This is a genomic window from Stenotrophomonas sp. TWI602 (assembly GCF_039674045.1).
Classification (GTDB): Bacteria; Pseudomonadota; Gammaproteobacteria; order Xanthomonadales; family Xanthomonadaceae; genus Stenotrophomonas.
The window spans coordinates 57,672-114,691 of the sequence record NZ_JBDJMT010000005.1 but is presented as its reverse complement, the minus strand read 5'-3'; the positions used below and the strand labels follow the sequence as shown (position 1 = coordinate 114,691).

Genomic DNA, 57,020 nt, shown 5'->3' with positions numbered 1-57,020 from the left:
GCAGCGTGGGTCATCGTCAACGGGCAACTGGTGCCCGCCTCGGCCTGGTGATGCAGGTAGCTCAACGCCGCACGTGCCACGTGCGCGCCGGGGCGACCATCGTGCCAGGACAGCCCGGCCACGCCATGCGTTTTCGCCGCCGTCATCAGCTGGTGGTATGCCGGATGGAACTCGACGGTATCGATGCGATGGCCCTGTGCATCGTGGGTGCGCAGACGCGGGCGATCGCGATTGGCATCGAAGCCGATCCGATAGAGCTCATCGCCGGCGAGACCGCCATAGCGCGCCAACTGGCCCGCGAACGCGGCGCCGCCTTCGCGCTGTACTGCCTCGGCCAGCGCGACGTCGTCGGCCCACAGATTGCGCCCCCCGAAAGGTGGCGGCTGGTTGCTCACCTGGTGCGTTTCGAACGCGGGCAATGCAGACGTCATCACGGCGACCTCCTTGCAGACAGATGCTCCGATTCTGCCGCATCCCCCTGCAGGCCGCCGTTCATGCGGATTCTCACCTCCTGCACGAGCGCGGCGGCACAGTGCAGGCATGAACACCGATGCCGACAACGACGATCTGGTGGTGCTCCGGCCCGAGGGGCTGTACTGCCCGGCCGGTGATTTCCACATCGACCCGTGGCGGCCGGTGCCGCGTGCGGTGATCACACACGGCCATGGCGATCACGCGCGCAACGGCATGGGCCATTACCACTGCACCACGCAGACCCTGCCGATCCTGCGCTGGCGCCTGGGCGATGTGGACTGCACCGCGCACGCGTACGGCGAGCGCTTCGCCCTGGGCGACACCGAGGTCTCGCTGCATTCGGCCGGGCATGTGCTCGGCTCGGCCCAGGTGCGTATCGCCCATGCAGGCCGGGTATGGGTGGCCTCGGGCGACTACAAGCGCCAGCCCGATCCGAGCTGCGACCCGTTCGAGGTGGTGCCCTGCGACACCTTCATCACCGAAGCGACCTTCGGCCTGCCGGTCTACCGCTGGCCGGACACCTCGCAGGTCGCCGCCGACATCGTGGCCTGGCGGCGCGAGTGCGAAGCCCGCGGCGAGGCGGCCGTGCTGCTGTGCTACGCGCTCGGCAAGGCGCAGCGGATCCTCGCCGAGCTGCTGCCACTGGATGACCAGCCTGCGCTGCTGCATGGCGCCATCGCCACCGGCGTGGCGGTGTACCGCGAAGCCGGGATTCCGATGCTGGCGACCGAGCCGGTCAGCGAACAGGCGCGCGGTGCCGAGTTCGCCGGCAAGTTGATTCTTGCCCCGCCCTCGGCCGCGGGCAGCGCGTGGATGCGCCGCTTCAAGCGTGCGCAGCTGGGCTTTGCCTCCGGCTGGATGCGGGTGCGCGGCAACCGCCGCCGCCGTAACTACGACCGTGGCTTCGTCGTCTCCGATCATGCTGACTGGCCCGACCTGCTGCGCACCATCGCCGAGACCGGTGCCCGCCGCGTCATCGCCACCCACGGCAATACCGATGCGCTGATCCGGTTCCTGCGCGAGCGCGGTGTCGCCGCCGAGGCGTTCGCCACCGGCTACGGGGACGAAGAATGAAACGCTTCGCCGCGCTCTACAGCGAACTCGACCGCAGCACCGCTACCGGCGACAAGCGCGCTGCGCTGGTGCGCTACTTCCAGCAGGCGCCACCGCACGACGCGGCATGGGCACTGTTCCTGCTGGCCGGCGGCAAGGTCACCAGTGCGCGGCAGAAGATCGCCGGCAACGCCGAACTGCGCACGTGGGTGGCCGAGATGTCCGACACACCGGCGTGGCTGGTGGACGACAGCTATGACCAGGTCGGCGATCTGGCCGAGACCCTCACCCTGCTGATGGACGACCCGGTGCAGGCCGGGGCGGATATCGCGCTCGCCGACTGGATCGAGCAGAAGCTGCTGCCGGTCGCCAATCAACCCGAACCGGTGCGCCACGCCGCGATCACGCAGGCGTGGCAACAGCTTGCCTTCGACGAGCGGCTGGTGTTCAACAAGCTGCTGACCGGCGCGCTGCGCGTGGGCGTATCGCAGCGGCTGGTGCAACAGGCACTGGCCGAATGGTCGGGCCTGGATATCGCGCGCATCGCCCAGCGCATGCTCGGCAGCTGGGTACCCACGCCCGGGCTGCTGGCGGCGTTGCTGTCCCCGGAAGAGCGGCCGGAAGATCGCCAGCAGCCCTATCCGTTCTTCCTGGCCTCACCACTGGAGGCGGAGGTCGACACGCTCGGGCCGATCGACGACTGGCTGCTGGAATGGAAATGGGATGGCATCCGCCTGCAGGTACTGCGCCGCCAGGGCGAGGTCGCGCTGTGGTCGCGCGGCGAAGAACGGCTGGATGGGCGCTTCCCGGAGATCGAAGCGGCGGCGATGGCGCTGCCCGATGGCTGCGTGATCGATGGCGAACTGCTGGCCTGGGCCGACGGCGATGATCTGCCGCTGCCCTTCACCGCGCTGCAGACGCGCATCCAGCGCCTCAAGCCTGGCCCCAAGACGCTGCGCGATACGCCGGTGCGCGTGCTCGCCTACGATCTGCTCGAACTGGACGGTGACGACCTGCGCGCCTTGCCGCTGTCGCAACGGCGTGCGCGCCTGGCCGAGGTGCTCGCCACGCTGGCCGACCCGCGCCTGATGCTGTCGCCGGCCGTCCGCGTGGCCGATTGGAGCGCGGCGGCCGCGCAGCGCGATCTGGCCCGCGAGCGTGGTGTGGAAGGGCTGATGCTCAAACGCGGCGACTCCGTCTACCAGGCCGGGCGCCGACGCGGCGACTGGTGGAAGTGGAAGATCGCCCCGCTGACCATCGATGCGGTGATGATCTACGCGCAGTCCGGCCACGGCCGGCGCAGCACGCTCTACACCGATTACACCTTCGGGGTGTGGGACGGCGAGACGCTGGTGCCGGTGGCCAAGGCCTACTCGGGTCTGGACGACAAGGAAATCCTCGCGCTGGACCGCTGGATCCGCGCGAACACGATCGAGCGCTTCGGGCCGGTGCGCAGCGTGCGTGGCGAGCAGGTGTTCGAGCTCGGCTTCGAAGCGGTGAACCGCAGCAAGCGGCACAAGTCCGGCATCGCCGTACGCTTCCCGCGCATCCTGCGCTGGCGGCATGACAAGCCGGCCAGCGAGGCCGACACTCTCGCCCAGCTGCAGGCGCTGGCGCGGTGACGCGACGCGAGGCCATGGCCCGCCTGACGGCGTGGTTCGCCAGCCGGGGCTGGGCACCGTTGCCCTTCCAGAAAGCGATGTGGCGGCATTACCTGGCCGGCGGGTCCGGCCTGCTGCACACACCGACCGGCAGCGGCAAGACGCTGGCGATGTTCGGTGGGCCGCTGCTGCAGGCACTCAACGATCCACCGCCCCGAACCACCCGCGGCCGCGCGAAGACGCCCGTACCGGTCCTGCAGGTGTTGTGGATCACCCCGCTGCGCGCACTGGCCGCCGACACGGCGCGCGCACTGCGTGAGCCGCTGGATGCCCTCGGGTTGGACTGGCAGGTGGGCCTGCGTACCGGCGATGCCAGCGCGCGCGACAAGCGCCTGGCGCGTGAAGGGCGGCTGGATGTGCTGGTGACCACGCCCGAATCACTGGCGCTGCTGCTGAGCTATCCCGATACGATGGCGCGCCTGCAGCACCTGCGCTGCGTGGTGGTGGATGAGTGGCACGAACTGCTCGGCAACAAGCGCGGTGTGCTGCTGCAGTTGAATCTGCGCCGCCTGCGCGATGCCCTGCCCGCGCTGCAGGTGTGGGGGCTGTCAGCGACGCTGGGCAATCTGGACGAAGCGCGCGAAGTGCTGTTGCCCGATGTGCCCGATGCCCCGCTGGTGGCTGGTGCGCGGCCGCGCCCGGTCAGTGTGGAAACGCTGCTGCCCGCGCAGGGCGAGCGCTTCCCGTGGGCGGGCCATCTGGGTCTGTCGCAGTTGCAGCGCGTGCTGGAAAAACTGCTGACAGTGCGTACCAGCCTGCTGTTCACCAACACCCGTGCCCACGCCGAGCTCTGGCACCAGGCGCTGTCCGCGGTGTGGCCGGAAGACCCGGCCACGCTCGCGCTGCACCACGGCTCGCTCGACCCGGCGTTGCGCCGCGCGGCCGAGGAAGGCCTGCGCGAGGGCCGGCTGCGCTGCGTGGTCGCCACCTCCAGCCTGGATCTCGGCGTCGATTTCCCCAATGTCGACCAGGTCCTGCAGATCGGCAGCCCCAAGGGCATCGCACGGTTGCTTCAGCGTGCGGGGCGCGCCAGGCACCGCCCCGGCGAATCGGGCCACATCGTCTGCGTGCCCTCCCATGCGCTGGAGCTCATTGAGTACGCAGCGGCAAGGCGCGCGCTCGCCCACGGCCACATCGAAGCACGCCGGCCGCTGCGGCTGTCCCTGGACGTGCTGGCGCAACATGCCGTGAGCTGCGCCCTCGGTGGCGGCTTCGATCCCGATGCGCTGTTCGAGCAGGTACGGCGCACGCATGCCTTTGCCGGGCTGGACCGCGCGCACTGGGAGGGCGTGCTGGAGTTCATCGTGCAGGGCGGGCGCGCGCTGTCGCAGTACCCGGACTTCCACAAGGTCGTGCGCGATGACGATGGCCTCTATCGCGTGCATGACCGCCGCGTCGCGCTGCGGCATCGATTGTCGATCGGCACCATCACCAGCGACGGCAGCGTCATGGTGCAGTTCCTGCGCGGCGGCCGGCTCGGCGCGGTGGAGGAACAGTTCCTCAGCCGGCTGCGCCCGGGCGATCGCTTCCAGTTCGCCGGCCGCCTGCTGGAACTGGTGCGGCTGGAGAACCTGACCGCCTACGTGCGCGTAGCGCGCGGCGGCGATGGGGTGGTACCGCGTTGGCAGGGCGGTCGGTTGCCGCTGTCGGACGCGCTCGGGCATGAAATGGAAACCGTGCTGGCCCACCCGCCCGAGAGCCCGGAGATGCGGTGGTTGGCGCCGCTGTTGGCGCTGCAGATGCGCCTGTCGGCCCTGCCCGGGCCCGAGCTGCTGCTGGTGGAGCATGTCCGCCGGCGCGAAGGCCAGTTCGTGTTCGTGTATCCCTTCGCCGGCCGTCAGGTCAATGAAGGGCTGGCCGCGTTGATGGCGATGCGCTGGACGCGCCTGCAGAGCAATACGTTCGGTTACGCGGCCAACGATTACGGTTTCGTGCTCGCCCCGGCGCGTGCGATTGAGATCGATGCGGCGCGCGTGCGCGCGTTGCTGGAACCGCAGGGACTGCTTGCGGATCTGCGCGAGAGCCTCAATCTGGGCGAGCTTGCCCGACGCCAGTTCCGCGACATCGCGCGCGTGTCCGGCATGCTGGTACCCGCGCTGCCGGGGCGGACACCGCGCAGCCTGCGTCAGCTGCAGGCCTCCAGCGGATTGCTGTACGACGTCCTGCGCCAACATGATCCGGATCACATCCTGCTGACGCTGGCCGAACACGAAGTGCTGCACGATCAACTCGATCTCGACAGCCTGGCCCGCGCCCTCACCACCTGCCAGGCGCGCACGCTGAGCCTGCAGCATCCCGCCAGCTTGGGCCCACTGTCCTTCCCACTCTGGGCCGAGCGGCTGCGCGGCCAGCTCAGCAACGAAGACTGGAAGACCCGCGTCCTGCGCGCCGCACAGCAACTGGAGAAGCGCCATGGCGCCTGAACTGCCGATCACCCTCGCCGGCGAGACCGTCCATCTGCTTGGCGCGCGTGCGCTGCATTGGCCGGCACGGCACGCACTGTTGATCGCCGATCTGCATCTGGGCAAAGCCGACCTGTTCCGGCGATCGGGCATCGGCCTGCCCAGTGGCGGCACCTCCGATGATCTGCAACGGCTGGGCGCGATGGTGCAGCACCACGACGTGCGCCATCTGTGGATTCTCGGGGATGTCCTGCATGGCGCGGCGCATCGCGCGGCGTGGTACCGGCAATGGCAGGGATGGCGCGAGCAGCATTCCCACCTGTGGATCGGCGCGCTAGAAGGCAATCACGACCGGGTGTTGCCCAAGGCCGACCTGGGCATCGAACTGCTCGGCGAGCGTGTGCAGGAGGGGCCCTTCCTGCTGCGCCATGCACCGCAGCGTCAGCCGGGCCTGCATGTGCTGTGCGGCCATCTGCACCCGCTGGCGCGCCTGCCCGGCATGCAGCGGCGGTGGCCGTCGTTCTGGATGCGCGAGGGAATGACGATCCTGCCGGCGTTTTCCGGATTCACCGCCGGCATCGCACCGGTGCTCGGTGCCGGCGAGCAGCTGGTGGCCTGTGTCGAAGACCAGGCCATCGCGTTGCCGGCGCGCTGATTCGGACAGCGCGCGACGTACGTGACCCCAGCTACGTTGCCTGGATCAGGCAGCCGAGGCCAACAGGTCGGGCATCAACCGGATATCCGGTGCATTCGGATTGGGCCGCACGGGTTGCCGCTGGATCGCGGTCAGCATGTCATGGGCGGCGGCACGGATGCGCGGATGGTGCTCCGGCGCGGCGTGCGTGATGAGGCTGGTCACATGGAACTCGAACACGTCTTCCATCACGTCCGGCTGATCCTCATGCAGCATCTGCAGTAGTCCGCGCAGTTTGCGGATTTCACTTTCCAGAGTTTCGGCCGAGAACAGCATTTCAATCTCCTTGGGTTGCGATCGGTCCACCGGACCGTAGGTCGCAAACGCAGCATCACCGTACCACCCCGCCGTCGCGGGCCTCCACGCGATCAGGAATTGGACGCGCATCAGCGGTGTCAGCAGGGCGCGCATGGATAAGCGCGCGAGCGCTGCGTTTGCCAGAGTGTTGTCCCATGCCAGCGGTGAGTCCACCGTCAATGAATGTTATTCACGCCTTCACATCGGCGCGTGCACCGATACACAGGGGTATCAGCTGATGCCATCCGTCGCTCGCGCGGCATGCATCGCCTGCACGAACGCGGGCGACAACGGCAGTCTGCCCAGCCAGCCCCGTTGGGTTCCGCTGAGCACGCGGAGCATATGCCCGCGCCCACCCGGCACGCGGCCCATGGGTTGGAACAGCACATCGCGTGCGCGCGCCAGTCCATCGCGTTCGGACTGGAACAAGGGCGTCAGCCATCGACTCCAGTACTGGTAGATCGCCACGTGGGCGCGCCGCTGCACCTGGTAGGCCCGCAGCGCGACATCGGCATCGGCGTGCGCACGCAGTGCGTCGCGCAACGCCAGCGCATCCATCAGCGCCATGTTCACGCCCTGCCCCAGCTGTGGACTCATCGCGTGCGCCGCATCGCCGACCAGCACCAGCCGCCCGCGATGCCAGCGCGAGAGCACGGCGTCGCGGTACCCGGCGCGGGCCAGTTGACCCGGTTCCGTCACGCCGGCGAGGCGCTCATGCGCCTGCGGCCACAGCGTGGCGATCTCATCGAGCCAGTGGGCCATGCCGTCACGCTCCCACTGTGCGAAGCGGTCACGTGGCAGGCTCCAGAAGAAACTCAGCTGTGGCGCATCGTTGCCCGGCCGGGTCCCTACCGGCAGCAGCCCGATCATCTTGCGCGCGGCCACATAGCGTTGCCGCAGTTCATCCACGTGCGGCCAGTCGCCGCGCGGCAGCAGGCACCACAGCGCGCCCCACGGGTATTCGCGGTCCAGCGAGGTGCCCTGCACCTGCGCGCGCAGCGAGGAGGCGGCACCATCGGCCGCAATCACCAGATCGTACGGCCCGTGCCAGCGCCCGTCTGTGTCACGCACGCGTCCCTGCGCGGTGTCGACCTCGACGATGGCAGTACCGGCCTGCAGGTTGCCCGGCTGTTCCCACGCAGCTGCCAGCAGCGAGAACAACGCGCCGCGCTGCATGCCCACGCCGTACAGTGCGGCATCCAGATGGACATACCGCATGTCCATCACCGCGCGTCCGCACGGCGTCTCGCCGTACAGGCGACGCACGGCAGCGCCGTGGCGGAGCACCGCGGGCAGCAGATCCATCTGCCAGAGCACGTCCAGACCGCTGGGCTGGAGCAGGAACCCCGCACCGACGGGACCCGGGGTGGCGGCACGCTCGAATACGTGCACCTCGTGATGGTCACGTGAAAGCAGGATCGACGCTGCTTGGCCAGCGGTGCCGTAACCGACGATGGCGATGGTGCGACGAGGGGACATGCGCGGACTCACTGATGAAAAAAAACCCCGCCGAAGCGGGGTTTTCAATGCGCAGCTGAAAAAATCACTCAGCCGGCACGATGTTCGAGGCTTGGGCGCCCTTCGGGCCCTGGGTCACGTCATAGGTGACCTTCTGGCCTTCCTGCAGACTGCGGAAGCCCTTGGAGTTGATCGCGGAGAAGTGCGCGAAGACGTCGGCGCTGCCGTCCTCCGGCGAGATAAAGCCAAATCCCTTGGCGTCGTTGAACCACTTGACGGTACCGTTCGGCATGGTGATGCGAGACCTTCTTCTATGAATGGGTGGTGTACGCTCAACCAGCGCACTGGCGGAGTATGCAAACCTTGTACCGGAATGACAATCACCCCCGTGCCAATTCACCGATCAATTCGGGCAGTCCGGAGGAGGCAGCGTCCACATTGGCCAGTACTTCGGCCATCGTGATTTCATCGCCATCGCCACAGCCGGCGGCCCAGTTGGCCACAATCGCCAGGCACGCATAGTCCAGGCCAAGCTCACGGGCCAGGCTCGCTTCGGGCATCCCGGTCATGCCGACCAGATCGCAGCCATCGCGGCGCATGCGCGCGATTTCCGCATTGGTTTCCAGGCGCGGGCCCTGGGTGGCACCGTAGCAACCACCGTCCTGCAGGCGCACGCCGGTCACTTTCGCCGCGGCCAGCACCTTGCTGCGCAGCATCGGTGTATACGGGTGCCCGAAGTCCACGTGCAGCACCTCGGTACCCGGCTCTTCGCACAGGGTGGAGATGCGGCCCCAGGTGTAATCGATCAGCTGGTCCGGGCAGGCCAGCACGCGCGGGCCGAACGGTTCGGTGATCCCGCCAACTGTATTGAGCGCAAGCACGCGCTGCGCGCCGATCTGCTGGAGCGCGGCGAGGTTGGCGCGGTAGTTGATCTTGTGCGGCGGCAGCGAGTGGCCTTCACCGTGGCGCGCCAGGAAGGCCACGCGCTGGCCCAGCAGCGTGCCGACGCGGATCGGACCGGACGGCGTGCCGTACCGTGTCTCGACCTGGTGGCTGCTCACGTCATCGAGCTGGGCCAGCTTGTAGACGCCGGTGCCGCCGATGACGGCGAGAGAAATGTGCTCCATCATTCCTTCATCGCGTAGATGGCCGGCACGCAGCGCAGCGTTTCGTTGACGTCCATGCCGAACCCGAACACGTAGCGGTCCGGCAGGTCGATGCCAGCGTAGTCGGCCTTGACGTCCGGCAGCGCGCGGTCGTGCAGCTTGACCGTCAGCGCGGCGATGCGCACGTCGGTGGCACCCTGCTCCAGGCACCAGGTGCGCACGCCCTGCAGCGTGTAACCCTCATCCAGGATGTCATCGACCAGCAGCACGCGGCGGCCGAACAGCGCGGTGGCCGGCTTGTGCTTCCAGACCAGATCGCCGCCGGTGGTTTCACCGCGGTAGCGGGTGGCGTGCAGGTAATCGAACTGCACGTCCTGGCCGCGTGCGCCCAGCTCCAGCGCAAGCTGGCCGGCGAACGGCAGCGCGCCGTGCATGATCGACAGGAACAGCGGGACCTCGCCCTTGTAATCGCGCGCGATGGCGTCGGCGATGCCAGCGATGGCCTTGTCGATGGTGGGACGGTCGACCAGCAGGTCGGCCTGGGCCAGGGCCTGGGAAATGGTGAGGTTGGGCATCAGACGGTTCTTCCAAGGGTGTCAAGCAAACGGGATTGGGTGGTGCCGTGGCGGGAATCGGCCAGCAGGCCGTCCCAGCCCAGCGCGCCGCGACCGATCAGGCCGAGCAGCGCAGCGGTGTTGAGGGCGCGGCCTTCGACCGCGCGCAGTGATTCTTCCACCAGTTCGGGGTGGCAGACCAGCACCACGTCGCAGCCGGCATCCAGGTGCGCATCCACGCGCGCCTTGACGCCACCGGCCGAGAACGAGGCGGCCATGCCGATGTCATCGGAGAAGACCACACCACGGAAGCCCATCTCCTCGCGCAGGATCTGCTGGATCCAGCGTGGCGAGTAGCCGGCCGGCTCCGGCGCGACCTGTGGGTAGACCACGTGGGCCATCATCACCGCATCGGCGCCGGCAGTGATGCCGGCCGCGAACGGGATCAGGTCCAGCGCGCGTAGTTCATCGAGCGAACGCGGGTCGCTGGCATCGTGGAAATGGGTGTCTTCCAGCACGGTGCCGTGCCCGGGGAAATGCTTGAGCGTGGCAGCCATGCCGACGCTGTGCATGCCGCGCACATAGGCAGCGGTGAACGCAGCCACCACCTGCGGGTCCGCGCTGAACGCGCGATCGCCGATGGCCAGGTTGCCACGGCCCAGATCGACCACCGGGGCGAAGCTGAGGTCCACACCGCTGGCGCGCACTTCACTGGCCATCAGCCAGGCATGCTGTTCGGCCAATGCCAGCGCAGCCTCGGGATCGGTGGCGTACAGGGCATCGAAGCCCTGCAGCGGCGGCAGCGCGCTGTAACCGTCACGGAAGCGCTGCACGCGCCCGCCTTCCTGGTCCACGCAGATCAGCTGCGGGCGCGGCGCGGCGGCGCGGATGGCCGCCGACAGCTCGGCCACCTGCTCGCGCGAGGCGAAATTGCGCTTGAACAGGATCACGCCGGCCACGGCGTCGTGCTGCAGCCACTCGCGTTCCTGGGCGGTGAGTTCGGTCCCGGCAACGCCGATCACGAGCATGGGGTGTCTCCAATACGGGGCGCCACCATGGCGCACTGCCGCATTGTCGCAGAACCCGCGCGCAGCGTCAGACCTCGCAGCCGTCCGGGGCGCAGCCAGCGCCCTGCCCGGCAGCCCCTGCCGGCGGGGTTTCCGCCGCGATCTGGCGCAGCGCCTGGGCGAAGGCCTCCGGCGGCTGGGCCCCCTGGATGGCGTACGTATCGTCGATCACGAAGGTGGGCACCGACTGAATGCCAAACCGCTGCGCCTGCGCCAGTTGTGCCTGGATCTCCGCCAGCCCTTCCTCACCGGCCAGCAGTGTGGTGATCCGATCGGCGCTGAGGCCACCGGCGGCGCCGGCATCGATCAGGGTCTGCGGCTCGGCCAGGTTGCGGCCCTCTGCAAAATGCGCGCGGAACAGGGCCTCGCCGACCGCGGCCTGGACGCCTTCACGCCCGGCCAGCCACATCAGGCGGTGCGCTGGCAGCGTGGTGACCCGGACCTGGCCCTGGTCGAAATCCATCGGCAGGCCTTCAGCGCGCGCAGCGGTCTGGGTCTGGGTCAGGATCTGCTCGGTGCGCTCGGCACTGCCGAACTTGGCCGCATAGGCCTCGCGCAGCGGTACCGGGGTGGTGCCCGCGTCGGGATCCAGCAGGAAGGGGTGCCAGTGCACCTCCACCTCGGGGGCGTCATCCCCCAACAGCGCCAGGCCCTGCTGGAACCGGTGCTTGCCGATCCAACACCAGGGACACACCACATCCGACCAGATATCGATTTTCATCCCGCCAGATTGTGGGTGCTGCGCGGCGTTTACAAGGTCTGGCGGTCAGCCGCGTTCAGCACTGGACCAGCGTGAAAACGGATGGGCAGCCAGCGCCAGATTGTAATAACGGACCTCGTCGGTGACCTCAGCGCCGGCCCAGTCGGGCAGCGTGATGGCCTGATCGGCGTGCTCGAGCTCGACTTCGGCCACCACCAGCCCGGCGTTTTCGCCCAGGAACTCGTCCACTTCCCACAGCAGCCCCTCGTGCTCGACCAGATGCCGACGCTTGTCGATCAACCCGCCGACACACAGCGCCAGCAGCGCGCGCGCATCGTCCACCGGGATCGGGTAATCGAACTCCTGCCGGGTATGCCCGATCTCGCGCGATTTCATGTTGAGGAAGGCCTGCTCGCCCTGGATGCGCACGCGCACCGAGGCTTTCTGCGCGCCGCTGTCCAATGAGGCGGTGTCGTTGAGATAGCCCTGCGCCATCGGGATCACCGCGTGCGCGGCAGTGCGCCAGCCCTCACCGGTGACGAGGTATTTGCGTTCGATTTCAATGCCCATGCGCACAGTATGCGGCGATCACGATCATGCGGCCACGGCCTGCTCCCATACTGGTCGGCTGCCCTGCAAGGACGCCCGATGAAGCCGCTCTTCCCCACGCTGTTGTTGACCCTGCTGCCACTGCCCGGGTTCGCCGCGACGCCGCCCACGCCTGCACAGATCGAGGCGGCGATCATGGCCATGATCGAGGCGGAGAAGAAGCCGGCGGCCTCCGCGCAGGATCTGCTGCTGCAATCGATGTTCACCCCGCGCGGGTTCGAGCATGGCCCGTGCTTTGCCAGCACGAGGGTCACCGGTGCATACGAGTGCCTGGTCGGCATGGAGATCGGGCTCAAGAACCGCTACCGGATGCTGCGCTTCGTTCCGCAGGGCATGGGCTGGGCGATGCAGCGGGCCGATGTCGATGCGCCGGTTCCCCCGCGCGAGCGTGTCCGCGAACTGCTCATCGAACAGCTCGGTCATCGTGCCGCATCCATCACCGATGCCGCCGCCCGCGACGAACTGCGCGCCTACCAGCAGCGCGTGCAGATTCTTGCGGTCGACGACTGCGAACTGCACAGCACGCAGTCGCCGGACATCCGCTGCGATATCACCGCGGGCGATGACACCGAGCGCGGGACCTACCCGCAGACCTATGTGTTCGACGCACAGGGCCAGTGGCAGAACGCCGCACCGGGGAACGGCCGGTAAGCGCGAACGCCGTCAGCGCTTTTCGAACACCGCGATGCTTTCCACGTGCGCGGTGTGCGGGAACATGTCCATCGCGCCGGCCGAGACCAGGGTGAAGCCCTGCTCATTGACCAGATAGCCGGCGTCGCGCGCCAGCGAGCCGGGATGGCAGCTCACGTAGACGATCCGCTTGAACTGCTTCAGCGGCAGCTGCTGCAGCACTTCGATGGCGCCCGAGCGCGGCGGATCCAGCAGCAGCTTGTCGAAGCCCTGGCGCATCCACGGCGTCTGGCGCTGGTCCTGGGTCAGGTCCGCTGCGTAGAACTCGGCATTCCCCAGCCCGTTGCGCACGGCGTTCTCTTTCGCACGTGCCACCAGGCCGGCATCGCCTTCCACACCGACCACGTTGCGCACGGTGCGCGCCAGCGGCAGGGTGAAATTGCCCAGCCCACAGAACAGATCCAGCACGCGCTCGTCCGGGCCGGCATCGAGCAGCGCCAGCGCGTGGGCGATCATCTGCACGTTGAGCTTGGCGTTGACCTGGATGAAGTCCAGCGGGCGGAACGCCAGCTCGACATCCCACGGTGCCAGCTTGAACGACAGCGGCACCTCGGCCGGCCACAGCGGGTGCACCGACTCCACGCCGCCGGGCTGCAGCGAGATCGCAAAACCATGTTCCTGCCCGAAGGCGGTCCATGCGGCGCGGTCAGCGTCGCTGAGCGGTTGCATGTGGCGGATGGTCAGGACGATCGCGTCATCCCCGGCGATGAATTCGATCTGGGGGATATCGCGCTTGCCATCGAGCGTCTCGATGAACTCGGACAGCACGCCGACCTTCATGCCGATTTCCGGGATGACGGTCAGGCACTGGCTCAGGTCCGCGACGAAGCGCGGATCCAGCTCGCGGAAGCCGACCAGGGTCTTGTCCTTCTTCTCCACGCGGCGCACCGAGAAGCGGCCCTTGCGGCGGTAGCCCCAGCTGTCGCCGACCAGCGGCGGCAGCACAGTGCCCGGCGTGACGTGGCCGATCCGGGTCAGGTTGTCGATCAGCACGCGCTGCTTGGCCACGATCTGCTGCGACTCCTCCAGATGCTGCAGCACGCAGCCGGCGCAGACGCCGAAATGCGGGCAGCGCGGGGTCACCCGCTGCGGCGAGGCCTGTACGACCTCGAGGGTCCGGGCTTCATCGAAATGACGATTGCGCGCGGTCAGCTCGGCGGTCACCACCTCACCCGGCAGCGCGCCGGTGATGAAGGTGACCTTGCCACCCTCGCCGTCGCGGCGGGCAACGCCACGGCCGTCATGGCTGAGGTCGAGGATGTCGGTCTGGAAGGGGGTTCGGTCGAGGCGGGAGCGGGTTCGGGCCACGTGGCAACAGGCTGCGGGCAAAAAGGGTGCGTATTGTCGCAGATACCAACTGCAAGCTGAGCCGCTATGCCGCCGGGAGGCTTGCGGCGGGCCACTTCACGTTTAAGATGGGCGCAGCTGACATGGAGGCAGCCCAAATGCAGATGACCCCGAGGGATCCCATGCCCCGATTCCTGCTCGTCGAGGACGACACCATCAGCCGCGGCTTCTTCAAGGCCGCGCTGGAAACCCTGCCGGCCCAGGTCGATACCGCCGATTCACTGGCCACGGCCATGGACCGCGCCCGCGGCAGCCAACACGATCTGTGGCTGATCGATGTGAACCTGCCCGACGGCAATGGCACCCAACTGCTGCAGGAACTGCGCCGCTCGCGTCCGGATACCCCGGCGCTGGCGCATACCGCCGACGGCGACACCTCGATCCACTCGCGCCTGCGCGATGCCGGTTTCAGCGAGACCCTGGTCAAGCCGCTGAGCCGCGAGCACCTGCTCAAAGCCGTCCGCCGCGCCCTGGTGCATACCGCGGGCAGCCTGTCGGCGCCGCTCGGCCCGGAGGCGGACGACGCTGACGGCCTGCGTCAGGATTGGGACGAAACCACCGCCCTGGCCGCGCTGAATGGGCAGCGCCACCACCTCATCGCGCTGCGCGAACTGTTCCTGGCCGAGTTGCCCGGCGTGCGCGATGCAGTGGCCCAGGCCCTGCGCGAGGACGATGTACGGGCCCTGCGTGGGCAGCTGCACCGGTTGCAGGCCAGCTGCGGGTTCGTCGGCGCCGCCCGCCTGGCGCGGGCAGTCCGGCAGCTGCACCAGGCGCCGGAGTCGACCGGTGCGCAGAACCGCTTCCGCGTGGCAGTGGACGCCCTGCTGCAGTGAGCGCGGGGCGGCAGCCGGGGCACCGGCGCCGCATGAGTTACCCCGCAAGGATCCCGCGGCCCAGCAGCGCTTACGTGCGCCGCCGGGTCAGGTCCTCCAGCATTTCCCAGGATTTGAGCCCCCGCCCGCCCAGATGGTGCATCAGCACTGCGCGCATCGGCCGGCGCAGGCTGCCCAGATCTTCGGGCCCCGGCATGTCATCGGCGGCCAGCGCCAGCAGCGCGCTGCCGGTGGCCGTACCCCGGCGTTGATCCACGCCACGGTCGCTGAGCAGGCGGCGCGGCCCCTCCTGCGGATCCAGCTCATAGCGCGCCGCCGGGTCCACCGGCTCCTCATCGCTGCCATGCAGCAGATCGAAACCGAAGCCCAAGGCCTCCAGCAGGTCGCGCTCGAAACGACGCAGCGTCCAGGCCAGGGGCTCCCCGTCACGCAGCCGCGCACGCACCTGCGCGTAATGGTCGTATAGCTCGGGCAGCGGATCCTGGCGGGGCGCTAGGCGCATCATCAGTTCGTTGATATAGAAGCCGGCCAGCATCGCCTCACCGGTGAGCCGGGGCGCGGCGTCCAAGGCCTCGGCACCGCGCAGCTGGGCCAGTTCGCCCCGCTGCACGGCCGTCAGGCGGATCCACTGCAGCGGCTGCAGGGCCGCGCGCAACGCCTGGCTGCGCGGGCTGGACACGCCCCGCGCCAGCACCCCGATGCGGCCGTACTGCTCGGTCAGCACCTCGACCAGCAGACTGGTTTCCCGCCAGGCCCGGGCGTGCAGTACGAAGGCCGGTTCATCGTCGATGCGCATGACTCAACCGCCCGGGGCCGGAGTGGCCGGCTTATTCGTAGCCGAACGCCTTGAGCGCGGCTTCGTCGTCGGACCAGCCCTCGCGCACGCGCACCCAGGTCTCCAGGAAGACCTTGGCGCCGAACAGGCGCTCCATCTGCAGGCGCGACTTGGCGCCGATTTCCTTCAGGCGGGTGCCGGCCTTGCCGATCACGATCGCCTTCTGGCCTTCGCGTTCGACCCAGATCACCGCGCCGATGCGCAGCAGGTTGCCGTCTTCGACAAAGCGCTCGATCTCGACCGTGGTCGCGTACGGCAGTTCTTCGCCCAGCTGGCGCATCAGCTGCTCGCGGACCAGTTCACCGGCGAGGAAGCGCTGGCTGCGGTCGGTGATCTCGTCTTCGCCGAACATCGGCGGGGCTTCCGGCAACAGCTTCATCAGGTCGCGGACCAGCGACTCCAGGCCGTTGCGCTTCTGCGCCGAGATCGGGTGCACCGCCGCAAAGGTGCGGCCTTCGGTGACCTGCTGCAGGAACGGCAGCAGCGCGCCCTTGTCCTTCAGGCGATCGATCTTGTTGACCACCAGCACCACCGGGATGCCCGAGTCGCTGAGCACATTGAAGGCCAGGGTGTCTTCGTCATCCCAGCGGCCGGCCTCGATCACCAGCATGCCCGCGTCCACGCCCTCGAGCGAGCCGCGCGCGGCGCGGTTCATCACCCGGTTCATGGCGCGCTTCTGCGCACGGTGCAGGCCGGGGGTATCGACCAGCACGATCTGGCCTTCCGGGTAGCTGGCAATGCCGAGCAACCGGTGCCGCGTGGTCTGCGGGCGGTTGGAGACGATGCTGACCTTGGCGCCCACCAGGGCGTTGGTCAGGGTGGATTTGCCGACGTTGGGGCGACCGATGACGGCCACGCTGCCGGAACGATGGGGGGTTGCTTCGTTCACTTGGAATCCAATTGCTCAAGGGCGGCGGCAGCCGCTTGTTGTTCGGCCAGCCGTCGCGAGGCACCTTCGCCTTCGGTGCTGACAGCGGGGTCGGTTACGCCGCAGCGTACCCGGAAGGTCTTGGCGTGATCGTCACCCGATTCTGACACCAGCTCGTACAGCGGCAGCGCCTTCTGTCGGGCCTGCAGCCATTCCTGCAGCCGTGTCTTGGGGTCTTTCTCGGGCTTGCCGGTGGCCGGCAGGGCCTGCATCGAGGCGCTGAACCAGGGCAGCACCACCGCCTGGCAGGCGGCGAAGCCGGCATCGAGGTAGATCGCCGCGACCACCGCTTCCAGCGCATCGGCCAGGATGGAGTCACGGCGGTGGCCGCCGGTCTTCATCTCGCCGGGCCCCAGGATCAGGCGCTCACCGAGCTGCAGCTCGCGCGCGATCACCGCCAGCGCGCCTTCGCGCACCAGCTCGGCCCGGGCACGGGTCAGCGCGCCCTCGTCGGCCTTGGGCCAGCGTTCGTAGAGCGCCTGGGCCACCATCATGTTGACGATGCTGTCGCCGAGGAATTCCAGCCGCTCATTGTTGGGCGTGCCGGCGCTGCGATGCGTCAGCGCCTGCTGGAGCAGGCCCGGATCGTTGAAGGCGTGACCGATCAGGTCACCGCGTTGGAAGGTCTTAGTCGGCACCGCTACGGGTCAATTCCTGGTTTGAATCAAATTTGCCCACCACGTCCAGATTACCGATCATTTCACGGCGCACTTCGTAGTAGACCTTCATGTTCCAGCCGCCATCGATGCGATCGAACTTCACGTCGGCGGGTTTCACGTTTTCGGAGTAATTGATGTACAGGCGCTTGAAGAACATCTCCTGGATGCGGCGCGGCTCCATGTTGCCCACGCCCGGCTCCTTGGCCAGGCTCTTCATCGCCGACCGCACGGCGTAGTACTCCTGGTACATCGGGAACAGCTTCATCCCGATGTACAGGAAGAAGGCGACCACGATCAGCACCACCAGGAACGAGGTCAAGGTGATGCCGCGCTGCGATGTCATGTTCTTCATTGCGTTCTCCCCAGATACGCGTGTGCCATGAATCAATGGATGGCCGTGCCGATCCGCGACGGTTCGAAGCCGTCCTTGCAGAACCAGCCCGAGCAGTTCAGCCAGATCAGGAACGCCTTGCCCCGGAGATTCTCCTCCGGCAGCAGGCCCCAGAAACGGCCGTCGTCACTGTTGTCGCGATTGTCGCCCATGACCAGGTACTTGCCGGCCGGGACGGTCCACTGCCCTTCGCCTCGCGCGTAATCGGTCTCCAGCACGGTATGCGTGCGGCCCGGCAGGTGCTCGACCAGCAACGAGCTGCCCTCGCCCTGACCGTTGTGGCCTGCGTACAGACCCTTGTTGTCGTATTTGACCGGCTCGCCGTTGAGGATCAGGCCGTTGCCCTGGAACTCGATCTGGTCGCCCGGCACGCCGATCACGCGCTTGATGAAGTTCTCACCCTTGGCCGGATCGTTGTCCGAGTGGCCCGGGAAATGGAACACCACCACGTCGCCACGCTTGGGCTCGCCGAACGGGATCACCTTGGCGTTGTTCAGCGGCAGGCGCAGGCCGTAGGAGAACTTGTTGACCAGGATGAAATCGCCGATCAGCAGGTTGGGCATCATCGAACTGGACGGGATCTTGTACGGCTCGGCGATGAAGCTGCGCACCACCAGCACGATCGCCAGCACCGGGAAGAACGCCCGCGCGTAGTCGACCATCACCGGCTCGGTGTCCAGCAGGCCGGCGCGCTGGGCGCGGCGCTTGGCGAAGTACAGCTTTTCGGCCAGCAGGATCAGGCCCGAGGCCAACGTCAGTACGACCAGGAGGAGCTCAAACAATTTCATGCAGTGTCCTTGGGAACGATTGCAGCGGTGTGGTGTGCCCCTGCGCGTCCGGCGACACCGATCCGGTGCCGCCTGCCGCTGCCGGGAAAGCCATCCGGCCTTACTTGTCCATCTGCAGCACGGCCAGGAAGGCTTCCTGCGGGATTTCCACGCGGCCGACCTGCTTCATGCGCTTCTTGCCTTCCTTCTGTTTCTCGAGCAGCTTCTTCTTGCGCGAAACGTCGCCACCATAGCACTTGGCCAGCACGTTCTTGCGCATCGCCTTGACCGTGGTGCGCGAGATGATCTGCGAGCCGACGGCGGCCTGGATGGCCACGTCGAACTGCTGGCGCGGGATCAGTTCCTTCATCTTCTCGCACAGCTCGCGGCCCCGGCGGTCGGCATGGCTGCGGTGCACAATCAGCGACAGCGCATCGACCTTGTCGCCATTGATCAGCACGTCCACGCGGACGAACGGGCCGGCATCGAAGCGCACGAAGTGATAGTCCAGCGAGGCATAGCCGCGGCTGACCGACTTGAGCTTGTCGAAGAAATCCAGCACCACCTCGGCCATCGGCAGCTCGTAGCTGATCTGCACCTGGCTGCCCAGGTAGTTGATGCCGATCTGGCTGCCGCGCTTTTCTTCGCACAGCTTGATGATGTTGCCGATGTACTCCTCGGGGGTGAGCACGTTGGCGCGGATGATCGGCTCGCGGATCTCATCGACCATGTTCACCGGCGGCAGCTTGGCCGGGTTGTCCATGTTGATGATGCTGCCGTCGGTCTTGAGCACTTCATAGACCACGGTCGGCGCGGTGCTGATCAGGTCCAGGTTGTACTCGCGCTCCAGGCGCTCCTGCACGATTTCCATGTGCAGCATGCCCAGGAAGCCGCAGCGGAAGCCGAAGCCCATGGCTTCGGAGCTTTCCGGCTCGAAGCGCAGCGCGGCATCGTTCAGGCGCAGCTTGTCCAGCGCTTCGCGCAGGTCCGGGTAATCCTCGGCATCGACCGGGAACAGGCCGGCGAACACGCGCGGCTGCATTTCCTGGAAGCCCGGCAGCGGCGTGGCGGCCGGGTCGGCGGCCAGGGTCAGGGTGTCGCCGACCGGCGCGCCGTGCACGTCCTTGATGCTGGCCGTCACCCAGCCCACCTCACCGGCGTTCAGTGCCGGCAGCACCTTGCGCTTGGGGGTGAACACGCCGACGTTGTCGACCTGGTGGTTGCGGCCGGTGGACATCACCTGCAGCTTGTCGCCGGCCTTTATCTGGCCCTGCATCACGCGCACCAGCGAGACCACGCCGAGGTAATTATCGAACCACGAGTCGATGATCAGCGCCTGCAGCTTGTCGGTATCGCGCGGCACCGGCGGCGGGATGCGATGCACGATCGCTTCCAGCACGTCGCCCACGTTCAGGCCGGTCTTGGCACTGACGGCCACCGCGTCGGTGGCGTCGATGCCGATCACGGCCTCGATCTCGGCCTTGGCACGGTCGATGTCGGCGGTGGGCAGGTCGATCTTGTTGATCACCGGCACCACTTCCAGGCCCTGCTCGACCGCCGTGTAGCAGTTGGCAACGGACTGTGCTTCCACGCCCTGGGCCGCATCGACCACCAGCAGCGCGCCTTCGCAGGCGGCCAGCGAGCGGCTGACTTCATAGGAGAAGTCGACATGCCCGGGGGTGTCGATGAAGTTCAGGTGGTAGGTGTGGCCGTCTTTGGCGACATACGGCAGCGAGACCGACTGGGCCTTGATGGTGATGCCACGCTCGCGCTCGATCGGGTTCGAGTCGAGCACCTGCGCCTCCATCTCACGGGCCTGGAGGCCGCCGCAAAGCTGGATGATGCGATCGGCCAGCGTGGACTTGCCGTGGTCGACGTGGGCGATGATGGAGAAGTTGCGGATGAACCGCATCGAATCAGAAGACATAGGTGGCGGCGGCGCGTCGCGTCGTCAGGATGACTGCGGATTATCGCATGGCCGGCCCGGTCCCGCGTGCGGCCGCCCGCGATTGGCGTGATCGGCCCGCCAGAAACGACCGAGCCCGCCGAAGCGGGCCCGGAAACGTAGGCGGGGCGGGGCTTACTGCCCGGCCTTGACCGCCACGAAGGCGCTGTTGCCGTTGGCGCGGATCAGCAGCATGACCACATCGCCCTTGGCGTAGCCGCCCAACGCCTTGTTCAGCGCGGCCACGCTGCCGACCGGGGTCCGGCCGACCTGCAGCACCACCAGGCCCGGCGACAGGCCGGCGTCACGCGCGGACTGGCCGTTGACCCGGGTGATGCGCACGCCCTCGCCCGCCGACAGGCCCAGCTGCTGGCGCTGCGGGGCGGTCAAGTCGGCCACCTCCAGCCCCAGCAGGGCATTGGCGCCGGCCTCGGGCTTGGCCGCGTCCGCGGCAGGACGGGCGGCGCCACGCTCGGCGTCTTCGGCCAGCTCGGTCAGGGTGGCGGTGATCTCCCGCTCCTTGCCATCGCGCAGCACGCTCAGGCGCACCTTGCTGCCCGGCGGCAGCGCGCCGATGGCCGGCGGCAGATCGCTGAAGGTGTTGATCGGGCTGCCATTGACCGAGCGGATCACGTCTCCCGGCTCGATACCGGCCTTGAGCGCTGCGCTGCCCGCGACCACCTCGTTGACCAGCGCGCCGCGGCTGTCCGGCAGGCCCAGCCCCTGGGCCTTGAGGCCATCGATCGGGCCGACCGCCGCGCCGAGCTGGCCGCGGCTGACCCGGCCGGTCTTCTTGATCTGCTCCACCGCACCCATCGCCAGGTCGATCGGGATCGCGAAGCTGATCCCCATGTAGCCGCCAGAAGCGGAGAAGATCTGCGAGTTGATGCCGACCACTTCACCACGGGTATTGAGCAGCGGGCCACCGGAGTTGCCCTGGTTGATCGCCACGTCGGTCTGGATGAAGGGCACATAGCGCTGGTCCGGGCCGCCGGTGCTGCGGCCGACCGCGCTGACTACGCCAGCGGTGACGGAGTGGTCCAGCCCGAACGGCGAACCGATCGCGACCACCCATTGCCCAGGCTTGAGGGTGTTGGAGTCGCCCACGCGCACGGTCGGCAGATTCTTTCCGTCGATCTTGAGCAGTGCCACGTCGTACTGCTGGTCACTGCCGACCACCTTGGCGGTGAACTCACGGCGATCGCCAAGCTTGACCTTCACTTCGCTGGCATCAGCGACCACATGGTGATTGGTCAGCACGTAGCCGTCGGCGGAGATGATGAAGCCCGACCCCATGCCGCGGCCGCGGATGCTCGGGGTGCCGTCATCGGGACCGTCCGCGCCCTGCCCTGGCATCTGGAAATCCGGGCCGAAGAAGCGGCGAAAGAACTCCGGCATGTCCTGATCGGACGGCCCGGCCATGCGTGCCTGGCGGTTACTGCGCACGATGGTGGTCTCGACATTGACCACGCCCGGCCCGACCTGTTCGACCAGATGGGTGAAGTCCGGCAGGCCACTGACCAGCTGCGGCGCCGGCGCGCGGGGTGCAGCAGCGGCCGCCGGCGCGGCAGCGGTGGCCGGCGACGGCGACTGCGCGCAGGCCACCAGTGGGAGCGTCATGGCGATCAGCGCCAGGGCATGGGTACGGATACGGGCGGTCATCAGACACGAACCTCCGGGTCAGGGAACAAAGGGGGGGAACGCTCCGGCGCACAGGCCGGAGCGGAGCGTCAGCGCGACGATGCTCAGTCGCGGTGCCGGCGCGCGGGTTCGGCCGATTCGGCCGACTCCTGCAGGCGCGGCTCGAACGGATAGAACGCGGCCTGCGGCGCCTGTGTGGAGAAACTCGCATTGAGCGCGCCACCTGCGGCCGGGGCCAGACTGGAGCGCGGCCAAGGCTTGGCCTGCAGAGTGCCGACCTCGCCGAACGGGAACTGCCGCGCGGCGGCCGCCGGCATGGCCGGGGCCAACGGCGCCTGGCTGGCGATCGCCCGCTGCGGCTCGGCACTGCGCTCGGCGGCGCTGCGCGCAGCCTGCTGGGTACGCGTGGCGCTGGCGCTGGCGCGGCGTGCCGTCGCCACCTCCTGGCGGCGGCTGGCGGCAGCCACCGCGGCAGCGGGCACCGCCGCCACGGCGAGCGCCTGTTCGGCGGCAGAGGCTTCGGTCACCGGCGCGGCAGGAAGCTCGGCCTGGCTGGCGATGATGGTGGTCGGCGCGTCCAGCGGGGCCGGGGCCGGCAGCTGCTCGCGGGTCATGAACATCGCCACGGCCGCGACGGAGGCGGCCAACGCCGCCCCCCCGCCCCAGCGTCGCCAACCGACACGCCGTTCCTGACGGTCCTGGCTGCGCTCGACACGCGCCTGCATCGCCGGTGCCGGCTCGGCCGCCACGGAAACGCGCACACGCTCGGCGAAATCGACCGGCGCCGGCGCGCAGGCCTGCCCGCGCAGCACATCGCCCAGCATCTGCCAGCGTTCGTTGCAGCTCGACAACGCCTCATCGTGTTCCAGCCGGCGCAGCATGAAACGGGCTTCATCGGCGGACAGCTCGCCATCGATCAACGACGACAGCTGCTGCCGGTAATGGGCGTCGAATTTATCGGGGGACGCGCCCCGGGAAGCATCATTGGACATATCGTGGCTCATGCGCGGCTCTTCTCGCGGGTGGCGCTGCCCACATCGAGCAGCGGCCGAAGTTCAGTGTCGATCGCCTCACGGGCACGGAAGATCCGCGACCGCACGGTGCCGATCGGGCACCCCATCTTCTGCGCGATTTCGTCGTAGCTCAGGCCGTCCACCTCGCGCATGGTGATGGCCGATCGCAGTTCTTCAGGCAGCGCGGAGACCGCCTTCATCACCGTCTGTTCCAGTTCCTGGCGCATCAACTCGCGTTCGGGCGTGTCGGTGTCGCGCAGGCGGGTGCCGCTGTCGTACTGCTCGGCGTCCCCGATCTCGATGTCATCGGTGGGCGGGCGGCGGTTGTGGGCGGCGAGATGGTTCTTGGCAGTGTTCACGGCGATCCTGTGCAACCAGGTATAGAACTGGGCGTCGCCGCGGAAACTGCCGATCGCGCGATACGCGCGGACGAAAGTGTCCTGGGCCACGTCCTGACATTCACTCCAGTCCGCGATGTAGCGCCCGATCAGCGCGATGACCCGATGCTGATACTTGCGTACCAGGACATCGAACGCCGCGCTCTCGCCACGCTGCACACGTCGGACCAGCTCCAGGTCCAGCTCCTGTGGTGTTTCAACCTCGGCCATGGGGGGCCGCACTCCTGTCAGCCCAACCGACGTCGGGCAATGAGACTGCCAATCCCGGGAAAAGTTCAGCGCTCGATCACACAGCGCCGCACCAGCTTTTAACCACCGTTCCGTTAAGGTTTCCGATCCAGGCAATGAATCGACGGTATCTCTCCCCCAGCTATAGGGATTTGACGGGGAGGAAACAACCTCTGGATCATAGCCCCCTTCTCCATACACAACCGGATGGAACGTTCCCATGCTCTCAGGCTTCGATGGGCTCCGCTTCTCGCATTGGCACCCGCAGATCCGTGACGATGGCGTCGTCGTGCTCAGCCTCGACCGCCACGACAGCAGCGTCAATGCCATGTCGCAGGACGTGCTGCTCGAACTGGGCGACCTGATCGAGCGGATCGCGATGGACCCGCCCAAGGCGGTGGTGATCCAGTCGATCAAGGCGGCCGGCTTCATCGCCGGAGCGGACCTGAAGGAATTCCAGGAATTCGACCGCCGCGGCACCGTCAATGACGCAATCCGCCGTGGCCAGAGCACCTACCAGAAGCTGGCCGAACTGCCCTGCCCGACCGTCGCGGCGATCCATGGTCATTGCCTGGGCGGCGGCACCGAGCTGGCCCTGGCCTGCCGTTACCGCGTCGCCTCCAACGATGCCTCCACCCGCATCGGCCTGCCGGAAACCCAGTTGGGCATCTTCCCGGGCTGGGGCGGCAGCTCGCGCCTGCCGCAGCTGGTGGGCGCCCCGGCGGCGATGGACATGATGCTGACCGGCCGCAACCTGTCGGCCTCGGCCGCGCGCAACATCGGCCTGGTCGACAAGGTGGTCGCACCGGCCGTGCTGCTCGATACCGCGGTGTCGCTCGCGCTGAAGGGCACTACCCGCCCATTCAAGCAGCGCGCGACCGCGTGGATCACCAACACCTGGCTGGCACGCAAGCTGCTCGCCCCGCAGATGGCCAAGCAGGTCGCCCGCAAGGCGCGCAAGGAGCACTACCCGGCCCCCTACGCGCTGATCAACACATGGGCACGCACCGGCGGCAGCCCGATCCAGACCCGTCTGGATGCCGAACGCCGCGCGGTGGTGAAGCTGGCCGGCACCCCGACCGCACGCAACCTGATCCGCATCTTCTTCCTGACCGAACGCCTGAAGGCGCTGGGCGGCAAGGACCACGGCATCCAGCACGTCCACGTGGTCGGCGCCGGCGTGATGGGCGGCGACATCGCGGCATGGTCGGCTTACAAAGGCTTCAACGTGACCCTGCAGGATCGCGAGCAGCGCTTCATCGACCCGGCCATGGAACGCGCGCAGGCGCTGTTTGCCAAGCGGGTGAAAGACGACAGCAAGCGCCCGGCCGTGGCCGCGCGCCTGAAAGCCGATCTCGCGGGCGAGGGCGTGGCCCAGGCCGATCTGGTGATCGAAGCCATCATCGAAAACCCGGACGCCAAGCGCGCGCTGTACCAGTCGCTGGAGCCGAAGATGAAGGCCGATGCGCTGCTGACCACCAACACTTCCTCGATCCCGCTGGACGAACTGCGCGACCACATCCAGCGTCCGGCGCAGTTTGCCGGCCTGCATTACTTCAATCCGGTCGCGCAGATGCCGCTGGTGGAAATCATCCATCACGACGGCATGGCGCCGGAGACCGAGCGTCGCCTGGCCTCGTTCTGCAAGGCGCTGGGCAAGTTCCCGGTGCCGGTCGCCGGCACGCCCGGCTTCCTGGTCAACCGCGTGCTGTTCCCGTACATGCTTGAAGCTGCCACCGCGTATGCCGAAGGCGTGCCGGGCCCGGTGCTGGACAAGGCCGCGGTGAAGTTCGGCATGCCGATGGGCCCGATCGAACTGCTCGACACCGTTGGCCTGGATGTGGCTGCCGGCGTAGGCAAGGAACTGGCGCCCTTCCTCGGCCTGCAGGTGCCGGCGGCCCTGGCGACCGTGGAACAGGGCAAGCGTGGCAAGAAGGACGGCCAGGGCCTGTACAAGTGGGAGAACGGACGCGCGCAGAAGCCGGACGTCCCCGCCAATTACGAGGTCCCGGCCGATCTGGAAGACCGCCTGATCCTGCCACTGCTCAACGAGGCGGTGGCCTGCCTGCATGACGGCGTCGTCGCCGACGCCGACCTGCTCGATGCCGGCGTGATCTTCGGCACCGGCTTCGCCCCGTTCCGCGGCGGCCCGATCCAGTACATCCGCGCCACCGGCGCCGATGCCCTGGTCGAACGTCTCAAGGTCCTGCAGCAGCGCTACGGCGACCGTTTCGCCCCGCGCCCGGGCTGGGATTCGTCGGCGCTGCGCGAACCGGTCATCTGAGCATCGCAACAACGCCAGCGCACGCTGGCGTTGTTGTTTCCGCCGCCGGCGTACAACCAGAACACCCTGTTACCGATACAGGCCTCCCACCCCCACACCCCGCATGCGATCCTCCCGCTCTGTCCCCGCCAGCGAGACCGCCCGCATGACGACCATCATCGCCCCCCGCATCCATGACATCGGTGGCCTGCAGGTCCGCCGCGCCGTGCCGACCCTGCAGGCGCGCAGCGTCGGGCCGTTCGTGTTCGTCGACCAGATGGGCCCGGCCGTGCTCTCCCCCGGCACCGGGATCGACGTGCGCCCGCATCCGCATATCGGCCTGGCCACCGTCACCTTCCTGTGGTCCGGCGCCATCGGCCACCGCGATACCCTTGGCTCGGACCAGGTCATCCGCCCCGGCGACGTCAACTGGATGACCGCCGGCCGCGGCATCGCCCACTCCGAGCGCACGCCTGCCGTCGAACGCGAGCACGACCACCCGCTGCATGGCATGCAGACCTGGCTGGCGCTGCCGAAGAGTGCCGAAGAGACCGATCCCGCGTTCTATCACCATGCTGCCGCGACCCTGCCCCAGCAGCGCCGCAACGGTGCCTGGCTGCGCGTCATCGCCGGCCGCGCGTACGGCGAAGAATCCCCGGTCAAGGTCTTCGCCGATACCCTCAACGTCGCCATCGATCTGGACGCCGATGCGGAAATCGACCTGGATACCGGCCACGCCGAGCGCTCGCTCTACATCCTGGAAGGCCAGGCCCAGCTTGACGGTGTGGACGTCCCTGCCCAGCACCTGATCATTCCCGAGCCCGGTGCCCGCGGCCGCCTGCGCGCCAAGACCCCGATCAAGGCGATGCTGATGGGCGGCGAACCGCTCGACGGGCCGCGTCACCTCTGGTGGAACTTCGTCTCCAGCTCCACCGAACGGATCGAGCAGGCCAAGCACGACTGGGAATCCGGCCGCTTCGGCACGATTCCGGGCGACGATAAAGAGTTCATTCCGCTGCCTTCGTACTGAGCCGACACGCCGGCGGCCATCCGTTCGTCGACTGTTGACACCACCGTCACCCCGATGAACCCCGATTCAGCTACGTTGCGCCTGCCCACCCCGGGCATAACGTGGAGCACGTCGATGAGCATGGGCAAACGTCTGGCCGCCGAGTTCCTGGGCACGTTCTGGTTGGTGTTGGGCGGGTGTGGCAGCGCGGTACTGGCCGCCAACTTCGGTGGCGATGGCAATCCGCTGGGGATCGGCTTTCTGGGCGTGGCGCTGGCCTTCGGCCTGACCGTGCTGACCGGCGCCTATGCATTCGGACACGTCTCCGGCGCGCACTTCAATCCGGCGGTCAGTGTTGGCCTGTGGGCTGGCGGCCGCTTCCCCGCGCGCGACCTGCTTCCCTACATCCTGGCGCAGGTGCTGGGCGGTGCACTGGCCGGCTTCATCCTGCTGCAGATCGCCTCCGGCGCGCCCGGTTTCCAGATTGATGGCAGCCAGGCCGGTGCATTCGCCAGCAACGGCTATGGCGCGCTGTCGCCGGGCGGCTACAGCGTCGCCGCCGCCTTCCTCTGCGAGGTGGTCCTCACCGCGTTCTTCCTGATCGTGATCATGGGCGCGACCCACGGCAACGCGCCGGCCGGCTTCGCCCCGATCGCGATCGGCCTGGCGCTGACATTGATCCACCTGATCAGCATTCCGGTCACCAATACCTCGGTCAATCCGGCGCGCTCCACCGCCGTGGCGCTGTTCGCCGGCAGCGGCGCGCTCAGCCAGCTGTGGCTGTTCTGGCTGGCACCGCTGTTGGGCGGCCTGATCGGCGGCATCGTCTACAAGTGGATGGGCGCCGCGCCCCGTTGACCGGCGTGGCGGGGCGGTCCCGCACCGCCCGGCGTCGGTGCAGAAAGGTTCACCTGAAACCGTTATTTGTACACTGAGTCACATTCCGTTAAGGTCCCGATCACTCGTCCGACACTGACGGCAGCGAGTGATCCGGTACGCGCGCGGGGAATGCGCCACCACGGCCTGGGTTGTCGACGGCCACCGGACTGCCTGTCAGCGACGGACGCGATCATCGACCTTGGGGGAACCATGAACGTCCTGCGCGCTGTCGTATGTGTGTGTCTGCTGGTCACTGCCGGCGCCGTTGCGGCGCAAACGACCAGCGAATGTCCGTCCCTGCCCGCCAGCAGCGGCCTGCAATGGCAGTCGCTCGTCCAGCGCGACTTCATCCTGTGCAAGGCCACCGCCGCCGATGGCCGCGAAGTGCTCAGCCTGACCTTGAGCGCGCGCAATCCCGAGCTGCCGTTGAACCGCGCGCTGCGCCAGGAAAAAGGCAGCTTCGCGGGTGAAACCCTGTACTGGTACCAGCCCGACCTGGGGGGACAGAAACCGCCGGGCTATGACACCCGCCGGATCACTGTGGTGAAATTCGACAAGAACCGTTTTGCGCAGATTGCGCTTTACGCCGGCGACAAGAGCGAACTGGGTTCGCTGCAAACGCTGGCGCAGGGGATGAACCTGACGCCCTCGGCTGTCGCCGCCGGGCGCTGAGGACGAGGTCGGGACAGTGCACCGCACTCATCCCGTCATCCACGGTAGCGCCGGCCGCTGGCCGGCGCCTCCCACACCGTCAGGTGTCATGCGCCGGCCGGCCAGCGACCGGTGCCCACGTGCCTCAGAAGCGGCCTTCCTGGAAATCCACGAAGGCCTGCATCAGCTCCTGCTTGGTGTTCATCACGAACGGCCCATGCCGCATGACCGGCTCGCGCAGCGGGCGGCCGGCCACCAGGATCAGGCGCGCACCGGTTTCACCGGCACGCAGGCTGAGCTGCTCGCCGCCGCCCAGCACCGCCATTTCCTGGCGCGCCACGGGACGCGCGTCATCGCCTTCACCGATCTCCAGCCCGCCTTCGAATACATAGGCAAACGCGTTGTGGCCATCGGGCAGCGTGTAGCTCCAGCCCGCGCGCGCATCCAGGGTGATGTCCAGGTAGACCGGATCGGTGGCCGGCTGCACGATCGGCCCCACGGTGTCACCCACCTGGCCGGCGATGACCTTGACCTGCACGCCGTCGGCCGGCGCGGTCACCGGGATGTGGTCCGGCGCGAACTCCTGGTACTTCGGATCGGTCATCTTGTCGCGCGCCGGCAGGTTCACCCACAGCTGGAACCCACGCATCTGTCCGGATTCCTGTTCGGGCATTTCCGAGTGGATCAAGCCGCGGCCCGCCGTCATCCACTGCACGCTGCCCGGCGTGAGCAGGCCCTCGTTGCCGTGGTTGTCCTTGTGCCGCATGCGGCCGTCGAGCATGTAGGTGACGGTCTCGAACCCACGGTGCGGATGGCTGGGGAAGCCGGCGATGTAGTCCTCGGCGCGGTCCGTGCCGAATTCATCCAGCAGCAGGAACGGGTCCAGGTCGGGCAGCGACGGCCCCCCGATCACCCGCGTCAGGCGCACGCCGGCGCCATCGGAGGTGGCCATGCCACGGATGGTGCGCAGCACGCGCACCGGGGTTGGGCTGCTCATGGTGACTCCAGGGTCGGTGATCGATCAACAAGATGGCCTCGCCGGCCCCGCCGGCCAACCGTCATGCCCGCAACCGATTGTTCCAAGCGTGATGTTCCGATGACGTGCACGGGCACGCGCCCCACCCACCCTACGACCAAAGTACTAGCAGCAAGCCCCCGCCATTGCATTGACCCCGTCAGTGCCAAGGCGGACTCTTACGACGATCTCCAGGGAGACGCAATCTCATGAAAGGTTTTTCAAAACTGGGTTGGGCAGTCATCGCACTGCTTGGCGCGTTCTGTCTAGGCACCGTCGCGCTGCGCCGCGGTGAGCCCATCAATGCGCTGTGGATCGTCGTCGCTGCGGTCTCCATCTATCTCATCGCGTATCGCTTCTACAGCCTGTTCATCGCCGACAAGGTGATGCAGCTCGATCCGACCCGGGCCACGCCCGCGGTGATCAACAACGATGGCCTGGATTACGTCCCGACCAACAAACACGTGCTGTTCGGCCATCATTTCGCCGCCATCGCCGGTGCAGGCCCGCTGGTCGGCCCGGTGCTGGCCGCGCAGATGGGCTACCTGCCCGGCCTGCTCTGGCTGGTGGTGGGTGTGGTCGTGGCCGGCGCGGTGCAGGATTTCATGATCCTGTTCCTCTCCAGCCGCCGCAACGGCCGCTCGCTGGGTGACCTGGTGCGTGAGGAAATGGGGCCGGTACCCGGCACCATCGCCTTGTTCGGCGCCTTCCTGATCATGATCATCATCCTGGCGGTGCTGGCGATGGTGGTGGTCAAGGCGCTGGCCGAAAGCCCCTGGGGCATGTTCACGGTCATCGCGACCATGCCGATCGCCATCCTGATGGGCGTGTACATGCGCTACATCCGCCCGGGCAAGATCGGCGAGATCTCCGTGGTCGGCCTGATCCTGCTGCTGGCCGCGATCTGGTTCGGTGGCAAGGTCGCCGCCGATCCGGTCTGGGGACCGGCCTTCACCTTCACCGGGATCCAGATCACCTGGATGCTGATCGGCTACGGCTTCGTCGCCTCGGTGCTGCCGGTGTGGCTGCTGCTGGCCCCGCGCGATTACCTGTCCACCTTCCTCAAGATCGGCACCATCGTGGCGCTGGCGATCGGCATCCTGATCGTCATGCCGGAACTGAAGATGCCGGCCCTGACCCAGTTCGCCGCCAGTGGCGACGGCCCGGTCTGGAAAGGCGGGATGTTCCCGTTCCTGTTCATCACCATCGCCTGCGGCGCGGTCTCCGGCTTCCATGCCCTGATCGCCTCGGGCACCACGCCCAAGCTGCTCGCCAATGAGCGTCACATGCGCTACATCGGCTACGGCGGCATGCTGATGGAATCGTTCGTCGCGGTGATGGCGCTGGTGGCCGCCTCGATCATCGACCCGGGCATCTACTTCGCCATGAACGCACCGGCGGCCGTGATCGGCCCGGATGCGGTCTCCGCTGCGGCCTACATCAGCAATACGTGGGGCTTCATCATCACCCCCGAGCAGCTGGAGGCCACGGCCGCGGCGATCGGCGAGCCGACCATCCTGCACCGCGCCGGTGGTGCACCAACGCTGGCGGTGGGTATCGCGCAGATCCTGCACGAAGCGATCCCGAGCGGCAGCAACGCGATGATGGCGTTCTGGTACCACTTCGCGATCCTGTTCGAAGCGTTGTTCATCCTCACCGCGGTCGATGCCGGTACCCGTGCCGGTCGCTTCATGCTGCAGGACCTGCTGGGCAACTTCATCCCGGCCCTGAAGAAGACCGAATCGTGGACCGCCAACATCATCGCCACCGCCGGTTGCGTGGCGCTGTGGGGCTATCTGCTCTACACCGGCGTGGTGGATCCCTTCGGCGGCATCCAGACCCTGTGGCCGCTGTTCGGCATCTCCAACCAGATGCTGGCCGGCATCGCGCTGATGCTCGGCACCGTGGTGCTGTTCAAGATGAAGCGTGACCGCTTCGCCTGGGTGACCGGCGTGCCGGCCGTGTGGCTGCTGATCTGCACCACCTATGCCGGCCTGATCAAGATCTTCGACAGCAACCCGGCGCAGGGCTTCCTGGCCCAGGCGCACAAGTACCAGGATGCGATCGCCAGCGGCACGCTGACCGCCCCGGCCAAGACCGTCGGCCAGATGCATCAGATCGTGGTCAACGCCTACGTCAACACCGGCCTGACCGTCCTGTTCCTGTTCGTGGTGTTCTCGATCCTGTTCTACGCGATCAAGACCATCTTCCTGGCCCGCCGCACGCCGCAGCGCACCGACAAGGAAACCCCGTACGTGGCGCTTGAGCCGCACCAGATGGCGGACCTGTGATGAGTACTGAACTCGTCCCCGCCGGTCAGTACCAGGCCCACCGCCGCATCTGGCGGCGCCTGGTGCAGACCGCACGGCTGTGCTGCGGCATTCCTGATTACGACAACTACGTCCGGCATGTGCTGGAGAAGCATCCGGACCGCGTGCCGATGGACTACAAGACATTCTTCCGCGAGCGCCAGGAGGCGCGTTACAGCGGCAAGAACGGGGGGCGCTGCTGCTGACCTCCGGCAGCGGATGCACTCGAAAACGGCGGCGCGAAAGCGCCGCCGTTTTTTGTCGGGTCGCGTTTGCCACTGCCTGCGACAGGCCTCAGGGGCAGCCGGCCAGCGCGGCCGGCTTTACTGGAGCGTGAGGGGGCTCAACGTTACCTGTGCATTGTTCGCCGCGCCCATCCGCCCGGTATAGGTCTTACCGCGCTGGAGCAGATAGAAGCTGTCCAGGTAGTCGGTATCGTTGGTAAACCAGCCGCTCGGCATGGCCTTGAGGATCGCGCCGCCGATCTCGGCAATCACCGCATACTCCGGGGCGAAGGCACCCAGCCCCAGCTTCACGCCTTCGGTGAGGGCGATCAGCAGGTCCTTGTAATTGGTGTCGCCATCGTCTTCGAACAGTTGCACGTTGGCGGTATCGAACCGGTAGTTGCCCCAGATCACCAACGGTTGGCCCGGGGTGTAATCGGTCTTGTCATGGTCCAGGTACGGCAGTGACACCGTGGCCATCTCCGGCTCTGCCTCGCCTGTCTGCAGGCCGGAGACCACGGCGAACACTTCCGCGCCGCCCAGCGCCCACGGCTCGCCGTCATTGGCCAGGCGGATACGGTCAAGCCGGGTGACATCCAGGGAGGTCGCTCCATCGGCGGCCACCGTGAGGCGATCGGCCGACTGCAGTCCCCTCGCCTGCAACCCGGCATTGATCAGGGCCATGCCTTCCTGGACCGCCTGCCCGGTATCGATGTCCACAATCAGCACCGGGAAGGTCGGGGCCACCTGCGCATCCAGCAGATGCTGACGCCCGTGCCGGTCGTAGGCCACCAGGGAGGTCCATGTGCGGTCGTTTCCCTTGGGCAGCACCGCTACCCAGAGATCGGCAGGCGCCACCGACGCCAGGGTCTGCCCTGCCGGGACGAAGCTGCGGACCTGCAGCAACCCACGATCTGCGGCCGGCAGGCCCTTGTACTGGCGGACCAGATCATCGCGTTCGGACAGCATCCGCGACGCCAGGCTGTTCCCACCCGGATCGCTCTCGGCCAGGACCGCGGTCAACGGCAGCCCGCGTTCGGGGTGCTCCGCCAGCGCATCGACGAGGGCGCCGGCCCGTGCCGGCTGCCCGAGCCACGCCGCCACATCGCGTGCACTTGCATCGGCCACGGCATGCACACTTCCTCGCTCGCCCGGGGCAGCTTGTACGGACACAGAAGCGAACATCAGTACGCCGGCGGTGATCACCGACATCAACACGTCTTTGGTCTTCATCGTGCTTCCTGACAGGTGTCGACTGCCGTCGACAAAGAAGCCATGCCATGCGCGTTCGGCGCACGGCACAGTGCATGGCGCCGGACCTTACGCGGCGGTGCCAGGGCGATCCCGTACGCCTTTCACACTTCATGGCAAATGCAGCCACTTCTGACACCGGCGCGTGACCTGGGTCCCAGACCCATGGCGTTCAGCGGGTCATAGCCGCCAAAAAAAGAGGCGGCCATCAAGGCCGCCTCGGGAGTCGACAACGCGGCGCGCGCTTACGCGCCGGCCATCCATTTCAGGATCAGGCCGGTCACATACGCCAGGCCGGTCCCGGTGGCATAGCCCACGGTGCCCAGCAGCACGCCGACCGGCGCCAGCGACGGATGGAACGCGGCGGCGACCACGGGTGCCGATGCCGCTGCACCGATGTTGCCCTGCGAGCCGATCGCGAAGAAGAACAGCGGCGCGCGCAGCAGCTTGGCGGCGATCAACAGCACCAGGATGTGGGTCAGCATCCAGATCGCGCCGAGCGCGAACAGCCATGGCCGCTCGAGCAGCGAGAGCAGGTCCATCTGCATGCCGATGCAGGCGATCAGGAAATACAGGAACAGCGTGCCCAGGCGCGAGGCACCGGCCGACTCCAGGCGCCGCACACGGGTGAAGCTCAGACCCAGGCCGAGCGCCGTGGACAGCAGCACCACCCAGACGAACGCGCTGTCCAGGCTGAACTGGCTGGCCCAGCTCACATTGGCCTTGAACCAGCCGCTCAGCGGCGCGGCGATGGCATGCGCCAGGCCGACGCCGCCCAGCCCCACACCGACGATCACCATCAGGTCGGTCAGGCTCGGAATGCGGGCATTCTGTGCTTCGTATGCCGAGATGCGCTCCTTCATCTCATCAATGGCGCGGGTATCGGCCCCGCTGCGGGCATCGATCTGCTTGGCGCGGTTGGCCAGGAACAGCAGGACCGCCATCCACAGGCTCGCGCAGGCCACATCGACCACGGCGAACTGGCCGAACGTCGTCGCATCGGTGCCGAACACTTCACGCATCGCCACCATGTTGGCGCCGCCGCCGATCCAGCTGCCGGCCAGGGCCGCCATGCCCTTCCAGGTATCACCGGCCACGGTGGCCGGGTGGATCCAGGACATCGCCTGGAACGACACGATGGCGCCGAGGATGATGCCCAGCGTGCCGGCGCAGAACATCACCAGCAGCTTCGGCCCCAGCTTCATGATGCCCTTGAGGTCGATCGACAGGGTCAGCAGCACCAGCGCGGCGGGCAGCAGCACGTCACGCGCGATCGGGTTGTAGAGCGGGGTGTTGTGGCCGTCGATGAGGCCGGCGGTGTTGTAGATGGCCGGGATGAAGTAGCACAGCAGCAGGGCCGGTACCCACGCGAAAATCTTCTTGAGGATCGGGGTCGGGCCGCTGGCGGCCCAGAAGATCACTGCCAGGGTGGCGGCGATCAGGCCGAGGCCGACGATGTCATTGGTGATCAGGGCAGTACTGGGTTCGGTCGGCATCAAGCCATCCTCTGTCGATCGAAGGGAAAAAAAAAAGCGCCGCATAGAGCGGCGCCTCCGGAGCTTAACATTGTCTTCACGACACCACACTTTGCGGCGCAGCGAGCAGGACGATCACGACGCCGGCAGCGATGGACGTTCACTGCGCCCGGGCAGCGAGGCCCCCAGATCGAGGATCACGCAGGTGCCCCGGGGGACACAGGGCTCGATCTGCAGCGCCCAGCCCAGGTGTTCACAGAGCCGGGCGATCAGCTCCAGGCCGATCCCGCTCTGTTCGTTGCGGTCGCCCCGGGCCATGCGCGCATGCACCGCCGCGATCTCTTCCGGACTCATGCCGAGCCCCGGATCCTGCAGGGTCACCACCGCCTGGTCGGAGACCTGGATGTGGATGGTGCCGCGGCCGCTGTTCTCGATCGCGTTGCGCAGCAGATTGCCGATCGCCGCCTGGACCACGCCCAGTGGCGCGACGATATCCACCCGCGCCAGGCCGTCGATCTCGATGCGCAGGTCCTTGTCGCCCATCAGGTGACGATGGTCTTCAATGATGTCCGGCACCAGCAGATCGAGCGGAATTCGCTCGCCCAGTGCAGCCAGCCGCGCCGGGTCGCGCGCCAGCACCAGCAGCAACTGGATCAACTGCTCCACGCCCTGCGCGGTGCGGTGCACCCGCTGCATCTGCTGGCGGGCGCGGTCGGGAATGTCCGGCTGGCCAAGTGCCAGTTCCGCGGCGCCGGTAATCACCGCAATCGGCGTGCGCAGCTCATGGCTGGCCGTGCTGATGAAGATCCGCTCGCGCTCAACGAACTGTTCGTTGCGCGCCAGGTAGTCGTTGAGCGCGTTGGCGATCACGTACAACTCGGAGCTGGCCCGTGGGTCCACCTCCACCCGTTGCCCGGGAACACCCGGCCGAAGGTCGTCGATGCGCCGGGCCAGCGAGCTCAGCGGCCGTACCAGGCGACCGACGCCGAAAGACGCCATCACCACGGTGACGATGATCATCAGCACACCGGCCAGCAGCACCCAGCGCGTGGCGAACTGTTCCAGCTCATGGAAGTCATTGATGTCCAGCACCAGTGCCAGCCGCCCCAGCTGCGTGGTTTCGCGGACCATCACCGCGCTGGCGCGTCCGTTGACCTCCACACCGTCGTGCAGCCCCGGATGCAGCGTGCGCAGGCTCTCCGGCACCGTCGGGCTGCCGTTGATGTAGAACAGCCGCAGGGTGTCCGAATCCTGCCAGCGGTAATGCGGCTCGTGTTCGATGTGGTTGACGATGCTGTCCAGCTCGGAGTTGAGCAGCGCGCGCCATGCCGAGTGCTCGGCGTGTTCGTGCACGTAGTTGCCCACGCTGAATACCGCCAGCGAGATCAGCGCGAGGTAGCCCAGCAGCCACCACACCATGCGCCGGTGCATGGGCGCTGGCTTGGGCGCGCGCTTATGCCACTTCATCGGAACTGTCCGCAGCCGACACGCCGAGGCGGTAGCCGACCCGCGGCAAGGTGTGGATCAACTTCTGCTGGAACGGGCCGTCCACGCTGCGGCGCAGTTCGTACACATGCGAGCGCAGCAGATCGCCATCGGGCAACTCGTCGCCCCACAGCGCGAACTCCAGCTGCTGGCGGGTCACCGCGCCCGGGCTGGCCCGCATCAGTACTTCCAACAGCTTGCGGCAGGCCGGGTACAGGTGCAGCGCCTTGCCGTCGCGCTGCGCCTCCAGCGTGGCCAGATCCAGCTTGAGGTCGGCCACTTCCAGCACCTTGCGCGGATTGCGGCCCTTGGCACGCACCATCAGTGCCTCCAGGCGCACTTCCAGCTCGGGCAGCGCGAACGGCTTGGTCAGGTAATCATCGGCACCCGCACGAAACCCCGCGATTTTGTCCGGCAGCTCATCGCGTGCGGTGAGCATGATCACCGGCACTTCCGAGCCGTGGTCAGCACGCAACCGGCGCAGGACCTCCGGGCCCTCCATGCGCGGCAGCATCCAATCCAGGATCAGCGCGTCATAGGGCTGCGACACGGCCAGGTGCAGGCCGGTCACGCCGTCGGGGGCGACATCGAGCACATGGCCCCGCGACTCGAAATAATCGAATAGATTGGCAACCAGCTGACGGTTGTCTTCAATGACCAGCAGCCGCATGGGAGACTCTCGTGACCGGTTGAACGCATGGTAGCGGGAACCGTGTCGGAATCCGGTCGCAATGGGGTGGTTTACGACGCTTTTCCTACGCTGTCGGGGAGACAGTGGCTGTTTTGCCGACGAGCCTGGGCGTGATCGAATCCTTCTTCCTGCGGCGCTGGCCGCGTGTGCTGGTCTGCCTTGCCCTGCTGCTGGCGCTGGCGGCCGGCATCGGCCTGCGCCAGCCCTCACCGCCGGATGAGCCGCGCTTCGTGCTGGCCGCGCGTGCCATGGTCGAGTCCGGCCAGTGGCTGCTGCCGCACCGCGGCAGCGAACTGTATGCGGAAAAACCGCCGGTCTTCATGTGGATGCAGGCGGCCAGCCACCAGCTGTTCGGCGGCTGGGCCCTCGCCTTTCTGGTGCCCTCGCTGCTGGCCGCGCTGCTTACGCTGTGGCTGACCTGGGATCTGGGCCGGCGGCTGTGGACCCGGCGCGTCGGCTGGTGGGCCATGCTCGCGTTGTTCAGCTGCCTGCAGTTCGGCCTGATGGCCAAACGGGCCCAGATCGACATGGTGCTGGTGGCGATGACCACCCTGTCGCTGTGGGGGCTGCTGCGCCACCTGCTGGAGGGCCGCAACCGCCCGGCGTTGTGGTTGGCCGGCTTCGCTGCCGGGGTGGGCACGGTGACCAAGGGCGTCGGCTTCCTGCCGCTGCTGGTGCTGGTGCCGTTTGCCCTGTGGCGCTGGCGCGCCCGTGGCACGGCATTGCCGCCGGGCACCGCACGCGATCTGTGGTGGTTGCTGCCGGCCTTCCTGCTCGGCACGGCGGTCTGGCTGGCGCCGTTGGGCATCGCCCTGCTCAACGCGACCGATCCGGCACTGCATGCGTATGCACGGGAACTGCTGTTCAAGCAGACCGGCACCCGCTACGCGAACGCCTGGCACCACGTGAAGCCTGCGTGGTACTACCTGCAGGTGATGGCGACGTTGTGGCTGCCCGGCAGCCTGCTGTTGCCGGCGCTGATCCCCGCGTGGTGGCGCCGCCTCAACCGCCTGGACGGACGCTGGTGGCTGCTGCTGGGTTGGGCGCTGCTGGTACTCGTCTTCTTCAGCGCCAGCCCGGGCAAGCGCGAGGTGTACATCTTCCCGATGCTGCCCGCGCTGTGCCTGGCCGCCGCACCGCTGCTGCCCGGGCTGCTGCGCCGGGCCGGGCTGCGCTGGCTGCTGTGGGCGTATGTCGCCGTGCTGGGCGCGGCGGCGCTGTACATCGGCACACAGCTCTGGAGCGGCAGCGCGTGGGCGCACCTCCAGCTGGCCCGACGTGCCATGCCCGATGCGCTGCTGCCCGTGCTGGGCGGCTGGCTGATCGCCTTCGGCGTGGCGCTGCTGGCCTTGGCCCTGTGGTGGCGCCAACGGCGCGCGGGCGCGCTGGTGGTGGCGACCGCCTTCCTGCTCTGGAATCTGTACGGCTGGGTGTTGATGCCCACGCTGGATCCGTACAGCTCCGCCTCCGCCGTGATGCAGCGGGTGGGCGCGCGGATCGGGCCGCAGGCGGAGCTGGGCGTAGTGGCCTGGCGCGAGCAGAACCTGCTGCAGGCTGACCGCCCGGTGACCGATTTCGGCTTCAAGACGCCATGGGAGCAGCAATGGCAGGCCGCCGGTCCGTGGGTGGCGCAGGCCCCGCAGCGCCGCTGGCTGCTGGTGCTTGATGAGGCGATCAGCCCGTGCGTGGACCCGTCGGCGGTGATCGAGATCGGCAGCGCCAACCGCAACCGCTGGCTGCTGTTTCCGGGCACCGCCTGGCAGGCGGACTGCCATGCCGCCGTGACCGCTACCGACACCGCGCAGGACGAGGAAGACTGAACGGAAGGTCGCGCTTAACCGGCGGCCAACATCGCTCCGACCGCTCTCCGACAACCCGCTGACGACCATGGCGCCGGAATCTCCCGCCGGCCCCTTTGTCCATGTTCCCAGCGTCCACCGTTGCGCTCTCCTCCACGCCGGCTGCGTCGGCCACGCCGCGTTTCCTCCGCGAGCACCTCTGGGCTCCGCTGGCGTTGACCCTGCTCGTCAGCGCTGCGCTGATGGGCGCCGGGGGCGACCAATGGCTGGCCGACCAGTGGTATCGCCTGGAAGGGCAGCAGTGGGCGCTGCAGAACGCCTGGTTCACCACTCACCTGATCCATCAGGCCGGCAAATGGGCCAGCAGTGCGGCGGCGCTCGTGGCGATCGTGCTGTGCTCCCACGCCTGGCGCAGTGAGCGCGCCGTCGCGTGGCGCTGGCCGCTGCTGTACCTGGTGCTGGCGGTCGCGCTGGGCACCGGTCTGGTCTCGCTGCTCAAGTCATTGACCCACATGGACTGCCCGTGGGATCTCACCCGCTACGGCGGCACCCGCGAGTTCATCGGGCTGTTCGCCACACGTCCACCGGGCATGCCGCGCGGGGTGTGCTTCCCCGGGGGGCACTCCAGCGCGGGTTTTGCGTGGGTCAGCCTGTACTTCTTCGCCTTGATGGTGCGCCCCGCCTGGCGCTGGCGCGGCCTGGCGGTCGGCCTGCTGGCCGGCGGCGTGTTCGGGTTCTCGCAACAACTGCGTGGCGCGCATTTCCTGTCGCATGACCTGTGGACGTTGGCCATCTGCTGGACGGTATCGCTGGGCCTGTTCCTGCTGGTTGAACGCATCCGGCTGCGCGGACCCGGCACGGTAACCGTCAGTGCGCAGGGAGACGCGGCATGAGCGCCACCCTCCCACGCGCTGCGCGCTTTCCCGTACTGGCCACCCTGCGTACGTGGCGCCCGAAGTGCACCACCGAGACCCTGATCCTGCTCACCAGCGTGTTCTTCGCGCTGGCCTGCAACGGGCTGTTCTGGCACAGCGCGATGGCGACCCACCCGGGCAGCATCGGCTTCACGCTCTCGCTGTTCCTGTTTCTGGTCGGCGCGCACAGTCTGTTGATGGGCCTGCTGGTCTGGCGCTGGAATGCCAAGGTCGTGATCAGTGTGCTGCTGATCGGCACCGCACTGGCTGCGCATTACATGAGCAGTTACCACATCTATCTGGATGCGGACATGCTGCGCAACGTGCTGGCAACCGATCACAAGGAAAGCGGCGAGCTGGTCACCCCGACGCTGATCCTGCCGCTGCTGCTGTTGGCCCTCGCCCCCATGCTGCTGCTGTGGCGCGTGCAGCTGCGCCGGCGCACGCTGGGCGCAGCGCTGCTGTGGCGCATCGGTTTTCTGCTGCTGTCGGCGCTGATCGCCTTCGGCGGGGCGATGCTGTCCTTCCAGGAAATGTCCTCGCTGATGCGCAACCAGCGCGAGGTGCGGTACCTGGCCACGCCCGGGAATTTCCTCCTCGGCCTGCCCAAGGCCCTGCGCGGCGACAACCCGATCCAGCGTGCCCCGAAACTGCCGATCGGCACTGATGCCAAGGCGACCCCGCGCGCGGCCGGCAGCCGCCCCCGCCTGCTGGTGATCGTAATGGGCGAAACCGCACGCGCACAGAACTGGGGCCTCAACGACTATGCCAGGCAGACCACGCCGGAACTGGCCCAGGCCGGGGTGATCAACTTCCCCGACATGCACTCATGCGGCACCAGCACCGAGGTGTCCCTGCCCTGCCTGTTCTCGCCGTATGGGCGCCATGACTACGACGAAACGAAGATCCGCGCGCACCAGTCGCTGCTGCATGTGCTGGACCACGCGGGCATCAGCACGGTGTGGCGCGACAACCAGTCCGGCTGCAAGGGCGTGTGCGAAGGCCTGGAGATGCAGGCGCTGGATGACGCCAAACACCCGACCCTGTGCGCCAACGGCCGCTGCATGGATGAGATCCTGATCGACGATCTGGCCACCCAGGTTCGCGCGCGGCCGGGTGACCGCGTGGTGGTGCTGCATCAGCTGGGCAACCATGGCCCGAGTTACTTCGAACGGTATCCGGCGCGCTTCCGTCGTTTCACCCCGACCTGCGATACGCCGGACCTGGGCAAGTGCAGCCGCGAGCAGATCACCAACAGTTACGACAACGCACTGCTGTACACCGATCACCTGCTCTCGCGCACGATCGGCACGCTGAAGGGCATGGACGACTACGACACGGCGATGATCTACCTCTCCGATCACGGCGAATCGCTGGGCGAGAAGGGCCTGTATCTGCACGGCGTGCCGTATGCGATCGCCCCGCAGGAGCAGACCCACGTGCCGATGACGATGTGGTTCTCGCCGTCCTTCGCGGCCAACCGTGGGCTCAACCTGGCCTGCGTGCGGGAGCGTGCGGGCAAGTACACCGACCACGACAATCTGTTCCCGTCGGTACTCGGACTGATGCAGGTCAAGACGTCGGTGTATGAACGTGACCGGGATCTGTTTGCGTCGTGCGAGGTTTGAAGCGGAACGACCACTGCTGTCAGCTATTCGCTCTTCCGTTTTGGTCGAGGCAGGCCACACTGTCCGTCGGCGGATAGTCGAGCAAAGACAATGGCCTTGGCTGTGGGTTGGTCTCGAGCCGTTGTTGTTCCCATGCGCACCGACCCACTGTCGACGGGGCGGTGTGGGTGGGTTGGCGGGACCGTTATGCGCCATGGATGGCGCATATCGAGCCCCCATGGACGGGTTCACGGCGGGTCCCGACAACCCGCCCACACCGACCCTCCCCACGTAACACGGCCGCTAAACCTTCGCCGTTGAAGTTGCCGCTGAAGTTGTCGTTGACACTGACGATCGACCCGCCCCTTGCTGCCCTGCCCCTTGCGGTGCGCCCGGCGCTTCACTAGCCTTCGCCGGTCTGTCACCACCCAAGGATGTGCCCGTGAACCACCGCCCGCTCCTGCTGGCCCTGGCAGTCAGTGCTGCCGCACTGACGCTGGCGGCCTGCCAGAAGGAACCGTCCCCCGCCGATGCACCGGCCACGGGCACCACCCAGTCCAAGGAAACCGCGGACCAGTTCATCGCCCGCGTCAACGCCGAGTACAAAGCCATGTACCCGGAAATGACCTCGGCCCAGTGGCTGTCTTCGACCTACATCAATGACGATTCCGAGCGCGTCGCGGCCAAGGCCAACGAGCGCTGGCTCACCGTCCTCAATGGCTGGATCACCCAGGCCGGCCAGTACGACGGCCAGCCGATGAGCGAAGACACCAAGCGCCAGATCCACCTGCTCAAGTTGATGACCTCCATGCCCGCCCCGCGCGACCCGGCCAAGCTCTCCGAGCTGACCCGCATCGCCAGCCGCATGGAAGGCGCCTACGGCTCCGGCAAATACTGCACCGATGAAGCCAACCCCCAGAGCTGCCGCCAGCTCGGCGATCTGGAACAGGTGCTCGCCCGCAGCCGCGACTATGACAAGCAGCTCGACGCCTGGCAGGGCTGGCACGGCACCACCAAGCCGATGCGCGCCGATTACGAACGCTTCGTCAGCCTGGTCAATGAAGGCGCCAAGGAAATGGGCTTCGCCGATGCCGGCCAGATGTGGCGCAGCGGCTATGACATGCCCGCCGACCAGATCGGCCCGGAAACCGACCGCCTGTGGGACCAGGTCAAGCCGATGTACGAGCAGCTTCACTGCTATGCCCGCACCAAGCTGGACGGCACGTACGGCAAGGACAAGGCCGAGGTCAACGGCGGCCTGATCGCCGCGCACCTGACCGGCAACATGTGGCAGCAGGACTGGTCCAACCTGTGGGACCAGCTGGAACCGTATCCCGGCGCCGGCAACCTGGACATCACCGCCGCACTGGAAAAGCAGTACCAGACCAACCTCAGTGGCGCACTGGCCAAGGCCGGCAGCGGCGCGAACGTGGAAGCGCTGTACAAGGCCCAGCGTGAAGCCGAACTGCGCACCGCCAAGCAGATGACCGAGCGCGCGCAGGACTTCTATGTCTCGCTCGGCATGCCCGCACTGCCGAAGTCGTACTGGGACAAGACCCAGTTCATCAAGCCGCTGGACCGTGACGTGGTCTGCCACGCCAGCGCGTGGGACATGAACATGGAAGGCGACGTGCGCACCAAGATGTGCATCAAGCCCAACGAAGAGAATTTCACCACGATCTACCACGAGCTGGGTCACATCTATTACGACCTGGCCTACAACCCGCTGCCGCCGTTGTTCCAGGGCGGTGCCAACGATGGCTTCCATGAAGCGATCGGCGACACCATCGTGCTGGCGATGACGCCGCAGTACCTCAACTCGATCGGCCTGGTGGACACCCCGCAGGAAAGCCGCGAGGCGACCATCAACGCGCAGATGCGCATGGCCCTGAGCGGCGTGTCGTTCCTGCCGTTCGGCCTGATGATCGACCGCTGGCGCTGGGGTGTGTTCGATGGCTCGATCACCCCGGACCATTACAACCAGGCGTGGTGGGACCTGAAGGCCAAGTACCAGGGCGTGGCGCCGGCCAGCGCACGCGGTGAGGAGTTCTTCGACGCCGGTGCCAAGTACCACGTGCCGGGCAACACCCCGTATACCCGTTACTTCCTGGCGCGCATCCTGCAGTTCCAGTTCTACAAGGGCCTGTGCGATGCCTCCGGCTACAAGGGCCCGCTGCACCAGTGCAGCTTCTACGGCAACAAGGAAGCCGGCCAGAAGTTCTGGGCGATGCTGAGCAAGGGCGCCAGCCAGCCGTGGCAGGCTACGCTGAAGGAAATCACCGGCGGCGACAAGCTCGATGCCGGCCCGATGATCGAGTACTTCACCCCGGTCAACGAGTGGCTCAAGCAGCAGAACCAGGGCCAGATGTGTGGGTGGCAGGTGCCGGCGGCCACCGCTGCGGCCCCGGCCGCACCGACGGCGCCCGCGGCACCGTAACCCATGGGTTGGGCCGGGCCCTGCCCGGCCGCAGCCCGCAACGAAAAAACCGGCCGAAAGGCCGGTTTTTTTTGTCCCTGACGCTGTGGCCTGCGTCCGGCCTCGATGGGCCGGGACACCTGCAACCACACGTGGCGTGGCGCTACGACTTGGGTTTCAGGGCGGCCGCCAGCTCGGTCTTGAACTGCTCGAAGTCCATGCCATCGGCCTTGGCCTCGGCGTGCGCGGCATCCTTCAACGCGTCCGAGTACACCAGCCGGACTGGCGTGCCCTGCCGCTCGTGCAGTTCGGCGGCCTGCATGATCAAGGCCAGCACGCGTGCCGCGCTGGTGGTCTGGCCGGCGATACGCCCATCCATGCCCAGCACCCACTCGCCATCACGGCGTACCACGCCGGCCAGCAGCGTACGTTGCTGGTCGCGCAGTTCGGCATGCGGCTCGACCGGCGGGGTGGCGGCCTGCTCGCGGTTGGCGGCCAGGGTTTCACGGCGCCGGCGGATGTCGCGGCGCAGTTTGGAGGTGGTCGACATCAGGGACTTCCGGACTGCATGAAAGGGCAAAGGATACCGCACGGGCCCTGGGGGACCCGCCAGCTGCGTGGCCTACTCGATGGGCGTCAGTACTTCGCGGCGGCGCTCGCAATACCGTTCCCAGTACCAGAACGAGCCGCCCAGCGCGAAGAAGCCCATGTAGCCCAACGCCAGATGCACCGGACTGCTGCTGAGCATCGGCGAGACCACACCGGCCACGACGGTGTTGATCATCAGCTGGATGAACATCTGCATCGAAGACGCCAGGCCGCGCTGGTGCGGGTACATGTCCAGGACCGCCAGCGCCAGCACCGGGAAGATCAGCGCCATGCCCACGCCGCCGAGGAAGATCGGCATCACCGCCCACGGCAGCGCGATCTGCTGCACGGACAGCACGTAGGTGATGTTGAGCACGGCCGACACTGCGCACAGGCCGAATCCGATCGCGATCTGCCGCTGCGGCAGGATCCGCCCGGCCATCCGCCCGGACAGGAACGAGCCCATCGTCATGCCGCCGATGGTCGGAATGAACAACCAGGCAAAACCGCCCTCGCCCAGCTTGAGGTGCTGCATCACCAGCACCGGCGCCGAGGCGATATACAGGAAAATGCCAGAGAAATTCAGCGCACCGGCGGCCGAAAGCCTCAGCAGGCGCGCGTTGGACCCCATCCGCGCATAGCTGCGCAGCAGTTCCCGCATCGACAGCGGCGTGCGCGCCTCGACCGGATGGGTTTCCGGCAGCCACTTGCCGGTGGCCAGCAGCAACACCACGCCGAACAGCACCAGGAACCAGAAAATCAGCGGCCAGTCGCCGCCGCCGAGCAGGATCCAGCCACCGATGATCGGGGCGATCGCCGGGGCGACGCCGAAGATCATCGAGACCTGGCTCATCAACCGCTGCGCGTCGGCACCGTGGTACAGATCGCGGATCACCGCGCGGCCGACGATCACACCCACACCGGCGGTCACGCCCTGCAGCGCGCGGAACACCAGCAAGGTGGTCATGTCCCGCGACAGCGCACAGCCGATCGAGGCGCCGATGAACAGCACCAGCCCGCCGATGATCACCCGCTTGCGGCCGAACGCATCCGACAGCGGGCCGTGCGCCAGGCTCATCAGGCCGTAGAACAGCAGGTACACGCTGATGGTCTGCTGCACCGCGACCTGGTCCACCTGCATGCGCTCGCCCAGCAACAGGAACGCCGGGAAAATGGTGTCGATCGAGAACGGACCGAACATCGCCAGGCCTGCGAGCAGCAGGGCCAGGCGGCGGGTCGAGGGTGAGGCGGGCGTCATGCGGGCTTCCGTCAGCGGCCATGCGCATTGCACGGCGGGCGCCTGGCCCGGAACGGGCGGCGCCAGATGAATACGAGGATCCAGTGATCATAGGCCTTTGCAGCCCTTGGCACCATGCCAGGGCGCGGTTTCCGGCGCACGTGCGCGCCCGTATTCAGGTGCCGGAAAGGCCCAGTGGGCCGAAGCGCTGGGCTATAATCGCCCCGCTACATGGTGGGAGAAGCGGACACCCGCTGCCGAAGGCGCAACGCCCGTAATCGCTCAGGCCCGATACCACCCGTACCAAAACTCTGGAGAGACCGGCGAGTGCCGGCGCCGAAGGGGCACGAAGCACGCCGATGCGCGCTTCCAAACTCTCAGGCAAAAGGACAGAGGGGCACCCAGGAAGACCGCAAGGTCCGGTGGATCGCTGTCGCCCGCGACGCGCCCTGGCCCAGCCGCCTTCCGAACGTGCGTGCCCACTCTCCGAGATGCCAGCCATGTCCCAGAACACCCCCTCCCTGCGCGAGCTTGAACACAGCCACGCGTTCGTCGAACGCCATATCGGCCCCAACGACGCCGAAATCGCGCAGATGCTCGACGTGGTCGGCCACGCCTCGCTGGACGCGCTGACCGATGCGATCGTCCCGGCCGGGATCAAATCGCCGGCACCGCTGGACCTGCCCGAGTCGCTGACCGAAGTGCAGGCACTGGCCAAGATCCGCGCCATCGCCGACAAGAACCAGGTGTTCCGCACCTTCATCGGCCAGGGCTACTACGGCACGCTCACCCCGAACGTGATCCTGCGCAACGTGCTGGAAAACCCCGCGTGGTACACCGCCTACACCCCGTACCAGGCCGAGATCTCGCAGGGCCGCATGGAAGCGCTGATCAACTTCCAGACGCTGTGCGCCGACCTGACCGGCATGGAAATCGCCAACGCCTCGTTGCTGGATGAAGCCACCGCCGCGGCTGAAGCGATGACGCTGGCCAAGCGCTCGGCCAAGTCGAAGTCCGATACGTTCTTCGTGCACGACGCCGTGCACCCGCAGACGCTGGAACTGCTGCGCACCCGCGCCGAGCCGATGGGCATCGTGCTGCGCGTGGGCACCCCGGCCGAGGCGATGGAAGCCGAAGCCTACGGCGTGCTGCTGCAGTACCCGGATACCTTCGGCCATATCGGCGATTACAAGGCGCTGGCCGATGCCGTGCACGCGCGCGGCGGCCTGGTCGCCGTGGCCACCGATCTGCTGGCGCTGACCCTGATCGCCGCCCCCGGCGAATGGGGTGCGGACATCGTGGTCGGCAACTCGCAGCGCTTCGGCGTGCCGTTCGGCTTCGGCGGCCCGCATGCCGCCTTCATGGCCTGCCGCGATGCCTATAAGCGCTCGATGCCGGGCCGCCTGATCGGCGTCTCGGTCGATGCGCAGGGCAACGCTGCCTACCGCTTGACGCTGCAGACCCGCGAGCAGCACATCCGCCGCGAGAAGGCGACCTCCAACATCTGCACCGCACAGGTGCTGCTGGCGGTGATGGCCTCGATGTATGCCGTGTACCACGGCCCGGACGGCCTGACCCGTATCGCCCGCCGCACCCACCGCCTGGCCGCGATCCTGGCCGCGGCACTGCGCGGCGCCGGCGTCAACGTGGGCGAGCACTTCTTCGACACCCTGCACGTCAAGGATGTGGACGCCAAGGCGATCCACGCCAAGGCCGCTGCGGCACGCATCAACCTGCGTGCGATCGACAGCGACGCGGTCGGCATCAGCCTGGATGAAACCGCCACCCGCGCCGACATCGTCGCGCTTGGCCAGCTGTTCGGTGCCACGGTCGATGTCGATGCGCTCGATGCGGCCACCGCCGATGCGTTGCCAGCCGATCTGGTGCGCACCAGCGCCTTCCTGACCCACCCGGTGTTCAACACCCACCACAGCGAACACGAACTGCTGCGTTACCTGCGTTCGCTGGCGGACAAGGATCTGGCGATGGATCGCACCATGATCCCGCTGGGCAGCTGCACCATGAAGCTCAACGCCACCGCCGAGATGATCCCGGTGACCTGGCCGGAGTTCGCCAACATCCACCCGCTGGCCCCGGCCGACCAGGCCACCGGCTACAAGGAACTGATCGACGGTCTGGAAGCGATGCTGGTGGAGTGCACCGGCTATGACGCGGTCAGCCTGCAGCCGAACTCCGGCGCGCAGGGCGAATACGCCGGCCTGCTGGCGATCCGCGCCTACCACCGCTCGCGCGGCGAAGGCCATCGCGACGTCTGCCTGATCCCGGATTCGGCGCACGGCACCAACCCGGCCTCGGCACAGATGTGCGGCATGAAGGTCGTGGTGACCAAGACCGATGCCAACGGCAACGTGGACCTGGACGACATCCGCATCAACGCGGAGAAGTACAGCGATCGCCTGGCCGCGCTGATGATCACCTACCCGTCCACGCATGGCGTGTTCGAGGAAGAGGTGGTGGAGATCTGCGAGATCGTGCACAAGCACGGCGGCCAGGTGTACACCGACGGTGCCAACATGAACGCACTGGTGGGCGTGGCCAAGCCCGGCAAGTGGGGCTCGGACGTTTCGCACCTGAACCTGCACAAGACCTTCTGCATCCCGCACGGCGGCGGCGGCCCGGGCGTCGGCCCGTGCGCGGTCAAGTCGCACCTCGCCCCGTTCCTGCCGAAGGTGCTCGGTGGCGAAGGCGATGTCGGCATGGTCAGCGCGGCCAGCTTCGGCAGCGCCTCGATCCTGCCGATCAGCTGGATGTACATCACCCTGATGGGCACCGCCGGCCTGCGCAAGGCGACCCAGGTGGCCCTGCTCAACGCCAACTACATCGCCACCCGCCTGGCCCCGCACTTCAAGACCCTGTACACCGGCCGCAACGGGCTGGTGGCGCACGAGTGCATCCTGGACGTGCGTCCGCTGGAGAAGACCTCCGGCATCGGCGCCGAGGACGTGGCCAAGCGCCTGATCGACTTCGGCTTCCACGCCCCCACCCTGAGCTTCCCGGTCGCCGGCACGCTGATGGTGGAGCCGACCGAAAGCGAATCGCTGCACGAACTGGACCGTTTCATCAACGCGATGATCCAGATCCGCGAAGAGATCGCCGCGATCGAAGACGGCCGCCTGGACCGCGAGGACAACCCGCTCAAGCACGCCCCGCATACCGCTGCGGTGGTGTCGGCCAGCGAGTGGGCCCACGCCTACCCGCGCGAGCTGGCGGCCTTCCCGCTGGCCAGCCTGCGCCAGCAGAAGTACTGGCCGCCGGTGGCGCGCGTGGACAACGTGTACGGCGACAAGAACGTGATGTGCGCCTGCATCCCGGTCGATGCGTACAAGGAAGACGAGGGCGTGGAGGTGTAGGTGTCGACCGTTGGTCGGCACGATGCCTGACAGGCGTACCGACCAACGGTCGGTACCTACCTTGATCGGCATGCATCTGGAATGAAAACGGCCCGCATCGCGCGGGCCGTTTTTTGTTGCGTGCCCTTGCAGGGTGTGCCGACCAACGGTCGGCACCTACCACCCGCCCGGGGTCAATCGGGCTGGCGGCTGGCGCGCACGCGGCGGGTGACTTCGCTGCTGATGGCGATCACCGCGGTCAGCGCCGCCATCGACAGGAACTGCAACCGCGTATGCGCCTCGGACAACAACAGACCGAAAATCAGCGCCAGCACCCCCAACCCGATCACCGTCAGATACGGATACCCCGCCATCCGGAACGGCAACCGCGTCCCATCCCGGTTCGCACGATGGCGCAGAATCAACTGCGACAACAACGAAATCGTCCAGACCAGCAGACACGTCGAGCCCACGATGTTGAGCAGCACCGGCAGCACCTTGTCCGGGAACAGCAGCTCCATCACCGTCGCCGCAAAACCGAACAGCACACTGGCCAGCACCGCGATGATCGGCACCTGGCGCGGATCGGTCCACCCCAGCACCGCCGGGGCCTCGCGGCGCTGCGCCAGCGAGTACATCATCCGCGAGGCGCCATACAGATTCGCATTGAGCGCCGACAGCAGCGCGATCACCGCGATCAGCGTGATCGCCGTCGCCGCGCCCGGAATCTTGGCAGCTTCCAGCACGGCAGCAAACGGCGACTTCAGTGCCTCGCTGGTCCACGGCACCACCGCGATGATCACGCTCAACGAGCCGATGTAGAACACCAGGATGCGCCAGGCCACGGTGCGGATCGCGCGGGCGATGCTGCGCTCGGGATCTTCGGTTTCGGCCGCGGCCACGGCCACGATCTCGGTGCCGCCGAAGGCGAACACCACCACCAGCAACGCCGCGCCGATTCCGGCCAAGCCCTTGGGCATGAAGCCGCCGTGCTCGGTGAAGTTGCGCAGGCCCGGCGAAGCCACGTCCGGCAGCCAGCCCATCAGCAGCGCCACGCCGATCAGGATGAAGCCGACGATCGCGGCGACTTTGAGGATGGCGAACCAGAATTCGAACTCGCCGAAGTTCTTCACCCCGAGCAGATTGATCGCCGTAAAGAACAGCATGAAGGCCAGCGCGGCCATCGGCACCGGGATCGCCGGCCAGACCGTGGCGAGCAGCCCGGCCGCCCCTACCGCCTCGGCGGCGATGACGATCACCAGCTGCACCCACCACAGCCACCCCACCGTCGCGCCGGCGGTGGCGCCCATGGCGTCGGCGGCGTAGACCGAGAACGCGCCGCTGGTCGGCTTGGCCGCGGCCATTTCGCCCAACGCGTTCATCACGATGATCACCAGCGCGCCGGCGACCAGATACGACAGCAGGACTGCCGGACCAGCGGCCTGGACGCCCACCCCGGAGCCGAGGAACAGGCCGGCGCCGATCGCGCTGCCCAGGCCCATCATGATCAGCTGGCGGGGCTTGAGCGCGTGCCCCAGGCGGGTATCGGCGGGCGGAGTGGCAGGAGCCGGAGTCTGGGATGCGGGCATCGGAATCGATTGGCAGGCAACAAGTGCGACACCATACCCTGTCGGCCGCGCGACGGCATAGGCCGGAAGCCCCACCCCGCCTCAGGCAGCGGCGCGCTCGCCGATCTGGGCACGGTAGGCCCGTGGCGACAGCCCGACCTCGGCCTTGAACTTGCGGGTGAACGCGCTCTGGTCGGTGAAACCGCAGGCCTGGCCGATGCTGGCGATGCTGTCCTGGCCATGCAGCAGGTGTACCGCCATCTGGATGCGCAGACGGGTCAGCACCTGCTGCGGGGTCATCTGGAACACCTTGCGGAAGGTGCGCTCCAGTTTGGATAGCGAGAACCCGGTGATGTCCAGCAGGGTCTGCATGCGCACGTTCTCGGCGTAATGCGCATTCAGATGTGCCAGCGCGAGGCGCAGCTGTTCGTACTGGGTGCCCAGGCTGTCCTTCTGGCCGAGGTCGCGCGAGATCCCGATCAGCCCGCGGATCTGCCCATCCACCAGCAGCGGCCGCTTGCAGGTCAGGCACCAGCCCGGCTCGCGGTTGGCGAACAGATGCAGTTCCATCAGGTTCTCGATGACCTTGCCCGCCAGCACCTGCTCATCCTGGGTGGCGTAATCGGCCCCCAGACCGGTTGGGTAAATCTCCGCTGCGGTGCGCCCGATCACGTCCTTGCGGGATTTCAGCCCCAGCCGACGCAGCATGGTCTGGTTGATGTGCGTATAGCGCCCGTCGCAGTCCTTCATGAAGAACAGGACGTCGGGGATCGCATCAAACAGGGCTTCGATGTCGGCGGGTTCAACGCGCATGCGGTCGGGAAGAACAGGGGAAGACGCGCCCAAGGATACCTGCCCGCACGCGCGTCACCCAGCGCCCGGGCGCCGCATGTGAAGCGCGGGTGCAAGCAGCGCCCGGTTTTCGCACCCTCGATTAACGCCCCGGCCGCCAGTGTGAGGCGATCCCCTTCCCGCCAGCTCCCGGAGTCGCCTCATGGCCGCCAGCAAGAAAAGCACGAAGAACGCCCCCGCACCCGCCACCGACGCCCGCGGCGAAGGGGATGAACTGCACCAGCGCGCGGGCAATGGCCATCCCGTCCTGACGACCAACCAGGGCATACCGGTCGGTGACAACCAGAATTCGCTGCGGGCCACCCCGCGCGGGCCGACCCTGCTGGAAGACTTCATCCTGCGCGAGAAGATCACCCACTTCGACCATGAGCGCATCCCCGAGCGCATCGTGCATGCGCGCGGCAGCGCCGCACACGGCTACTTCGAGCTGACCCGCTCGCTGGGTGAGTACACCCGCGCCCGGATCCTCAGCGAAGTCGGCGTGCGCACCCCCCTGTTCACCCGCTTCTCCACCGTGGCTGGCGGCGCCGGCTCGGTGGATACGCCGCGCGATGTGCGTGGCTTCGCGGTCAAGTTCTACACCAAGGAAGGCAACTGGGATCTGGTCGGCAACAACATCCCGGTGTTCTTCATCCAGGACGCGATCAAGTTCCCCGACCTGATCCATGCAGTGAAGATGGAGCCGGACCGTGCCTTCCCGCAGGCGGCCAGCGCGCACGACACCTTCTGGGATTTCGTCTCGCTGATGCCCGAATCGATGCACATGATCATGTGGGCGATGAGCGACCGCACGATCCCGCGCTCGCTGCGCACCATCGAAGGCTTCGGCATCCACAGCTTCCGGCTGATCAACGATGCCGGCGAGTCGACCTTCGTCAAATTCCACTGGCGGCCGAAGCTGGGCATCCAGTCCACGGTGTGGGACGAGGCGGTCAAGCTGCAGAGCGCGGACAACGATTTCCACCGGCGCGACCTGTTCGAGGCGATCACCGCCGGCGACTTCCCCGAGTGGGAGCTGGCGGTGCAGCTGTTCACCGAGGAACAGGCCGAGGCCTTCCCGTTCGACCACCTGGATTCGACCAAGATCATTCCCGAGTCGCTGGTGCCGCTGACCGTGATCGGACGGATGGTGCTGGACCGCTGGCCGGACAACTTCTTCGCCGAGACCGAGCAGGTCGCCTATTGCCCGGCCAACGTGCCGCCGGGCATCGACTTCAGCAACGATCCGCTGCTGCAGGGCCGCCTGTTCTCCTATCTGGATACCCAGCTCAGCCGCCTGGGCGGCCCGAATTTCCACCAGATCCCGGTCAACGCGCCCAAGTGCCCGTTCGCCAACCACCAGCGCGACGGCCACATGCAGATGAACATCCCGAAGGGCCGGGTCGCCTACGATCCGAGTTCGCTGCAGGGCGACAGCCCGCGTGAGAGCGTCGACGGCTTCCCCAGTCACGCCACCGCGCCGGATGACGGCCGCAAGGGCCGCGTGCGCGCGGAGAGCTTCGCCGATCACTACAGCCAGGCCCGCATGTTCTTCCGTAGCCTGGAGGCGCCGGAGCAGGCGCATCTGGCCTCGGCGCTGGTGTTCGAGCTGTCCAAGGTGGAGACGGTCAAGGTGCGCGAGCGCACCGTGAGCCACCTGCGCAACATCGACGATGCACTGGCCAAGCGCGTGGCCGACGGTCTGGCGATGCCGGCGCTGCCCGAGCCGGCCGCCACGCAGACCCCGGCGCAGGATTTCCCGAAGGCGCCGGAAGTGCGCATCATCGGCCGCACCAAGGACCTGCTCAAAGGCCGCTGCATCGGCATCCTGTTCGACGAAGGCTCCGACGCGGCCTTGATCGCCAACCTGCGCAAGGCGGCCGACAAGGCCGGGGCGAGCGTGAAGCTGGTCGCGCCGAAGATCGGTGGCGCCAAACTCAGCGACGGCAAGACGCTGGCCGCCGATGGTCAGCTGGCGGGCACGCCCTCGGTGGTGTTCGATGCGGTCGCCGTGGTGCTGAGCAACGACGCCGCCAAGAAGCTGAGCAGGGAATCGGCCGCGATCGATTTCGTCAGCGACGCCTGGGCCCATCTGAAGGCGATCGCCGCCGATGACGGCGCACAGGCGCTGCTGAAGGTTGCCCGGGTCGGCAACGATGCCGGGGTGGTCGAGGCCGAGGATGCCAAGGCCTTCCTCGCCGCCGCCGCTACCCGCCAGTGGGCCCGCGAACCGAAGGTGCGCACGCTCGCCTGAGCGGCGCTTTCGTCATCACCACACAGGAGCACGTCCATGCCACGGGGTGATAAATCCAGCTATACCGACACGCAGAAGCGCAAAGCCGGGCACATCGAGGAAAGCGAGAAAGACCAGGGGCGCAGCGGTGCCGCCGCCGAGCGCATCGCCTGGGCCACGGTCAACAAGCAGGATGGTGGCGGCAGGAAGGGCGGCAGCGCGAAGAAGACTGCAACCCGGACAACGAAAGCGTCGGCGACGAAGAAGGCAGCGGTAAAAAAGACCGCTGCACAAAAGGCTGCGACGAAAGCAGTGCCCAAGAAGGCCACCAGCAAGACCGTAAAGAAGGTGGCGAAGAAGGTGGCGAAGAAAGCGACGAAGAAGGCCGCGAAAAAGGCGACGCCAACACCCGCCGTCAAGAAGGCCGTGAAAAAAGCGGCAAAGAAGACCGCTGCAAAGCAGGCCCCCCGAAAAGCAGCGTCGAAAACCGCCGCCGGGACGTCTGCGAAAAAGGTACCAACGGGCGCCCGTAAAGGAGCCGCCAGCAACGCCTGATCTACACGCCGGGCCCTGCCGCGTGCTGCCTGAGGCAGCATGCGGCAGGGCGCAGGCAGTGCTGCTTACCGTTTCGCGGCGGCAGTGGGCTGCGCCGACGGCGTGACCGGCTTGGGCGCTACCGGCTTCGCCGGCAAGGGCATCGACTGCAGCCGGCGGATCGAGCCGATCGGCACGGCTTCTGCCCGCCGCTGCGCCGGCCACCACAGGAACACGAACGCGCTGCTGGATCCCAGCAGCTTCGCGGTGCCGGGAAGCGCGGCCGCGTCACCCTCGAGCACGACCTGCACGGGCGTACCGCCCTTCCCATCGAGGATCTTCTCGGCCGTGCTCAGGGCATACAGCGCCGCGCCGAATGCCATGAAGCAGACCACCGCAATGCACATGCCGGTCAGTGGGCGCAGCCCGGAGAATTCCCAGTTCATCCACGGCGATTCCGAGAACAGCATCCGCCATCCCCAGTGCCGCGCGCGCAGGCGTGCCACCTTGGCAGGGTTGCGCCGCCGCAGCGTCTCCGGCCAGCCCAGCACCACGGCAAGCAGGGCCCCCAGCAACAGGATCAACAGGTAGGCGGGATCGCGCAGCCCGGCGACCAGGAAATCACTGACCTGCAGGTAGTCCAGGATCGACAGCCGGAATTTGAAATAGAAAAAGAAGCTCGACCACAGCCCCAGCACGGAGAGGAACACATATCCCGCGCTCACCATCAAGGCCGGCTCCTGCCGCAGCAGGCGCCAGATCACGGCCACCATCGAATCTTCGTTGCCATGCGTGATCGGCAGCAACGACCAATCGGTCGGCGTCTGCTCGGCCGGGACATCCCCGTCAATGCTGCCCTCGTCCCTGCTGCCCATGCGCCCCTCCCCCGTTCGGCAGAGCATCGCGCACTTTGGCGATGGACGGAAGCGGGCCCGCCCCGGGTGTGCCCCGGTCGCCGCGGCCGCCATGCCGCCTCGCCTCACTGAACGCTGAAACTGGCCACCGTGGCGTGCTCGGTCCCTTCGATACGCAGGTCGATGGCGAAGCGGTCGCACAGCCGCTGCACGATCGCCAGGCCGAGCCCGAACCCGGCACTGCCCTCGCCCTTGGTGAACGGCCGCATGATCGCCTCGGGATCGCCCGCCAGGGCGGTGTTGCGGATCCGAAGCCGCCCGCTCGCCACCTCGATGCGCACCTCGCCCGAACGGGTATGCGCGAACGCGTTGCCGACCAGATTGGCCAGCAGCATGTGCAGCACCGGGCCCGGCACCGGCAGGCGCACGTCGGCCGACACGTCGACCCGCACCTCCACCGGCTTGCCATCCAGCAGCGCGGCCTGCTCGACCACCACCTGTTCCAGCACCGGCAGCACCGCCAGTGGCGTCGCATCCTGTTCCACGTTCTCTTCGCGGGCCAGTGTCAGCAGGGTGATCACGGTCTGTTCGAGTTGACGCGCCGAATGCTGCACATGCGCGAGCTGCCGCCGCCCAGCCTCCGACAGGCCGGGTTCGCTGGCCAGCTGTTCGGTGGCACTGCGGATCACCGCCAGGGGCGTGCGCAGCTCATGGCTGGCATCACGGGTGAAGGCATGCTCGCGCGCAATGAAGGCACGCACGCGCCCGCTCAGATTGTCCAGGCCGCGGGCGAGCACGCCGACCTCGTCATCGGGGAAGTCCCCGGCGAACCCCACCGGCAACCTGTCCGGCGCCATGCCATCGACCAGCGCCGCCAGCTTCGACAAGGGACGCGTGGTACGTCGAGCCAGCCATGCGCCAGCCAGGAGGGCGATCATCACCACGGCCAGGCCGGACCAGGCCAGCAGCGCCAGAATCTGGCTGCGCATCGGCCGCACCACCAGCTGCTGGCTGACCTCGGCGACCAGCCACCCCGGCGTACCTGCCCCGTCCGGCGTCACCGCCCGCAGGTGATAGTGCCGCCCCTGCGCACCGGCCATCTCGCGACGCCACGGCTCGGCATCGAAGGCGGCCTTGAGATCGGACGGAAACGTGGCAGGGCTGTCGTGGATCGTCATGAAGGCGTTGCGCGGCGGCGACCACGTCCCACGGGTGGCCCGCTGATCCAACTGCTGCTGCGCTTCCTGCTCAAGCATCGCATCGAAGAAGCGATCCTCCACGCTGTACACGAATACCGCCACGTACAGGCCGAACAGGCCGGCCACCGCCAGCGCGAACACCGCGAAGGCCAGCATCAACCGGTTGCGCAGGCGATGCCCCCGTGCCGTCATGCGTCGGCCTCCAGCTTGAAGCCGACATCGTGCACGGTCCTGAGCATCGGCCGCTTGAACGGTTTGTCCAACGCCTGGCGCAGCAGGTAAAGATGCGAGCGCAGCGGATCCGACGGCGGCGCCTCATCGCCCCAGAGACGCCGGATCAACTCGCTGCGGGTCACCGTGCGCGGCCAGGCTTCGGCGAGCAGCACCAGCAGCCGATAGGCGGTCTGCGGCAACTCGATCGCCTGCTCACCGCGGCACACGGCGCCGCTACGGCGGTCGATGCCGAGGGATCCGATACGCAGCACATGCCCGTCGCGTCGGCCGTGTCGATGGGCCAATGCCAGGCATCGCGCCAGCAGTTCCTCGCCTGCGAACGGTTTGACCAGGTAATCATCGGCACCGGCCTGGAAGCCGATCAGCTTGTCGGCCAGCGTGTCGCGCGCGGTCAGCATCAGGATCGGGATGTGACGGTCGGCCTGCTCACGCAGATGGCTGCACACGCGCAGGCCATCCATGCCCGGGAGGGTGAGGTCCAGCACCAGCACATCCGGCGGCGCTTCCAGCGCCATCTGCAGGCCGCTGCGGCCATCGGCGGCGAAGGCCACGCGATGGCCGCGGGCCTCCAGCAGCGTGGCCATGCCGGCGCGCAGCGCCGGGTTGTCCTCGATCACCAGGATGTGCAGGCCATCGTCCATGGGTCAGCCTTCG

At 67.4% G+C, this 57,020-nt stretch carries 51 protein-coding genes and 1 riboswitch (2 of these 52 cut by a window edge); of the genes, 19 read left to right on the top strand and 32 right to left on the bottom strand.

All coding sequences use genetic code 11. The features are described from left to right. Positions 1-431 carry the 5' end (the start) of an isovaleryl-CoA dehydrogenase gene (locus ABE483_RS07760; RefSeq protein ID WP_346481461.1) on the bottom strand. It extends 1,201 nt beyond the left edge of the window, so the window shows 431 of its 1,632 coding nt (coding positions 1-431); the start codon lies at positions 429-431; the stop codon falls past the left edge of the window. Between the two features lie 109 nt (positions 432-540). Here ABE483_RS07760 and ABE483_RS07755 point away from each other — a divergent pair, with 109 nt between their 5' ends. From ABE483_RS07755 to pdeM, 4 genes are read left to right on the top strand one after another with little or no spacing between them, the layout of a single operon-like run. Then, positions 541-1,548 carry a ligase-associated DNA damage response exonuclease gene (locus ABE483_RS07755; protein ID WP_313211369.1) on the top strand — a complete coding sequence of 336 codons (1,008 nt, stop codon included), beginning with the start codon at positions 541-543 and terminating at the stop codon, positions 1,546-1,548. Continuing rightward, positions 1,545-3,149: an ATP-dependent DNA ligase gene (locus ABE483_RS07750; protein WP_313211368.1), complete on the top strand. Its 1,605-nt coding sequence runs from the start codon at positions 1,545-1,547 to the stop codon at positions 3,147-3,149. The genes ABE483_RS07755 and ABE483_RS07750 overlap by 4 nt, the downstream gene beginning before the upstream one ends. A 14-nt stretch (positions 3,150-3,163) precedes the next feature. After that, positions 3,164-5,611 (top strand): ligase-associated DNA damage response DEXH box helicase, encoded by a 2,448-nt coding sequence (locus ABE483_RS07745; protein WP_346481460.1) that lies wholly within the window; start codon positions 3,164-3,166, stop codon positions 5,609-5,611. Further along, on the top strand, positions 5,601-6,245 hold the full coding sequence (gene pdeM, locus ABE483_RS07740; protein WP_313211367.1) for a ligase-associated DNA damage response endonuclease PdeM: 645 nt from the start codon (positions 5,601-5,603) through the stop codon (positions 6,243-6,245). Before ABE483_RS07745 ends, pdeM begins: the two co-directional genes overlap by 11 nt. A gap of 45 nt (positions 6,246-6,290) precedes the next feature. On the opposite strand, the gene ABE483_RS07735 is transcribed toward pdeM, so the two are convergent. The 8 genes from ABE483_RS07735 to ABE483_RS07700 all read right to left on the bottom strand — a co-directional run bounded on the left by ABE483_RS07735 (position 6,291) and on the right by ABE483_RS07700 (position 12,036). Further along, a complete protein-coding gene (locus ABE483_RS07735; protein ID WP_121038721.1) occupies positions 6,291-6,560 on the bottom strand; it encodes a hypothetical protein in 270 nt (89 codons plus the stop codon). Positions 6,561-6,812: 252 nt separating this feature from the next. Then, entirely contained in the window at positions 6,813-8,060 is a 1,248-nt protein-coding gene (locus ABE483_RS07730; RefSeq protein ID WP_346481459.1) for an NAD(P)/FAD-dependent oxidoreductase, read from the bottom strand. Positions 8,061-8,124: 64 nt separating this feature from the next. Beyond that, entirely contained in the window at positions 8,125-8,331 is a 207-nt protein-coding gene (locus ABE483_RS07725; protein ID WP_019183439.1) for a cold-shock protein, read from the bottom strand. Positions 8,332-8,419: 88 nt separating this feature from the next. Beyond that, positions 8,420-9,166, bottom strand: coding sequence for an S-methyl-5'-thioinosine phosphorylase (locus ABE483_RS07720; protein WP_313211365.1), 747 nt, complete (start codon positions 9,164-9,166; stop codon positions 8,420-8,422). Beyond that, entirely contained in the window at positions 9,166-9,720 is a 555-nt protein-coding gene (locus tag ABE483_RS07715; RefSeq protein WP_019183441.1) for a hypoxanthine-guanine phosphoribosyltransferase, read from the bottom strand. The genes ABE483_RS07720 and ABE483_RS07715 overlap by 1 nt, the downstream gene beginning before the upstream one ends. Further along, positions 9,720-10,727, bottom strand: coding sequence for a beta-N-acetylhexosaminidase (gene nagZ, locus ABE483_RS07710; protein ID WP_346481458.1), 1,008 nt, complete (start codon positions 10,725-10,727; stop codon positions 9,720-9,722). Before nagZ ends, ABE483_RS07715 begins: the two co-directional genes overlap by 1 nt. 67 nt (positions 10,728-10,794) lie before the next feature. Beyond that, positions 10,795-11,487 (bottom strand): DsbA family oxidoreductase, encoded by a 693-nt coding sequence (locus tag ABE483_RS07705; protein WP_346481457.1) that lies wholly within the window; start codon positions 11,485-11,487, stop codon positions 10,795-10,797. A gap of 45 nt (positions 11,488-11,532) precedes the next feature. Next, positions 11,533-12,036: a CYTH domain-containing protein gene (locus ABE483_RS07700; RefSeq protein WP_313219071.1), complete on the bottom strand. Its 504-nt coding sequence runs from the start codon at positions 12,034-12,036 to the stop codon at positions 11,533-11,535. Between the two features lie 78 nt (positions 12,037-12,114). On the opposite strand from ABE483_RS07700, the gene ABE483_RS07695 reads away from it, so the two are divergent. After that, positions 12,115-12,726, top strand: a complete 612-nt coding sequence (locus tag ABE483_RS07695; protein ID WP_346481456.1) for a hypothetical protein — start codon at positions 12,115-12,117, stop codon at positions 12,724-12,726. Positions 12,727-12,738: 12 nt separating this feature from the next. Here ABE483_RS07695 and rlmD read toward each other — a convergent pair whose 3' ends face one another. Next, the gene (gene rlmD / locus ABE483_RS07690) at positions 12,739-14,073 is read right to left on the bottom strand and encodes a 23S rRNA (uracil(1939)-C(5))-methyltransferase RlmD (RefSeq protein ID WP_346481455.1); all 1,335 of its coding nucleotides are present in this window, start codon (positions 14,071-14,073) and stop codon (positions 12,739-12,741) included. A gap of 137 nt (positions 14,074-14,210) precedes the next feature. On the opposite strand from rlmD, the gene ABE483_RS07685 reads away from it, so the two are divergent. Then, positions 14,211-14,945 (top strand): response regulator, encoded by a 735-nt coding sequence (locus tag ABE483_RS07685; protein WP_313219076.1) that lies wholly within the window; start codon positions 14,211-14,213, stop codon positions 14,943-14,945. Positions 14,946-15,015: 70 nt separating this feature from the next. On the opposite strand, the gene recO is transcribed toward ABE483_RS07685, so the two are convergent. The 9 genes from recO to rpoE all read right to left on the bottom strand — a co-directional run bounded on the left by recO (position 15,016) and on the right by rpoE (position 23,732). Next, positions 15,016-15,741 carry a DNA repair protein RecO gene (recO, locus tag ABE483_RS07680; RefSeq protein WP_346463033.1) on the bottom strand — a complete coding sequence of 242 codons (726 nt, stop codon included), beginning with the start codon at positions 15,739-15,741 and terminating at the stop codon, positions 15,016-15,018. Positions 15,742-15,772: 31 nt separating this feature from the next. Further along, positions 15,773-16,669: a GTPase Era gene (gene era / locus ABE483_RS07675; RefSeq protein ID WP_121038751.1), complete on the bottom strand. Its 897-nt coding sequence runs from the start codon at positions 16,667-16,669 to the stop codon at positions 15,773-15,775. Continuing rightward, positions 16,666-17,346: a ribonuclease III gene (rnc, locus tag ABE483_RS07670; RefSeq protein ID WP_313211357.1), complete on the bottom strand. Its 681-nt coding sequence runs from the start codon at positions 17,344-17,346 to the stop codon at positions 16,666-16,668. The genes era and rnc overlap by 4 nt, the downstream gene beginning before the upstream one ends. After that, positions 17,336-17,719 carry a DUF4845 domain-containing protein gene (locus ABE483_RS07665; RefSeq protein ID WP_088434521.1) on the bottom strand — a complete coding sequence of 128 codons (384 nt, stop codon included), beginning with the start codon at positions 17,717-17,719 and terminating at the stop codon, positions 17,336-17,338. Before ABE483_RS07665 ends, rnc begins: the two co-directional genes overlap by 11 nt. Before the next feature lie 32 nt (positions 17,720-17,751). Beyond that, positions 17,752-18,546, bottom strand: coding sequence for a signal peptidase I (lepB, locus tag ABE483_RS07660; RefSeq protein WP_313211356.1), 795 nt, complete (start codon positions 18,544-18,546; stop codon positions 17,752-17,754). A gap of 100 nt (positions 18,547-18,646) precedes the next feature. After that, positions 18,647-20,437 carry a translation elongation factor 4 gene (gene lepA / locus ABE483_RS07655; protein ID WP_313211392.1) on the bottom strand — a complete coding sequence of 597 codons (1,791 nt, stop codon included), beginning with the start codon at positions 20,435-20,437 and terminating at the stop codon, positions 18,647-18,649. 168 nt (positions 20,438-20,605) lie between these two features. Next, the gene (locus tag ABE483_RS07650; RefSeq protein WP_313211355.1) at positions 20,606-22,132 is read right to left on the bottom strand and encodes a DegQ family serine endoprotease; all 1,527 of its coding nucleotides are present in this window, start codon (positions 22,130-22,132) and stop codon (positions 20,606-20,608) included. 83 nt (positions 22,133-22,215) lie between these two features. Beyond that, the gene (locus ABE483_RS07645; RefSeq protein ID WP_313211354.1) at positions 22,216-23,115 is read right to left on the bottom strand and encodes a sigma-E factor negative regulatory protein; all 900 of its coding nucleotides are present in this window, start codon (positions 23,113-23,115) and stop codon (positions 22,216-22,218) included. Then, positions 23,112-23,732 (bottom strand): RNA polymerase sigma factor RpoE, encoded by a 621-nt coding sequence (gene rpoE, locus ABE483_RS07640; RefSeq protein WP_313219082.1) that lies wholly within the window; start codon positions 23,730-23,732, stop codon positions 23,112-23,114. The genes ABE483_RS07645 and rpoE overlap by 4 nt, the downstream gene beginning before the upstream one ends. A gap of 238 nt (positions 23,733-23,970) precedes the next feature. On the opposite strand from rpoE, the gene ABE483_RS07635 reads away from it, so the two are divergent. The 4 genes from ABE483_RS07635 (at position 23,971) to ABE483_RS07620 (ending at position 28,573) form a co-directional block, all read left to right on the top strand. After that, the gene (locus ABE483_RS07635; RefSeq protein ID WP_346481454.1) at positions 23,971-26,034 is read left to right on the top strand and encodes a 3-hydroxyacyl-CoA dehydrogenase NAD-binding domain-containing protein; all 2,064 of its coding nucleotides are present in this window, start codon (positions 23,971-23,973) and stop codon (positions 26,032-26,034) included. Between the two features lie 145 nt (positions 26,035-26,179). Continuing rightward, entirely contained in the window at positions 26,180-27,043 is an 864-nt protein-coding gene (locus ABE483_RS07630) for a pirin family protein (protein WP_313211351.1), read from the top strand. Between the two features lie 114 nt (positions 27,044-27,157). Beyond that, on the top strand, positions 27,158-27,880 hold the full coding sequence (gene aqpZ, locus ABE483_RS07625; RefSeq protein WP_313211350.1) for an aquaporin Z: 723 nt from the start codon (positions 27,158-27,160) through the stop codon (positions 27,878-27,880). 231 nt (positions 27,881-28,111) lie between these two features. Next, positions 28,112-28,573, top strand: coding sequence for a hypothetical protein (locus ABE483_RS07620; RefSeq protein ID WP_313211349.1), 462 nt, complete (start codon positions 28,112-28,114; stop codon positions 28,571-28,573). A gap of 124 nt (positions 28,574-28,697) precedes the next feature. On the opposite strand, the gene ABE483_RS07615 is transcribed toward ABE483_RS07620, so the two are convergent. Continuing rightward, positions 28,698-29,549 (bottom strand): pirin family protein, encoded by an 852-nt coding sequence (locus ABE483_RS07615; RefSeq protein ID WP_313211348.1) that lies wholly within the window; start codon positions 29,547-29,549, stop codon positions 28,698-28,700. Positions 29,550-29,776: 227 nt separating this feature from the next. Here ABE483_RS07615 and ABE483_RS07610 point away from each other — a divergent pair, with 227 nt between their 5' ends. Both ABE483_RS07610 and ABE483_RS07605 read left to right on the top strand, forming a co-directional pair. Beyond that, a complete protein-coding gene (locus ABE483_RS07610) occupies positions 29,777-31,858 on the top strand; it encodes a carbon starvation CstA family protein (protein ID WP_313211347.1) in 2,082 nt (693 codons plus the stop codon). Further along, positions 31,858-32,082, top strand: coding sequence for a CstA-like transporter-associated (seleno)protein (locus ABE483_RS07605; RefSeq protein ID WP_019183464.1), 225 nt, complete (start codon positions 31,858-31,860; stop codon positions 32,080-32,082). Before ABE483_RS07610 ends, ABE483_RS07605 begins: the two co-directional genes overlap by 1 nt. A gap of 117 nt (positions 32,083-32,199) precedes the next feature. Here the strand turns inward: ABE483_RS07605 and ABE483_RS07600 are convergent, their stop codons facing one another. The 4 genes from ABE483_RS07600 to ABE483_RS07585 form a co-directional block, all read right to left on the bottom strand. After that, positions 32,200-33,333, bottom strand: a complete 1,134-nt coding sequence (locus ABE483_RS07600) for a DUF3103 family protein (protein ID WP_346481453.1) — start codon at positions 33,331-33,333, stop codon at positions 32,200-32,202. A 263-nt stretch (positions 33,334-33,596) separates the two neighbouring features. Then, positions 33,597-34,847: a DUF819 family protein gene (locus ABE483_RS07595; RefSeq protein WP_313219090.1), complete on the bottom strand. Its 1,251-nt coding sequence runs from the start codon at positions 34,845-34,847 to the stop codon at positions 33,597-33,599. 114 nt (positions 34,848-34,961) lie between these two features. After that, the gene (locus ABE483_RS07590; RefSeq protein WP_313212764.1) at positions 34,962-36,293 is read right to left on the bottom strand and encodes a HAMP domain-containing sensor histidine kinase; all 1,332 of its coding nucleotides are present in this window, start codon (positions 36,291-36,293) and stop codon (positions 34,962-34,964) included. Next, on the bottom strand, positions 36,280-36,981 hold the full coding sequence (locus ABE483_RS07585) for a response regulator transcription factor (RefSeq protein WP_346481452.1): 702 nt from the start codon (positions 36,979-36,981) through the stop codon (positions 36,280-36,282). Before ABE483_RS07585 ends, ABE483_RS07590 begins: the two co-directional genes overlap by 14 nt. Positions 36,982-37,112: 131 nt before the next feature. Between ABE483_RS07585 and ABE483_RS07580 the strand changes: the two genes are divergently transcribed. The 4 genes from ABE483_RS07580 to ABE483_RS07565 all read left to right on the top strand — a co-directional run bounded on the left by ABE483_RS07580 (position 37,113) and on the right by ABE483_RS07565 (position 43,759). Further along, on the top strand, positions 37,113-38,822 hold the full coding sequence (locus ABE483_RS07580) for a glycosyltransferase family 39 protein (protein ID WP_313212760.1): 1,710 nt from the start codon (positions 37,113-37,115) through the stop codon (positions 38,820-38,822). A 101-nt stretch (positions 38,823-38,923) separates the two neighbouring features. Next, a complete protein-coding gene (locus tag ABE483_RS07575) occupies positions 38,924-39,694 on the top strand; it encodes a phosphatase PAP2 family protein (RefSeq protein WP_346481451.1) in 771 nt (256 codons plus the stop codon). Next, entirely contained in the window at positions 39,691-41,343 is a 1,653-nt protein-coding gene (locus ABE483_RS07570) for a phosphoethanolamine--lipid A transferase (protein ID WP_346481450.1), read from the top strand. The genes ABE483_RS07575 and ABE483_RS07570 overlap by 4 nt, the downstream gene beginning before the upstream one ends. Before the next feature lie 421 nt (positions 41,344-41,764). Next, complete coding sequence (locus ABE483_RS07565; protein WP_313219096.1) at positions 41,765-43,759, top strand: M2 family metallopeptidase; 1,995 nt, start codon at positions 41,765-41,767, stop codon at positions 43,757-43,759. Positions 43,760-43,901: 142 nt separating this feature from the next. Here ABE483_RS07565 and ABE483_RS07560 read toward each other — a convergent pair whose 3' ends face one another. Next, positions 43,902-44,288, bottom strand: coding sequence for a hypothetical protein (locus ABE483_RS07560; RefSeq protein WP_123730505.1), 387 nt, complete (start codon positions 44,286-44,288; stop codon positions 43,902-43,904). A 72-nt stretch (positions 44,289-44,360) separates the two neighbouring features. Next, on the bottom strand, positions 44,361-45,584 hold the full coding sequence (locus ABE483_RS07555; RefSeq protein WP_123730504.1) for a multidrug effflux MFS transporter: 1,224 nt from the start codon (positions 45,582-45,584) through the stop codon (positions 44,361-44,363). Between the two features lie 280 nt (positions 45,585-45,864). After that, a riboswitch (glycine riboswitch) is annotated at positions 45,865-45,966 on the top strand. Between the two features lie 88 nt (positions 45,967-46,054). Between ABE483_RS07555 and gcvP the strand changes: the two genes are divergently transcribed. Beyond that, positions 46,055-48,934, top strand: a complete 2,880-nt coding sequence (gene gcvP / locus ABE483_RS07550; protein WP_346481449.1) for an aminomethyl-transferring glycine dehydrogenase — start codon at positions 46,055-46,057, stop codon at positions 48,932-48,934. Positions 48,935-49,107: 173 nt separating this feature from the next. On the opposite strand, the gene ABE483_RS07545 is transcribed toward gcvP, so the two are convergent. Both ABE483_RS07545 and ABE483_RS07540 read right to left on the bottom strand, forming a co-directional pair. Then, complete coding sequence (locus ABE483_RS07545; protein ID WP_346481492.1) at positions 49,108-50,508, bottom strand: amino acid permease; 1,401 nt, start codon at positions 50,506-50,508, stop codon at positions 49,108-49,110. Positions 50,509-50,583: 75 nt separating this feature from the next. Continuing rightward, positions 50,584-51,294, bottom strand: a complete 711-nt coding sequence (locus ABE483_RS07540; RefSeq protein WP_346481448.1) for an AraC family transcriptional regulator — start codon at positions 51,292-51,294, stop codon at positions 50,584-50,586. Between the two features lie 181 nt (positions 51,295-51,475). Between ABE483_RS07540 and ABE483_RS07535 the strand changes: the two genes are divergently transcribed. Together ABE483_RS07535 and ABE483_RS07530 are read left to right on the top strand one after the other, a co-directional pair. After that, on the top strand, positions 51,476-53,566 hold the full coding sequence (locus tag ABE483_RS07535) for a catalase (RefSeq protein WP_346463050.1): 2,091 nt from the start codon (positions 51,476-51,478) through the stop codon (positions 53,564-53,566). Between the two features lie 36 nt (positions 53,567-53,602). Continuing rightward, a complete protein-coding gene (locus tag ABE483_RS07530; protein ID WP_346481447.1) occupies positions 53,603-54,100 on the top strand; it encodes a HupB in 498 nt (165 codons plus the stop codon). Positions 54,101-54,165: 65 nt separating this feature from the next. On the opposite strand, the gene ABE483_RS07525 is transcribed toward ABE483_RS07530, so the two are convergent. The 4 genes in view from ABE483_RS07525 to ABE483_RS07510 are tightly spaced (at most 11 nt apart) and all read right to left on the bottom strand, a layout consistent with a single transcriptional unit that may run on beyond the window. Next, positions 54,166-55,047, bottom strand: coding sequence for a hypothetical protein (locus ABE483_RS07525; RefSeq protein ID WP_346481446.1), 882 nt, complete (start codon positions 55,045-55,047; stop codon positions 54,166-54,168). Positions 55,048-55,058: 11 nt separating this feature from the next. Further along, positions 55,059-56,324, bottom strand: a complete 1,266-nt coding sequence (locus ABE483_RS07520) for a HAMP domain-containing sensor histidine kinase (protein ID WP_346481445.1) — start codon at positions 56,322-56,324, stop codon at positions 55,059-55,061. Next, the gene (locus tag ABE483_RS07515; RefSeq protein WP_313210897.1) at positions 56,321-57,007 is read right to left on the bottom strand and encodes a response regulator transcription factor; all 687 of its coding nucleotides are present in this window, start codon (positions 57,005-57,007) and stop codon (positions 56,321-56,323) included. The genes ABE483_RS07520 and ABE483_RS07515 overlap by 4 nt, the downstream gene beginning before the upstream one ends. 3 nt (positions 57,008-57,010) lie before the next feature. Beyond that, positions 57,011-57,020 carry the final stretch of a DJ-1/PfpI family protein gene (locus ABE483_RS07510; protein ID WP_346481444.1) on the bottom strand. The gene runs 1,118 nt beyond the window's last position, so only the last 10 of its 1,128 coding nucleotides appear in the window; its start codon lies off the right edge, out of view; its stop codon occupies positions 57,011-57,013.

Coding starts and splice junctions, on each gene's coding strand:
- ABE483_RS07755 (WP_313211369.1), top strand. CDS start 541: ATGAACACCGATGCCGACAACGACGATCTGGTGGTGCTCCGGCCCGAG.
- ABE483_RS07750 (WP_313211368.1), top strand. CDS start 1,545: ATGAAACGCTTCGCCGCGCTCTACAGCGAACTCGACCGCAGCACCGCT.
- ABE483_RS07745 (WP_346481460.1), top strand. CDS start 3,164: ATGGCCCGCCTGACGGCGTGGTTCGCCAGCCGGGGCTGGGCACCGTTG.
- pdeM (WP_313211367.1), top strand. CDS start 5,601: ATGGCGCCTGAACTGCCGATCACCCTCGCCGGCGAGACCGTCCATCTG.
- ABE483_RS07735 (WP_121038721.1), bottom strand. CDS start 6,560: ATGCTGTTCTCGGCCGAAACTCTGGAAAGTGAAATCCGCAAACTGCGC.
- ABE483_RS07730 (WP_346481459.1), bottom strand. CDS start 8,060: ATGTCCCCTCGTCGCACCATCGCCATCGTCGGTTACGGCACCGCTGGC.
- ABE483_RS07725 (WP_019183439.1), bottom strand. CDS start 8,331: ATGCCGAACGGTACCGTCAAGTGGTTCAACGACGCCAAGGGATTTGGC.
- ABE483_RS07720 (WP_313211365.1), bottom strand. CDS start 9,166: ATGGAGCACATTTCTCTCGCCGTCATCGGCGGCACCGGCGTCTACAAG.
- ABE483_RS07715 (WP_019183441.1), bottom strand. CDS start 9,720: ATGCCCAACCTCACCATTTCCCAGGCCCTGGCCCAGGCCGACCTGCTG.
- nagZ (WP_346481458.1), bottom strand. CDS start 10,727: ATGCTCGTGATCGGCGTTGCCGGGACCGAACTCACCGCCCAGGAACGC.
- ABE483_RS07705 (WP_346481457.1), bottom strand. CDS start 11,487: ATGAAAATCGATATCTGGTCGGATGTGGTGTGTCCCTGGTGTTGGATC.
- ABE483_RS07700 (WP_313219071.1), bottom strand. CDS start 12,036: ATGGGCATTGAAATCGAACGCAAATACCTCGTCACCGGTGAGGGCTGG.
- ABE483_RS07695 (WP_346481456.1), top strand. CDS start 12,115: ATGAAGCCGCTCTTCCCCACGCTGTTGTTGACCCTGCTGCCACTGCCC.
- ABE483_RS07685 (WP_313219076.1), top strand. CDS start 14,211: ATGCAGATGACCCCGAGGGATCCCATGCCCCGATTCCTGCTCGTCGAG.
- recO (WP_346463033.1), bottom strand. CDS start 15,741: ATGCGCATCGACGATGAACCGGCCTTCGTACTGCACGCCCGGGCCTGG.
- ABE483_RS07665 (WP_088434521.1), bottom strand. CDS start 17,719: ATGAAGAACATGACATCGCAGCGCGGCATCACCTTGACCTCGTTCCTG.
- lepB (WP_313211356.1), bottom strand. CDS start 18,546: ATGAAATTGTTTGAGCTCCTCCTGGTCGTACTGACGTTGGCCTCGGGC.
- lepA (WP_313211392.1), bottom strand. CDS start 20,437: ATGCGGTTCATCCGCAACTTCTCCATCATCGCCCACGTCGACCACGGC.
- ABE483_RS07650 (WP_313211355.1), bottom strand. CDS start 22,132: ATGACCGCCCGTATCCGTACCCATGCCCTGGCGCTGATCGCCATGACG.
- ABE483_RS07645 (WP_313211354.1), bottom strand. CDS start 23,115: ATGAGCCACGATATGTCCAATGATGCTTCCCGGGGCGCGTCCCCCGAT.
- rpoE (WP_313219082.1), bottom strand. CDS start 23,732: ATGGCCGAGGTTGAAACACCACAGGAGCTGGACCTGGAGCTGGTCCGA.
- ABE483_RS07635 (WP_346481454.1), top strand. CDS start 23,971: ATGCTCTCAGGCTTCGATGGGCTCCGCTTCTCGCATTGGCACCCGCAG.
- ABE483_RS07630 (WP_313211351.1), top strand. CDS start 26,180: ATGACGACCATCATCGCCCCCCGCATCCATGACATCGGTGGCCTGCAG.
- aqpZ (WP_313211350.1), top strand. CDS start 27,158: ATGAGCATGGGCAAACGTCTGGCCGCCGAGTTCCTGGGCACGTTCTGG.
- ABE483_RS07620 (WP_313211349.1), top strand. CDS start 28,112: ATGAACGTCCTGCGCGCTGTCGTATGTGTGTGTCTGCTGGTCACTGCC.
- ABE483_RS07615 (WP_313211348.1), bottom strand. CDS start 29,549: ATGAGCAGCCCAACCCCGGTGCGCGTGCTGCGCACCATCCGTGGCATG.
- ABE483_RS07610 (WP_313211347.1), top strand. CDS start 29,777: ATGAAAGGTTTTTCAAAACTGGGTTGGGCAGTCATCGCACTGCTTGGC.
- ABE483_RS07605 (WP_019183464.1), top strand. CDS start 31,858: ATGAGTACTGAACTCGTCCCCGCCGGTCAGTACCAGGCCCACCGCCGC.
- ABE483_RS07600 (WP_346481453.1), bottom strand. CDS start 33,333: ATGAAGACCAAAGACGTGTTGATGTCGGTGATCACCGCCGGCGTACTG.
- ABE483_RS07595 (WP_313219090.1), bottom strand. CDS start 34,847: ATGCCGACCGAACCCAGTACTGCCCTGATCACCAATGACATCGTCGGC.
- ABE483_RS07590 (WP_313212764.1), bottom strand. CDS start 36,293: ATGAAGTGGCATAAGCGCGCGCCCAAGCCAGCGCCCATGCACCGGCGC.
- ABE483_RS07585 (WP_346481452.1), bottom strand. CDS start 36,981: ATGCGGCTGCTGGTCATTGAAGACAACCGTCAGCTGGTTGCCAATCTA.
- ABE483_RS07575 (WP_346481451.1), top strand. CDS start 38,924: ATGTTCCCAGCGTCCACCGTTGCGCTCTCCTCCACGCCGGCTGCGTCG.
- ABE483_RS07570 (WP_346481450.1), top strand. CDS start 39,691: ATGAGCGCCACCCTCCCACGCGCTGCGCGCTTTCCCGTACTGGCCACC.
- ABE483_RS07560 (WP_123730505.1), bottom strand. CDS start 44,288: ATGTCGACCACCTCCAAACTGCGCCGCGACATCCGCCGGCGCCGTGAA.
- ABE483_RS07555 (WP_123730504.1), bottom strand. CDS start 45,584: ATGACGCCCGCCTCACCCTCGACCCGCCGCCTGGCCCTGCTGCTCGCA.
- gcvP (WP_346481449.1), top strand. CDS start 46,055: ATGCCAGCCATGTCCCAGAACACCCCCTCCCTGCGCGAGCTTGAACAC.
- ABE483_RS07540 (WP_346481448.1), bottom strand. CDS start 51,294: ATGCGCGTTGAACCCGCCGACATCGAAGCCCTGTTTGATGCGATCCCC.
- ABE483_RS07535 (WP_346463050.1), top strand. CDS start 51,476: ATGGCCGCCAGCAAGAAAAGCACGAAGAACGCCCCCGCACCCGCCACC.
- ABE483_RS07530 (WP_346481447.1), top strand. CDS start 53,603: ATGCCACGGGGTGATAAATCCAGCTATACCGACACGCAGAAGCGCAAA.
- ABE483_RS07525 (WP_346481446.1), bottom strand. CDS start 55,047: ATGGCGGCCGCGGCGACCGGGGCACACCCGGGGCGGGCCCGCTTCCGT.
- ABE483_RS07520 (WP_346481445.1), bottom strand. CDS start 56,324: ATGACGGCACGGGGGCATCGCCTGCGCAACCGGTTGATGCTGGCCTTC.
- ABE483_RS07515 (WP_313210897.1), bottom strand. CDS start 57,007: ATGGACGATGGCCTGCACATCCTGGTGATCGAGGACAACCCGGCGCTG.